The following is a 48,443-nucleotide window of genomic DNA, read 5'->3' on the forward strand; positions in this document are numbered from 1 at the left end:
CTAGGGTTCATACGTGGGTCAGGTTTGAACGGAAATCAGTGACGGTTGAGGGTCAGTTCTTGCCGGAAATCAACAATCCGCTGGCTGCTGGCCTTGTCCTTCGGAGTGGGGCCAAGTTCAGTGCGCGGACTGGCCGCGATCTTCGTGGCCGCGTCGTAAGTCTGTGCGGTCCTGGCCCTGTACAGCAGCTCCCCCTTGGGGATGGTGCGAACGACATCAGACTTCAGCTTCTTGTCGGCACCCGCCAACATGCTGAAGACTGAATCGAGGAAGCCCTTGGCATTGGGGTTGAAGAAGCGGTGGGTGTGCCTGACGCCGGCGACGAACTTCTCCCACCTCTCCTCGTAGATGTTCAACTCAAGGCTTCCGTCATCGTTGTAGTAGTGCCTCTCTCGACCATCGTCGGTCTTCAGGTAGGGCTCTGGCAGGTAAGCCATCAGGTCATCGAAGTACACCTCTTGCCCGAGGTCGAACCACTCGGCCAGAACGATGTCGATGCCATCTACATTGATGTGGTCGGACCCGCATTCGTAGATCAGGTCCAACTCGTAGTGGGTCCGGTCTTCTTCGGTGGCAACGTTCTTGTCCACCAGCTCAAGGATGTGGTCAAAGAAGACGTGGCGGTGCGCTGCAAGATCCACCTGTCTGCAATAGGAGCACTGGCCCAGCTCTCCTCGGTTGAAGACGACCTCCTTGAGAGGTCGTGGCGTGACACATCCTGAACAAATCATTCTTACCCCCTGTCTGTTGGCAGTCTACGCACCTTGCTGCGCCCCCGCCCAAGACCAATGTTCGGTTTGATGCAGCGCTACAGAGCAGCCCATTGGACTCATTGCCGGGCAAGGAGGCGCCGCAAAAGCAGACATTGGTGAACTTCAGCTATAAGCCTTGCCCCGCCGGTCGGCCTGCCCGACGCCCGACCGGGGCGGGACGATCGGGTGCCTGATGGATAGCGTCTCATAATCCTGCATGAAACTCGTAGTTGCTATTCATTTCGATGGCGCGCAAGCGAATGTCGCTGCCGTGGCTTTCGACGCCTGGGATTCACCGGAGGCGACGAAGACTTACGTCTCGCACGTCGCCCATGTCGAGAGGGCAACACCCGGAAAACTCGACCTTCGCGAACTGCCCTGCGTGATGCAGCTGCTGCGCGAGCACAGCCTGGAGCCCGAGCTCATCCTCATCGACGGTTTCGTCCACCTTGATGCCGATGAAATGCCGGGTCTGGGCCAGCACCTGTTTCAGGCGCTGGGCGGCATAACGCCCATAGTTGGGGTTTCGAAGACGAGTCGGCCCGGCCTGTCGTCGCAATTCGAGGTCATGCGAGAAGAGGAAACGAAACCGCTAGTCGTGACATCCGCGGGCATCGACATTGGCGCGGCCAAGGCGCGCCTGCGCGCGATGCATGGCAGGAAGCGCATCCCTACGCTCATGAAGCTCGTGGCTCGCCTTGCAAAGAACAAGGACTGAACCCAGTCTTCGATAGCTGGCGAGTGCATCCCGATGGTCGGTTGAGCAGCGGTTGCGGCCACATGCCCGCGCTCCGATGACCGGCGGCTATGCCGCGGCTTACGGTCCTTCGGCGTGGTGCATCAGCTTAGGTTTTGCGCTTGGATCCTGCTTGCGCGCGGCGATGACGCCATTGATTCGTCCAGTCCCGCATGCGCAACGTCTTGCGCGCGACGGCGTTGGTATGCTCCGCACCTATGTCGCCCGAGCAACACCAGCTTCAATCTGGGATCCAGGCCCTGGAGGCTCAGCGCGGCTTGCTCGGTGACGCGGTAGTGGACATGGCGGTGGCACCGCTCAAGGCCAAGCTGGCCGCGCTGGCTGCGCCACCGGCGCCACCGGCCGAACCCGCCCAAGTCCTCAAGCAAGTCAGCATCTTGTTCCTGGATGTCGTTGGCTCGACCACGCTCGCCCAGCACCTCGACCCCGAAGCCATCAGCGCGGTGATGGACGGTGCGTTGGCGCGCGGCACGGACGTCGTCCAGGCCCACCGCGGCAAGGTGCTGCAATACGCGGGCGACAACATCCTGGCCGCCTTCGGCGCCGACGAGTCCCGCGAGGACGACACCGAACGCGCCGTGCACTGCGGCCTGGCCTTGCTCGAACTCGGCAAGCTGCTCGGCGCGGAAGTGCAGTCCACCCACGGCCACCCCGGCTTCAACGTCCGCGTCGGTGTGCACACCGGCGCCGTGCTGCTCGGTGGCGGGGTTGATGCCGACGGCAGCATCCGCGGCATTGCCGTCAATATCGCCGCCCGCATGGAGCAGACCGCCCCGGCCGGCGCGCTGCGCATCAGCCACGACAGCTACGCGCAGGTGCGCGGCCTATTCGACGTCGATGCGCAGGATCCGCTGGCGGTCAAGGGCGTCGACACCCCCATCCAGAGCTACCTGGTCAAGCACGCCAAGCCGCGCAAGTTCCGCATCGGCACGCGCGGCATCGAAGGCGTGGCCACGAAGATGATCGGCCGCGATGCCGAACTCGAACAGCTGCAGGCCGCCTTCAAGCGCCTGTTCGAAGCCCGCAAGCTGGCCGCCGTCACCGTGGTCGCCGACGCCGGCATCGGCAAGAGCCGGCTGCTGTACGAGTTCGAGGCCTGGAGCGAGGCGCGGCCCGAGAGCTTCTTCCTCTTCCGCGGCCGCGCGACACCGCAGACCGGCGCCCAGGCCTTCGGGCTGCTGCGCGACATCCTCGCCTGGCGCTTCCAGATCCAGGACGACGACAGCATCGAGGCCGCCAGACAGAAGATGGAAGACGGCGTCGTGCCCCTCTTCCTGCACGACGACGGCCCGGACCTGGCCGAAGCCCACGCCCACCTGCTGGGCCACCTGATCGGCATCGAGTGGATGAGCAGCCGCCACATCAAGGGCATCCTGGACGATCCCAAGCAGATCAGGAACCGCGCCTTCCACGCGGCGGCGCAGCTCTTTCGCCGCGTTGGCGCGAGCGACGGCAGCCCCGTCGTGATGCAGCTCGAAGACCTGCACTGGGCCGACAACGAGAGCCTGGACTTCCTGAACTACCTCGCCGAGGTGAACCGCGACGTGCCGCTGCTGGTGCTGAGCTTCACGCGGCCGACCTTGTTCGAGCGCCGCACCGACTGGAGCAGCACCGAGGGTCTCCACCAACGCATCGACCTGACGCCGCTGGACAAGACCGGCAGCCGGCTGCTGGCCAACGAATTGCTGAAGAAGCTGCCCGAGGTGCCGGCCGCGCTGCGCGAACTCGTCACCAGCAGCGCCGAAGGCAACCCCTTCTACATGGAAGAGCTGGTCAAGATGCTGATCGACCAGGGCGCCATCCAGACCCGCTCCAATGGCAGCGAGGCCTGGGCGGTCAACGCCGAACGCCTGCTCGTGACCCAGGTGCCGCCCACGCTCACCGGCGTGCTGCAGGCCCGGCTCGACGGCCTGCCCCAGGCGGAGAAGCGTGCGCTGCAGCAGGCCAGCGTCGTCGGCACGGTGTTCTGGGACCAGGCCCTGGCCGCCATCGAGGCGCAGGCGGCCGAACTGCTGCCGGCGCTGGTGCGGCGCGAGCTGGCGCTGCCCCGAACCGATGCGAGCCTCGATGGCCTGCGCGCGGACCTGCGCGAGTACGCCTTCCGCCACCAGGTGCTGCACCAGGTGACCTACGACACCGTGCTCAAGCGCGACAAGCGCGAGGGCCACGCCAAGGTGGCGCAGTGGCTGGCCGCATTGACCGAGCAAGGCAGCCCGCGCGCGGGCGACTTCCTAGGCCTCGCCGCCGAACACTTCGAGCGGGCCGGCGACGCGTCCAGCGCGGCCGAGTTCCATGCCCGCGCGGCCGAGCAGGCGGGGCAGCGCTTCGCGCACGACCGCGTGCTGGCGCATGTGGGGCGGGCGCTGGCGCTGCTGGGGGAGCCAGCGCCACCGCCGGCCCAGGCCGAGCTGCGCTGGCGGCTGCTCACCTCCCGTGAGGCGACGCTGAACCTGCAGGGACGGCGCGACGAGCAGGCGGCGGACCTGGACGCGCTGGATCGTCTGGCCGAGCAGCTGGACGACGATCGCCGGCGCGCCCACGCCGCCCATCGCCGCTGCGGCCGCGCGTTGCGCATGGCCGACTGGGCAACGACGGCGGGCTCGGCACGCCGAGGACTGGCCTGTGCCCTGCGGGCCGGCGACGACGAGTTGCGGCTGCACGCGCTGCGTATGCTGTGCGTGGCGCAGATCTACCAGGGCGACATCGACGGGGGGCGGGCGCTGGTGCAGCAGGGCTTGGCCGAGGCGCGAAGCCTGGGCCTGCGCGACCACGAGGCACGGCTGCTCAACGCACTCGCGGTGATGGCCGACATGCGGGGCGACCTGGTGGGCGCACTGGAACTGGACCGGCAGAGCGTGTTGATCCACCGCGAGACCGGCGACCGGGTCAACGAATCCGTCGGGCTGTTCAACCAGGCTGAAGGCTGGCTGAAGCTGGGCGACCTGCCGCAGTCGCGGCGCGACGTTCAGGCGGCGCTGCAAATGGCCCGGGACAATGGCGACAGGAACAGCGAATGTGTGGCCCTGACCGGCCTGTCGGCCGTGGCGCTATGGCAAGGCGACGAGACGCGCGCGCTCGCGCTGGCGAGGCAGGCGCTGGACATCGCCACGGCGGCAAAGGTGCGTGACTTCGAAGTGCTCGCCTGGTTGCGCCTGGGCGCGGCCGAACTCGCGCTCGGCCGCGGCGCTGCCGCTCGCGACGCCTACGCGCACGCGCGTGAGCGGGGGGTGGAGATCGACTCGCCGTGGCAGCACGACGCCAGCGCGGGCCTGGCGCGGGTGGCGCTGTCTGAAGGCGGCGCCGTGGCGGCCGGCGGTGCGATGGCTGCACTGCAGCCGTTGCTGGACCACATTGATGCCGGCGGCACGCTGGACGGCACCGAACACCCGCGCCTGATCGAACTCAGCTGCCACCAGGTCCTCGCGCGCGCCAGCGACCCGCGCGCGGCCGACTGGCTGCTCCGCGCCCATGGCGCGCTGATGGCCCAGGCCGATGCGATCAGCCGCAGCAGCACCGACGCCACGCTGCGCCAGGGCTTCCTGCAGAACATCCCGCATCACCGCGAGATCGTCGCGGCGTGGGCGAAGCGTGACGTGGCGAGCGAGTCGTCTGCAAGGCAAGTGGACTGAACCAGGCCCCTGCATTAAAGAGAATGGCTCGGCCGGTCGCCCTGCCTTTCACGAGCAAGCAGACCAGACAAGGATTGGCTGCTGGCCTGGGCGATCGATCAATCGATCGCTCCGCAGCTCACTCTTTACTGGAGATTGACATGGCAGGTCAGGAAGTCACGTTCGACGAAGTTGCCGCCGCCGCGCATGGCCTGGTGAATGGCGGCATGCCCGTGACCGTCGGCGGTTTGCGCGAAGCCCTGGGGACGGTGTCCGCGCTGTCCATCCACAAGCATCTGACGGCCTGGCGCGCCGGGCAGGCGAAACCGGCCGATGCATCCGGCGCGGATTTGCCCGAACCCCTGATGGCCGCCTTGAGCGGCTGGGCTCGGCAGCTGGCGGATGACGCTGCCGCCCGCCTGCGCGACAGCCTGGCGCAGGCGGAGAGCGATCTGGCGTCGCTGCTCAAGCTGAATGAACGGGCCGAAGCCGAGCGCGACGAATTGGACGCACAGCTGGCCACGCTCACGGCGGACCATGATCAGGCCCGGGCGCGGCTGGCGGAGCGCGATGCCGGCATCGAGCGACTGACGGTCGAGCTGCGTCATGCCCGCAACATCGCATCCGACGCCTTGGTCGGCAAGGCGAAAGATCAGCTGGCGATCGAAGGTAAGGACGCACAGCTTGCCGAGCTGCGCCGCCAGCTCGAGCGGCATGTGACCACGTCCGCGGCGGAGTCCGATGCGCGCCTGGCCGCCGAGATGGAATTGGTCGGCGCGGTCACCGCTCGCGACAATCTCGCCGCGGAGCTCGCGGAGCTGCGCGACAAGATCGACATCGTGGCGATCGAAGCAGCCCGGCGCGGCTGAAGGACTCAGGGCGCCTGGTCCACCGGCCAGTCGGGATTCAGCAGCGCGTGCACCTCGTGGTCGCGCCAGGCGCCGTCGATGAAGAGGTAGCGCCGCGACAGGCCCTCGGGCCGGAAGCTCAGGGCCCGCAACACGGCGCGGCTGCGCGTGTTCTCGGGCCGCACCGCGGCCTGGATGCGGTGCAGGCGCACCTCGGGCCCGAACATCTCCGCGATCACCGCGCGCAGGGCCTCCTGCATCAGGCCGCGGCCCTCGGCGTTCCGGTCCAGGCCGTAGCCCAGGATCGCGTTCTGGAAGGCCGCGCGCGCCACCTGCGTCAGGTGGGCCTGGCCGATCATGCGGCCGGGGTCCTCGCGCAGGCTGAACCAGTAGCGGTAGGCGCTGCCGGCCGCGAAAGCGCGCTCGCCCTGCGCCAGGCGCTCGGCCACCGCCGCGGGCTCGAAGAAGCCCTCGGGGTAGGGCGGGTCCCAGCGCGCAAAATGCCCGAGATTCCGCTGCTGGTAGTCGCAGACGGCCGCGGTCAGGGCCACGGAGGGCGCGCGCAGCAGCAGGCGCTCGGTCAGCAGGAACTCGGCGGCCACGCCCGGCTCCTCCGGGCGCTGGCTCGGGCTCATGCCGGCAGCGGCGGAGCGAAGCGCAGCCCCATCGCGATGCGGTTCCAGGCATTGATGCCGGCGATCGCCGCGGTCAGGAAGCTCAGGCCGGCGGCGCCGAACTCGGCCAGCGCCCGGGCATACAGCGCGTCGTCGGCACCGCCCTCGGGGGCCAGGGTCAGGGCCTCGGTCCAGGCCAGCGCGATGCGCTCGCGCTCGCCGTAGACCGGCGCCTCGCGCCAGGTGGCCAGCAGGTCGAGCTTGGCCGCGGGCAGGCCGAGATCGCGCGCCACGTTCAGGTGGAACTGCAGGCAGAAGGCGCAGCCATTGAGCTGGGAGGCGCGGATCTTGATCAGCTCCTGCAGTTCCTTGGGCAGGCCGGAGGCGTTGACGGCCTTGCCCAGGGCCTGCAGGGCCTCGCTGACGCCGGGCGTCAGGGCGGCGAACTCGGGGCGGTCGATGCGGGGAGCGGTCATGGGATGTCGGGCAGACGGTGCGGCGATGGACGGATTATCGGCGCGGGCCGTCCGCGCGGACGGCCCGGGCGGGGGTGGGGCAATTTGTCCAAAGGCAATTTGTCCAGTCGCACGACGCCCGGAAAACCTGAAGAATGGCAACATATTGAGCCAGCGCAAGCCCGCAATACCGCGGCCCGGCGCGGCCGCAAGGAGCCGCATGTGCAAGCAGGCATGGACGCACTTCTACTGGCCCGCATGCAGTTCGCGGCCAATATCACCTTCCATATCCTCTTTCCCACCATCAGCATCGCGCTGGGCTGGGTGCTGCTGTTCTTTCGCTGGCGCTGGCTGCGGACCCGGCTGCAGTCCTGGTTGCTGGCCTACCGCTTCTGGACCAAGGTGTTCGCGCTGACCTTCGCGCTGGGCGTGGTCAGCGGCATCACGATGAGCTTCCAGTTCGGCACCAACTGGCCGGGCTTCATGGAGCGCGCCGGCAATATCGCCGGTCCGCTGCTGGGCTACGAGGTGCTGACGGCCTTCTTCCTGGAAGCCGGCTTCCTGGGCGTGATGCTGTTCGGCCAGGGGCGCGTCAGCGAGCGCGTGCATCTGTGGGCGACCTTCCTGGTGGCCTTCGGCACCACGCTCAGCGCCTTCTGGATCCTGAGCCTGAACTCCTGGATGCAGACGCCGCAGGGTTTCGAGATCATCGACGGCGAGTTCCACGCGCTGAGCTGGGCCGCGGTGATCTTCAACCCCTCCTTTCCCTACCGCCTGGCGCACAAGCTGCTGGCCTCGGGCCTGACCGTGGCCTTTGTGCTGGCCGGTGTCAGCGCCTGGCAGCTGCTGAAGGGCAAGGCGCAGCCGCAGACCCGGCCGGTGCTGCGCGTCGGACTCACGCTGGCCGCGCTGCTGATCCCGCTGCAGATCTTCGTCGGCGACCTGCACGGCCTGAACACGCTGCAGCACCAGCCGGCCAAGATCGCCGCGATGGAGGGCGTTTGGCAGACGGAGAAGGGGGCGCCGCTGCTGCTGTTCGCCTGGCCCAACGAGAAGACGCGCAGCAACGACTATGCGATCGGCGTGCCCCAGGGCGCCAGCCTGATCCTGACGCATGAGCGGGACGGCGAGATCCGCGGCCTGGACGAGTTCAAGGGCGCGCATCCGCCGGTGGCGCCGCTGTTCTTCGGCTTCCGCATCATGGTGGGCATGGGCCTGCTGATGCTGGGCTGCAGCTGGCTCTCGCTCTGGCTGTACCGGCGTTCGGGCTGGCAGGGCCTGCCGCGGCCGCTGCTGTGGGGCCTGGCGCTGATGAGCTTCTCCGGCTGGATCGCCACGGTGGCCGGCTGGTATGTCACCGAGATCGGCCGCCAGCCTTTCATCGTCTACGGCCTGCTGCGCACCGCCGAGGTGGCCTCGGCGACGCCGGCGCCCACCATCGCGCTGACCCTGGTCGGCTATGTGAGCCTGTACCTGTCGCTGCTGCTGGCCTATGTGGCCGTGATCAAGAGCATGGCCGAGAAGCCGGTCGACGCCCTGCCGCCGCCCGGCGGCAACCCGATCGCACAAAGGAGTGCCGCATGAGCGCCGACCACTGGATGCCCCTGGTCTTCATGGGCCTGATGGGCCTGGCCCTGCTGATCTACGTGGTGCTGGACGGCTATGACCTGGGCGTCGGCATGCTGATGGCGGGGGCCTCGGACGCCCACAAGGACCGCATGGTGGCGTCGATCGGCCCCTTCTGGGACGCCAACGAGACCTGGCTGGTGCTGGGCGTCGGCGTGCTGCTGATCGCCTTCCCCAAGGCCCAGGGCCTGATCCTGAACGCGCTCTACCTGCCGGTGGCCCTGATGCTGCTGGGCCTGATCCTGCGCGGCGTGGCCTTCGACTTCCGCGTCAAGGCCGATGCGCAATGGAAGCCGCTGTGGAACCGCGCCTTCATGGCCGGTTCGCTGCTGGCCTCGCTGGCCCAGGGCTGGATGCTGGGGCGCTATGTCACCGGCCTTGCCGAGGGCTGGGTCTACGATCTGTTCGCCGCCGCGATCGCGCTGGCGCTGGCTTCGGCCTATGCCCTGCTGGGCGCCGGCTGGCTGCTGATGAAGGCCGAGGGCGAGCTGCAGCGCCTGGCGCTGGCGCGCGCCAAGCAGGCCTGGCCGGCCGTGGTGCTGGGGCTGGCGCTGATCTCGCTGGCCACACCCTGGGTCAGCCCCACGGTGCGCGAGCGCTGGTTCCAGATGCCGGCCCTGATCGCGCTGCTGCCGATCCCGCTGATGAGCGGCCTGGCCCTGCTGGCGCTGCGCGCCCAGCTGAACTCCAGCCGGGTGCTGGGCAAGCTGTGCTGGCTGCCGTTCGCGCTGACCGTGACGGTGATGCTGATGGGCTTTTTCGGGCTGGCCTACAGCCTCTACCCCTATGTGATGATGGATCGGATGACGGTCTGGCAGGCCGCGGCCGCCCCGAAGTCGCTGCAGTTCATCCTGGTCGGCTGCGCCATCACGGTGCCGGTGATCCTGGCCTACACCGTGTTCGCCTACCGCGTGTTCTGGGGCAAGGCGGCCGAGCTGCACTACGGCTGAGGCAGGGACGGTGCGGCGCCGGGCTTCGTCCGCGGCAGTTGCAAGTCATCCCGGCCAAGGCGCAATTCGTCGCGCGCGGCTGGCCGGGGCCGGCACGAGTTTCGATACTCCCCTCATCCTGAATCCGGTGAGCATGGGAGTACGCAATGAACAAAAGACAAGAAGGCAGCGCATCCCTGGCCCTGCTGGCGCTGGCCTTGCTGCTGCCGGCGGCGCCGGCCCAGGCCAGCGAGGTGGTCAAGCTGGCCCGCCTGGTCATCACCGGTCAGCGCAGCCCCGTCGGCGAGCCGGCCGCCGAGAAGCCCAGGGTCGAGCGTCTGCCGCCGGTGCTGATCGAGGGCCGCCGTACCGAGGACGGTGTGCAGTACGCCTTCCAGCGCCGCAACCTCCCCAAGGCCATGTGAGATCGGGCCGAAGCCTCAGCCCAGGCGGGGCGGGGCGGGGTGCAGCCGCGCCATCATGTAGCTGTCGACATAGCGGCCGGCGCGCAGTGCAAAGGCGCGCTGCTGCCCTTCGATCTCGAAGCCGAAGCGCTGGTAGAGCCGAACAGCACGTTCGTTGTCGATGTAGACGCCCAGTTCGATCCGCAGGACCTGGCCCCAGTTGTCGGCATAGTCGAGCAGGGCCGCCATCAGCGCGCCGCCGACGCCCCGGCCCTGCGCCTCGGGCGCGACCGCCATGCCCAGGTGCATGACATGGCGGCGCCGCGGCGACGGGCCCGCGGCCATCAGCCCGGCATTGCCCACCAGCTCGCCATCGAGCACGGCGGCCAGATGCAGATCCTGGCTGCGCGCCGGCGCGAGGTTGTCGGTGAGCTTCTGCTTCCACTGCTCCTCGTTGCCAAAGGGCATCTGCAACAGGCCGGGCAGCACCTCGGGGTGGCTCATGATGCGGGCCATCGCGGCGGCGTCGCTGACCTGGGTGCGACGGATCTGGATCTCTGCCTTGTTGCTCTTTTCCATCGTCTGCTCTCCTTGTGGGTGGGCGTAGAAAAAACAAAAGCCCGCTGGGTTCAGCGGGCTTCGGGAGGATTCTTGGGGACTGGACCGTCAGGGGCCGCCGCCGATTCGCCCCGCCGCCGCATCTGCCATGCCGAAGACCGGCAGCATCGGCTGCCGATGGGCCTGTAGCGAAGAGGCGGTGCGGACGCAAGACATGGCCCCAGTATGGGGGGCGGCGTGCAGGGGCGTCAAGCCGAGGCGACAATCGCGTGGCTATGCCCCGCCTGACCACATTGCCCCCCGCGCCCGTTCCCGAACCCGCCGTGCCTGCCGCAGCGCGCGGCCAGCCGCGGCCGGCCCTGCGCTATGCGCTGCGCGCCGGCCCCAGCAAGATCGACGGGCTGGGCGTGTTCGCCGACGAAGCCATTCCGGCGCGGCGCAAGATCGGCGAGATGCGCGGCGAGGCCATCTCGGTGAAGGAGGCGCGCCGGCGCGCCAAGGGCCGCGCGCGCATCCACATCGTCGAGGTGTCGGAGACCCGCGCGGTCGATGCGACCGACTCTCCCGAGCCGATGCGCAACATCAACCATTGCTGCGCACCCAATGCGGTGCTGCGCATCCGCCAGGGGCGGGTGGAGTTCTACGCGCTGCGCGACATCGAGGCCGGCGAGGAGATCACCTGCCATTACGGCGACAGCCACCACGAGGGGCGGCTGCGCTGCCGCTGCGGCGCGCCGAACTGCTCCGGCAGGCTGTAGCCCACCCCCTACGCGCTGCGCGCGCCCCCTCAAGGGGGCGTCGCCGGCTGCCCGGCAAAGCCGGATCAGCGGCGCCCGCTTGGGAACACGGTGCCTTAGGCGGCGGTGTCGTCGTTGGCGGCCGCCGCCTGCTGGAGCCAGAACAGGCGCAGGTCCTGCACCGAAAAGAGGGCATCGTCGATCAGCACATGCTGGTCGACCGCCACGTCCTCGTCATAGGCCTCGGCGATATAGGCCTGGCGCTGCTCGCCCTCGGGCAGGGCCACGGCGGCCACCGACATCAGCATCGCGTCCAGCATCTGGCCGGCCTCGCTGTCGGCCTCGAACTGGTACCAGTCGGCCTGGTGATCCTGCACGGCCTGCATGAAGCCCTCGACCCACATCTGGCCGGCGGCCGGCAGGCGCTCCAGCAACTCGGCCTTCAAAACGCCCTGCGACAGCAGTTCCGCCTTCATGGTCTCGTCGAACTCGGTGATCAGCGGCACCAGCCGCATGGCCTCGGGGTCTTGCAGCAGCGCGTCGGGGGCCAGGCTGTCGGCGATCTCGTTCCAGCGCAGGTGCAGCGCGTCCATGAAGGCGTCGATCTGTTCCTGCTCCTGCAGCGGCGCGGGCCAGTCCTCGCCGAACAGCGCGTCCATCGCATCGGCCGGGGCCGCCAAACCCGATGCGGCGGGGCCGCAGAGCAGCGCGTGCAGATAGCCGTCCAGGGTGTCGATCGTGATCGCGGGCGAATCCTCGTCGGCGCTGGCGGCCAGCACATGCAGCAGCGCGGCCAGGCGCTCGGCGTTGTCGTGGTCCAGTTCGGGACTGTTGTGGTCGTCACTCATCGGTTTTCTCCAAAAAACAAGGGCCCGCGTGGGCCCTCGCTGTGTATCGGTTCGGGGGATCAGAGGCGCTCGCCGATCCAGGCGGGCACGCTTTGCAGCGCGGCGGGCAGGGCCTTGGCATCGGTGCCGCCGGCCATCGCCATGTCGGGCTTGCCGCCGCCCTTGCCGCCCACCTGTTGGGCGACGAAGTTGACCAGCTCGCCGGCCTTGAGCCTGCCCACGCTGTCGGCCGTGATGCCGGCGGCGATCTGGACCTTGTCGCCGTCCACCGCGGCCAGCACGATGGCCGCCGTCTTCAGCTTGTCCTTCAGCTTGTCCATGGTCTCGCGCAGGGTCTTGGCATCGGCGCCCACCAGCGTGGCGGCCAGCACCTTGATGCCCTTGACGTCGACCGCCTGCGCCAGCAGCTCGTCGCCCTGGGCCGAGGCCAGCTTGCTCTTCGCGGCGGCCAGCTCCTTCTCAAGCAGCCGGACCTGGTCCAGCACCGCATGGATGCGCGGCTCCAGCTCGGTCGGCGCGGCCTTCAGGGTGCCGGCCACGGCCTGCACCGTGTCCTCCAGCTGCTGCAGATAGGCCAGGGCGTTGTCGCCGGTGACCGCCTCGACGCGGCGCACGCCGGCAGCCACGCCGCCCTCGGCCACGATCTTGAACAGGCCGATGTCGCCGGTGGCCTTGACATGGGTGCCGCCGCAGAGTTCCTTGGATGAACCGATCGACAGCACGCGCACCGTGTCACCGTACTTCTCGCCGAACAGCATCATCGCGCCCGACTTCTGCGCATCGTCCAGCGCCATCACCTGGGCTGAAGCGCCGGCATTGGCCAGGATCTCGGCGTTGACGATGGCTTCAACCTTCTTGATCTGCTCGGTCGTCATCGGCGCGTTGTGCGCGAAGTCGAAGCGGGTGCGCTCGGCATTGACCAGCGAGCCCTTCTGCTGCACATGGGCGCCCAGCACCTCGCGCAGGGCCTTGTGCATCAGATGGGTGGCGCTGTGGTTGCGCACGGTCTTGGCGCGGGCCTCGGCATTGACACGCGCGGTGAAGGCGTCACCGACCTTGATCGCACCTTCCAGCACGCGGCCATGGTGACCGAACACATCGGCCTGGATCTTCAGCGTGTCCTCGACCGCAAAGCGGCTCAGGTTGTTGCGCAGCTCGCCGGCATCGCCGACCTGGCCGCCGCTCTCGGCATAGAAGGGGGTGTTGTCCAGCACGACGACCGCGTCGTCGCCGGCCTTGGCCTCGTTGACCGAGACGCCATCGACGTAGACGGCGGTGACCTTGGCGTTGTCGGTCGCCAGATGCTCGTAGCCGTGGAAGGCCGTGGCAGCGCCCTTGTACTCCAGGCCGGCGGCCATCTTGAACTTGCCGGCCGCACGGGCCTGCTCGCGCTGGCGGGTCATCGCGGCCTCGAAGCCGGCCTGATCGACGGTCACGCCGCGCTCGCGGCAGACGTCGGCGGTCAGGTCGACCGGGAAGCCGTAGGTGTCGTGCAGCTTGAAGGCGGTCTCGCCATCGACTTGGCTTGAGCCCTTGGCCAGCGCGGCTTCCAGGATCTCCATGCCGTTGGCGATGGTCTGGAAGAAGCGCTCCTCCTCCTGCTTCAGCACCTCGGTGACGCGGGCCTGGGCCTGGCGCAGCTCGGGATAGGCGTCGCCCATCTGGTGCACCAGCTCGGCGACGATCTGGTGGAAGAAGGGCTTGCGCGCACCCAGCTTGTAGCCATGGCGTATCGCGCGGCGGGCGATGCGGCGCAGCACATAGCCACGGCCCTCGTTGCCGGGGATCACGCCGTCGACGATGGTGAACGAACAGGCGCGGATATGGTCGGCGATCACCTTCAGCGAGGCGCTGTCCTGGTCATAGCCATTGGCACCGGCACCATCCACGGCCTTCTTGGCGGCGGCCAGCAGGCCGACGAAGGTGTCGATCTCGTAGTTCGAGTGCACATGCTGCAGCACCGCGGCCAGGCGCTCCAGGCCCATGCCGGTGTCCACCGAGGGCTTGGGCAGCTTGTGCATCACACCGTCCTCGGTGCGGTTGAACTGCATGAAGACGTTGTTCCAGATCTCGATATAGCGGTCGCCGTCCTCGTCCGGGCTGCCCGGGGGGCCGCCGGCGATCTCGGGGCCATGGTCGTAGAAGATCTCGGTGCAGGGGCCGCAGGGGCCGGTGTCGCCCATCATCCAGAAGTTGTCGGACATGTAGCGGCCGCCCTTGTTGTCGCCGATGCGCACGATGCGCTCGGCGGGCACGCCCACCACCTTGTTCCAGATGTCAAACGCCTCGTCGTCCTCGGCGTAGACCGTGACCCACAGCTTCTCGGCCGGCAGCATGAAGTGCTTGGTCAGCAGCTCCCAGGCGTAGGAGATCGCGTCATGCTTGAAATAGTCCCCGAAGCTGAAGTTGCCCAGCATCTCGAAGAAGGTGTGGTGGCGCGCGGTGTAGCCGACGTTGTCCAGGTCGTTGTGCTTGCCGCCGGCGCGGATGCATTTCTGGCTAGTGGTCGCGCGGCTGTAGGCGCGCTTGTCGAAGCCCAGGAACACGTCCTTGAACTGGTTCATGCCCGCGTTGGTGAACAGCAGCGTCGGGTCGTCGCCGGGCACGACCGGGCTGGACGCCACGATCTGGTGACCCTTGGATTCGAAGAACTTCAGAAAGGTTTGGCGAATCTCAGCTGCTTTCATTCCGGGACTTTCCGCTGGCGCGAGCTAAATGCTTGATTTTTCGGGGCTTTGGATTATAGAGGCGGGGGGCTTTACAGGGCCGGGTTAGAGTGCATGCTCAAGACCCGATGGAGATCGATCGCATGGATAGCAAGACCGCGCCGCTGGCCACCCTGGACGATGCCAGCCTGCTCAAGACCCAGGCCCTGGTCAACGGCGAATGGGTGAATGGCAAGAGCAGCTTCGCCGTCACCGACCCCGCGACCGGCGCGCATCTGGCCGACGTCGCCAATCTGGGGGTGGCCGAGACCGAGGCCGCGATCGCCGCCGCCAACAATGCCTGGCTGGTCTGGCGCAACAAGACCGCGAAGGAGCGCGCCGCCATCCTCTTGCGCTGGCAGCAGCTGCTGGTCAAGCATGCCGACGACCTGGCCCGCATCATGACGGCCGAGCAAGGCAAGCCCCTGGCCGAGGCCAAGGGCGAGGTGATCTACGGCGCCAGTTTCATCGACTGGTTCGCCGAGGAGGGCAAGCGCATCTACGGCGAGACCATCCCGACCACCGACAACAACAAGCGCTACCTGGTGCTCAAGCAGTCGATGGGCGTCTGCGCGGCGATCACGCCCTGGAATTTCCCGATCGCGATGATCACCCGCAAGGTGGCGCCGGCGCTGGCGGCCGGCTGCACCGTGGTGATCAAGCCGGCCGAGGCCACGCCGCTGTCGGCGCTGGCGGTGGCCGAGTTGGCCCAGCGCGCCGGCATGCCGGCCGGGGTGCTGAACGTGCTGACCGGCGACGCCGAGGCTTCGATCGCGATCGGCAAGGTGCTGTGCGACAGCGATGTGGTGCGTCATCTGTCCTTCACCGGTTCCACCGAGGTCGGCCGCATCCTGATGCAGCAATGCGCGCCCACCATCAAGAAGCTCTCGCTGGAGCTGGGCGGCAACGCGCCCTTCATTGTCTTCGACGATGCCGACATCGACAGTGCGGTCGAAGGTGCGATGGCCAGCAAGTACCGCAACGCCGGCCAGACCTGCGTCTGCGCGAATCGCCTCTATGTGCAGGAGGGCGTCTACGACGCCTTCGTCGAGAAGCTGGCCGCCAAGGTGGCGGGCATCAAGGTCGGCAACGGCTTCGAGCCCGGCGTCAACCAGGGCCCGCTGATCGACGACGCGGCCATCGCCAAGGTCGAGACCCATGTGGCCGACGCGCTGGCCCTGGGCGCGCGCCTGGTGGCCGGCGGCAAGAAGCGGCCCGACCTGGGCGCGCGCTTCTTCGAGCCCACGCTGCTGGCCGATGCCTCGCCGCTGATGCTGTGCTCGCGCGAGGAAACCTTCGGCCCGGTGGCGCCGGTGTTCCGCTTCAAGACCGAGGCCGAAGTCGTGCAGTTGGCCAACAACACCGAGTTCGGCCTGGCCAGCTATTTCTACAGCCGGGACATCGGCCGCATCTTCCGCGTCGGCGAGGCGCTGGAGTACGGCATGGTGGGCATCAACACCGGCCTGATCTCGGTGGCCGAGGTGCCCTTCGGCGGCGTCAAGCAGAGCGGGCTGGGCCGCGAGGGCTCGCGCCATGGCATCGAGGACTATGTGGAGATCAAGTACCTCTGCCTGGGCGACATTCAGAAATAGCCCGGTCCGGCGCCGTGCCGCCGGCCGTGGCCGAAGGGCGACATAAGGCCCGGCCTCGCTTAGACTGAAGGCCCAATGCTTGTGGATGCTGACCAGGGGGGACGCATGCAGGGGACGGGCGGGGTGGCGGGACAAGAGGCCCGGGCGAAGGCGTGGCTACCGCCCTGGGCGATGGCGAGCCTGATGCTCGCGTTCGGGTTGATGCTGACCTCGGCGGCGGCCCTGTGGCTGAGCCAGCGCGAGCGGGATGAATCCCGGGCGCAGTTTCTGCGCCTGTCCGAACGGATCGACCTTGAGTTGCAGCGTCGGCTGCAGACGCCGATCTACGGCCTGCACGGCGTGCGCGGCGTCTATGCGGCCAGCCGCGAGGTGAGGCTGGCCGAGTTCCGCGACTATGTGGAGTCGCGCGATCTGGAGCATGAGTTCCCGGGCATCCGCGGGTTCGGCTTTATCGAGCGCGTGCCGCGCAGCCAGGCCCAGGCCTATGCCGAGGCCCTGCGGCGCGAGGAGGCGCCGGCGTTTCAGCTGCGCGGCGCCGGCCAGGCCAGCGATATGTACGTCATCAAGTACATCGAGCCCCTGGTGCGGAATCTGCCGGCCTGGGGCTATGACCTCGGCTCGGAGCCGGTGCGGCGCGAGGGCATCGAGCGGGCGATCCGCAGCGGCGTCGCGACGCTGACCGGGCGTGTGAACCTGCTGCAGGACCAGCAGCAGAGCCCGGGTTTCCTGCTGCTGGTGCCGGTCTATCGGCGCGGCAGCGACCCACATAACGATGCTCAGCGCTTTCGGGCCCTGGTCGGCCTGGTCTACGCGCCCATCGTGGCCCGCGAATTGTTCCAGGGCCTGGACCTGGTGGCCGACGGCTCGGTGGAACTGGAGGTCTATACCGGGCCGAGCGCAACGCCCGCGCAGTTCGTGTTCGCCTCGCATGCCGGCAGCCGCGGCGAGCCGCTGTGGCAACGCGAGCATCGCTTCAGCTTCGGCGGAACCACGCTGCTGCTGCGCACCGCCTCCTTGCCCGCGTTCGAGCAGCGCCAGCGCGCCGGCGGCCATGGCTGGCTGCTGCTGCAGGGCGGGGTGCCGCTGAGCCTGCTGCTGGCCCTGGCGGTATGGCAGCAGGCCTCCGGGCGGGCGAGGGCGGAAGGCCTGGCCCGCGCGATGACCGCCGACCTGCGGCGACTGGCCCGGGTGGCGCAAGGCACCACCAATGCGGTGTTCAGCACCGACGCCCAGCTGCGCATCAACTGGATCAACGAGGGTTTCACCCGCGTCACCGGTTATGGCGCGGAGGAGGCGCTGGGGCGCACGCCGGCCGAGTTGCTGGGCAGCGGCCAGGCCAGCCCGGCCGTCCTGCAGACCCTGGCCGACGCCGTGGCCGCCGGGCGCGGCTGCCGGGTGGAGATCGTCAACCGGCGCAAGGATGGCAAGCTCTGCTGGGTGGAGACCGAGTTGCAACCGCTGCACGACCCCCAGGGGCGGCTGACCGGCTTCATCGAGATCGCACTGGACATCACCGAGCGCAAGGAAGCCGCCGAACAGCTCTGGCAGGAGCGCGAGCGCCTGGCCAACATCATCGCCGGCACCGATGCCGGCACCTGGGAGTGGAATGTCCAGACCCACGAGGTGCATCTGGACGAGCGCTGGGCCGGCATGTTCGGCTACAGCCTGGACGAGCTGGCGCCGGTGAGCTACGACACCTGGATCCGGCTGGCTCACCCGGATGACCTGGCGAGCGCCGAGTTGCTGCTGCAGGCCCATGTGCGCGGCGAACTGCCGCGCTACGAGGCGGAGATCCGGGTGCGCCACAAGCTGGGCCATTGGGTCTGGGTGCTGTCGCGCGGCCGACTCTATGCCTACGCGCCGGGGGGCGCGCCGCTGTGGGTGGCCGGCACCCATCTCGACATCAGCAAGCGCAAGCTGATCGAGCAGGAACTGCGCGACAGCGAGGCGGTGCTGGAGCGCGCCGGCCGCATCGCCGGCATCGGCGGCTGGCAGATCGAACTGCCCAGCCAGAGCCTGCACTGGACCGCCCAGACCTTCCGCATCCACGAGCTGTCGCTGCAGAGCCAGCCGAGCCTGGCGGAGGCGCTGTCCTTTTACGACGAGGCGGGCCGCCAGGCGATCCAGGCGGCGGTGCAGCGCGCCTTCAAGCTGCACGAGAGCGCCGACCTGGAGCTGGCCCTGACCACCGCAACCGGCCGGCGCATCTGGGTGCGCTCGGTCGGCGAGCCGGAGTTCGAGCATGGCCGCGTGGTGCGCATCAACGGCACGCTGCAGGACATCACCGAGCGGCGCATGCTGGAGGATTCGATGCGGCGCGCCAACGAGGTGCTGCGCAGCGTGCTCGACAATCTGCCCTGCGCGCTCAGCGTGTTCGACGCCGAGTTGCGCCTGGTGGCGCACAACCAGCAGTTCCGCAGCCTGCTGGAGGTGCCCGACAGCCTGTTCGCGGCCGAGGAGCGCGGCGAGGGCGTGCGCTTCGAGGACCTGATCCGCTTCAACGCGGCGCGCGGCGAGTACGGTAGCCAGATCGACGTCGAGGCCATGGTCGCGGACCTGGTCGCGCGCGCACGCCACCCGAGCCCGCATCATTTCGAGCGCGTGCGCCCCAACGGCGTGGTGCTGGAGGTGCGCGGTGCGCCGACGCCCGGCGGCGGCTTCGTCACCACCTATGTCGACATCAGCGAACGCAAGCGCATGGAGGCCGAGCAGCAGCGCGACAGCGAGCTGATGCGGGTGGTGCTGCAGAACCTGCCCTGCGGCCTGACCCTGTACGACGCCCGGCAGCGGCTGACCCTGCACAACCAGCGCTACGCCGAGCTCTACCAGCTCGACGAGGCCTTCTTCGCCGACGCGCCGGTGACGCTGGAGCGCATGGCGCTGCTGACGCAGCGCCGCGGCTGGAACGGCGAGCTGAGCGAGGCGCAGGCGCTGGCAGCGGCGGCCGAGCGCGTGCGCGCGGCGCAGCAGGCGCCGCAGTACTGGGAGCGCAGCCGCCCCGACGGCGTGGTGCTGGAGATGCGCAGCGCGCCGCTGGCCGACGGCGGCTTCGTCACCACCTATACCGATGTCAGCGAGCAGCGCCGCGCCGCGGCCGAGCTGGCCCGCACCCTGGCGATGCTGCGGGCCGTGCTGGACGCGGCCAGCTCGGTGGCCATCATCGCGGCCGACCAGCGGCGCCTGATCAGCGTCTTCAACCGCGGGGCCGAGCTGATGCTGGGCTACCAGGCCGAGGAAATGGTGGGCCGGCGCCGCACCGCGGACCTGTTTGCGCCGGAGGAGATAGAGGACTACGGCCGCCGCGTCTCCGCGCAGCTGGGCCAGCCGATCGACGGCTACGCCGCGATCATCCATCCCTCGCAGCTCGGGCGCGAGCTGGAATGCAGCTACCTGTGCAAGGACGGCAGCAGCGTTCCGGCGCGTCGCGTCGTTACCGAGATGCGCGACGCCGATGGCGGCATCTATGGCTATCTGGCCGTGGCCTACGACATCACGCGCCAGAAGGAGGCGGAGGCCTCGCTGCGCGAGGCCAAGGCCGTGGCCGAGCAGGCCAACGCGGCCAAGAGCCAGTTCCTGGCCAATATGAGCCACGAGATCCGCACGCCGATGAATGCCATCCTGGGCATGCTCAAGCTGCTCTCGCGCACGCCGCTGGACGCGCGCCAGCGCGACTATGCGGGCAAGACCGAGGGCGCGGCGCGCTCGCTGCTGGTGCTGCTGAACGACATCCTGGACTTCTCCAAGATCGAGGCCGGCCGCATGGAGCTGGACCCGCAGCCCTTCAGGCCCGCGCGGCTGCTCGAGGAGCTGCAGGTGATCCTGCAGGCCAACCTTGGCGCGAAGCCGCTGCAACTGAGCTTCGAGTCCGACCCGGAGCTGCCGGCCGGCCTGCTGGGCGATGCGCCGCGCCTGCAGCAGGTGCTGATCAATCTGGGCGGCAATGCGCTCAAGTTCACCGCCCAGGGCGTGGTGAGCGTGGGCCTGCACCTGCTGGCGCCGGTGAACGCGAGCGCGCTGGTCGAGTTCCGCGTCAGCGACACCGGCATCGGCATCGCCCCCGAGCACCAGGCCAAGATCTTCGCCGGCTTCACCCAGGCCGAGGCCTCGACGACGCGGCGTTTCGGCGGCACCGGCCTGGGCCTGGCGATCAGCCAGCGCCTGGTGCGCATGATGGGCGGCGAGCTGCGGCTGGCCAGCCGCCCGGGGCGGGGCAGCGAGTTCTTCTTCAGCCTGCACCTGCCGCTGGCCGAACCGCCGCCCGAGCCGGCCGCCGAATCGGGCGTTCGGAGCCAGGTCCCGCTCCAGCGGCGCCTGGCCGGGCTGCGGCTGCTGCTGGTCGAGGACAACCCCAACAACCAGCAGGTGGCGCAGGAGCTGCTGCAGGACGAGGGCGCGCTCGTCGTGCTGGCCGGCGACGGCCGGCAGGCGCTGGATCTGCTGCAGGCCGGCGAGCGCTTCGACGCGGTGCTGATGGACGTGCAGATGCCGGTGATGGATGGCTATACCGCCACCCGCGCGATCCGTGCCCGGCCGGAACTGGCGCACCTGCCGGTGATCGCGATGACGGCCAGCGCGATGAATGCCGACCTGGAGGCCTGCCGCGCGGCCGGCATGGACGAGCATGTCGGCAAGCCCTTCGAGATCGATCACCTGGTCGAAGTGATCAGCCGCCGCGTCGGCCGCGCGGCTCGGCCGCGGCGGTCCGGGGCCGGCGCGAGCGTGCCGGAGGAGTTGCAGATCCAGGCCCGGGCCGCGGGCCTGGATCTGCGCGCTGCCCTGCACCGCCTGATGGGCAAGACGGCGCTGCTGGAGCGCATGAGCCGCTCCTTCGCGACCCAGGCCCGGGCGCTGCCGCCGGAGCTGCGCGCCCGGCTGACGGCCGGCGACCAGGCCGGTGCGGCGGCCGCGCTGCACACCTTCAAGGGCCTGGCCGCGACGCTGGGGGCCGAACGCCTGGCCGAGCTGGCGCGCCAGGGGGAGCAGGGCCTGCAGGCGGGCGCGCCGCCGGATGGGGTGTGGGTCGACGGACTGAGCGCCGCCATCGAGCAGGGCTGCGAGGCGCTGCTCGCCGCCGCCGCGGCCCTGAACGCGCCGCCGGGCGAGGCCGCGGCCGCCGAGCGGCCGCCGGACGTCGCCGCGGCACGCGCCGAGCTGGGCGCGCTGATGGATCTGCTGCGCCGCTCCGACATGGCGGCGCTCGAGGCATTGGAGACCCTGCGCCGCGGCCAGGGCGGCGCGCTTGAGCTGGAGCCGCTGGACGAGGCCATGGCCGGGCTCGACTTCAAGGGCGCTCTGCAATACTGCGCGCAATTGCTGGGAGACCTGCCGTCATGAGAGATAACGCATTCGACCTGGACGCGCTGCTCGGGCGTCGGCCGCGGCTGCTGCTGGTGGACGACCAGCCGCTGAACATCCAGGCCCTGCACCAGGTGTTCGCGGCCGACTGCCAGGTCTTCATGGCCACCGGCGGCGAGGCCGCGCTGGCGCTGGCGCTGGAGCAGCCGCCCGACCTGATGCTGCTGGACGTGCAGATGCCCGGCCTGGACGGTTTCGCCGTCTGTCGTCGGCTCAAGAGCGATCCGGCGCTGGCGGCGCTGGCCCATGTGCCGGTGATCTTCGTCACCGCCCATCAGGATGCCGAGGCCGAGACCCGCGGCTTGTCGGAGGGGGCGGTGGACTTCATCAGCAAGCCCTTCAATCCGGCCGTGGTGCGTGCGCGTGTTCATACCCACCTGACCCTGAAGCTGCAGTCCGATGTGCTGCGCCAACTGGCCTTCATCGACGGGCTGACCAGCCTGTACAACCGCCGCTGTTTCGACGAGCGTTTCGAAGCCGAGCTGCAGCGCGCGCGGCGCAACGCCCAGCCGCTGGCGGTGCTGCTGGTGGACGTAGACTTTTTCAAGAACTACAACGACCACTACGGCCATCTGGCCGGCGATGATGCGCTGCGCAGCGTGGCGCTGGCGCTGCGCAGCGCGCTCAAGCGCCCCGGCGATCTGCCGTGCCGATACGGCGGCGAGGAGTTCGCGGTGCTGCTGCCCGAAACCGACCGGGATGGTGCGCAAGAGGTGGCCGACCAGCTTGAGCGGGCGGTGCGGGGACTGGGCCTGCCGCACGCGAACTCCGCCGCAGCCCCGGTGCTGACGATCAGCCTGGGCGGCGTGGTGGGGGTGCCGGGCGCCACGGACGATGGCGCGGAGATGCTGGCATGCGCCGATCGCCAGCTCTATGAGGCCAAGGCCCGGGGCCGGGCGCGGGCCCTGCTGGCGGCGCTGTAGGCCGGGCCGCCACCTTCACTTGGGGGGGCTTCCGGAGCGGGGCGGTCTGCAATACTCCGTGCGGGTCAGCTAGGGGAGGGCCGCAAATGAGCCAGGACAAGCAAGACGCCAACGCCGAACTGCGGGCCTTGTTGGGCCGACCCCCTTGTCTGCTGGTCGCCGCCGATGAGGCCCCCGATGCGCAGGCCCTGCAACTGCTGTTCGCGGCCGACGGCCGCATCCTGATGGCTCAGGGGGCCGAGCAGGCGCTGGCGCTGGCGCTGGCCGAACTGCCCGACCTGATGCTGCTGGACCTGCAGCGCGCGGGCCAGGATGGCGCCGCGCTGTGCGCTCGCATCGGCGCCGACGAGCGCTTGGCCGGCACACCGGTGATCCTGCTGGGCGACCGCCAGGATTTGGCCGCCGAGAGCCGGGCCTTGGCCTGCGGCGCCCTCGACTGCCTGGGCAAGCCCGTCAATGGCGAGCTTGCGCGCTTGCGCGTGCAGGCCCATCTGCGACTCAAGCTGCAGGCGGAGCTGCTGAGCCAGACGGCCTATGTCGACGGGCTGACCGGCCTGCCCAACAAACCCTTCTTCGACGACCGCTTCGATGCCGAGCTGCGCCGCGCGCGCCGCAGCGGCGGACCGCTGGCCGTGCTGCTGGCGGATGTGGACTTCCTCGAACGCTACAACGAGCATTACGGCCGGCCGGCCGGCGATGATGCCTTGCGCGGTGTGGCGCTGGCGCTGCGCAGCACGCTCAAACGCCCCGGCGACCTGCTGTGCCGCTATGGCGCGCGGTGCTTCGCGGTGCTGTTGCCCGAGACCGATCTGGATGGGGCGCAGGCAACGGCCCAGCTGCTGGAGGCCTCGGTGCGCGCGCTGCGCAGCCCGCATATGCACTCGGACGCGGCCGATGTGCTGAGCATCAGCCTGGGCGGCACGGTCTGTGTGCCCGGGGCACGCCATGACTGCGAGCTGCTGCTGCATGCCGCTGGCAGCCGCTTGGCCGAGGCCAAGATGCAGGGGCGGGCGCGGGCGGTGCTGGCTGCGCTGTGAGCGGCCGATGGGGCGGGCCGCCGGCGGCGCCCGCCACGCATCCGGCTCGCTTCACCGATGCCGTTGAGCGGAGGGTTCTTCATGTGGTGGGACCCCTCGTTGTGCCGGCCGACGGGCGCAGCTAAGCTGCCGAGCACCTAAGGAGAGGGGAGCAGCGGCGATGGCAATTACCGATCATGTCGAGAGGGCCTCGAAGGTCATCACGTTCATTGCTGAAGCGACCAAGCTGGTCTGCGTCATCGCCCTGATTGGCGCCGGGGTCGCGGCGATTGCCGACCCTCCCTGGGCGCGAAAGAAGCTCAACGAGTACGGATTCGCGGTCGAGGAGATCTCGCTACCCTTCGTCAAACTGAAAATGGCCCAGGCGTCCTCGGATGCCGTCGGCATTGCCGAGGCCCTGGCGAAGGCCGAAGCGACCCTGGCCGCAGCCTTGGCCAGCAGTTCAGGAAGGACGGACCTCCAGGCCGAAATCGAAACGGTCAGGAAATTTCTTGCCGACGGCAAAGGTGCCCTGAAAACGCAGGTGAAAACGATCGAGACGGTGGGGCGAAAGGCCGGGCTCGAAAGCGTCGTGCCCCATGAAGGCTGGCTGATGTACGGGCTGGTGGGCGAAGACGGCGCGGCGATCAAGATGACGCTGCCGTCGATTGATCCCGTTGACCGCCCGGCCGCGGTCTCGGCCTTGAAGACCGTTCGCCTGCGTCAGGATGCCGTGGTTGTGGATGAGGTCGGCTGCGCGGTCCTCCGGCAGGAAGACTTCAAACCTTCGGGCCTCCACACGATGAAGGCCCTGGTTCGAGGGGGAGCCGAGGCCCCCAAGCTGGCCGTCATCGAGAGTCGCCAATGCCTCACCGTGGGCAAGAACTACCAGCTCTGGGTCAAGGTCGAGATCCCCGCAGGGGAGGTTCGCCTGGCCTCTCTGGTCGAGAAGGGAAGTTGAGCATTCGGCGATGGCGCCGGTGATGGGTGTCGAAACCCGCATCAACGCGACATGATCAATTCCGATCACTGCGCAGCGATGCATGCGTTTTGTCGGTGCAATGGCCCCGTGAACCTGCTGCCTTGCCCGTCGCCGGCCCTCCAGGCTTGGCCCGCTTGGGCATGACGACGCTCGACCGGAAACGACGGCGCCTCACCGAAAGACCATGGCTCGGGCCGTCCCGAACCGCCGACTGATGCAGCTCATGGGCACTCCTTGTATGAGTGCGCCGTATCAGGGGCGGCCGAGCGACAGAAACTGCTTTGGCTTCAGTCACTTGCGGAAATGTGGAGCGGGTGATGGGAATCGAACCCACGTAGTCAGCTTGGGAAGCTGAAGTTCTACCATTGAACTACACCCGCAGCGCGCCGAATTCTAGCGTCTCTTTGCGGGGCCGGGCCGGCTCCGCTTGCAGTCGTGCACATGCACGCCTTCGCTCGGGTCCTGCGGTGCGGCCCAGGGGCGCTTGCTCAGCGCGTTGCGGGTGTCCGCCAGGCCGGCGGCGCGGCGCTCGGCGATGCTGGCGGCGCGGAAATCCATGTCCTTGGTCTGGTCCTCGCCGGTCAGGCGCGGCGCCATCAGGCGCAGCACATGCATCTGCGTGCCGCAGCCCCAGGCGGTCAGTTCGCGCACCTCCGGCCGGCGGCGCTGCTCGGGGCTGAGCTGGCGGCCCAGCTCGCGGATGATGTGGCGCAGATGGTGGATCTGCTGCTGGCGCGCCAGGTGGCTGTCGACGCGGCTGGCGTACTGGATGTCCTTCTGCCGGTTGCCGACCTCCCAGATGCTGTCGGGCTCGGGGCCGGCCGGGTCCCACAGATGGACGGAGAAGATCGTCGAGTCGCGTCGCGGCTTGTCATCGAGCACGCATTCCAGCGGGGTGTTGGAGTAGATGCCGCCGTCCCAGAAGGGTTCGCCGTCGATGCGCACGGCCGGGAAGGCCGGCGGCAGCGCGCCGGAGGCCATGATGTGTTCCGGCAGCAGGGCGCCGTCGCGGCTGTCGAAGTAGTTCATCTCGCCGCGGCAGGCGCTGACACAGCCCACCGTCAGCCGCGTGCCGCCCGCGGCGCCGGCCAGGCGCTCGAAATCAACCAGGCGGGCGAGCGTGGCGCGCAGCGGTGCGGTGTCGTAATAGGCGGCACGGTCCAGCCCCAGCGATGCATAGGGGCCGTAGAGGCTGCCGGCGCCGGGTGCGAAGAAGCCCGGGATGCCGCGGGTCAGCATGCCCCAGTTGCTCAAGACCTGGCCCCAGTGGCCGTCCTGGGCGATCAGGTCCCAGAAGGCCTGCAGCTTGTGCAGCCGGTCGGCCGGCGCATTGCCGGCGATCACGGCGCCGTTGATTGCACCGATCGAGGTGCCCACCACCCAGTCGGGTTCCAGGCCGGCCTCGTGCAGGGCCTCGTAGACGCCCAGCTGGTAGGCGCCCAAGGCGCCGCCGCCCTGCAGCACGAGGACCAGCTGTCCGGGGGGCTTGTTGCTTTCATTTGCAGAGGCCATGGGGCCCGAGCTTAACCGCTCGGTCCTTCTTTGCCAGCTGCCGGGCCGGCGCGATCAGCCCCCGGCCGCCGGCCTATTCCTCGATGAACATCGAGTGGGAGAACTCCGGCACGTCGGCCGGCTTCTTGCCTGCCGCCCAGTCCAGCAGCTGCTGGGCCGGCATGGCCTTGGCAAACAGGTAGCCCTGCAGCTCGTCGCAGTCCAGACCTTGCAGGATGTCGCGCTGACCGGTGGTTTCGACCCCCTCGGCCACCACCGACAGATCCAGGGCATGGGCCAGCTTGATCACGGCATCGACCACGGCGCGGGCGTCGGCGCTGTCTTCCAGGTCCTGGATGAAGCTGCGGTCGATCTTGAGCTGGCGCGCCGGCAGCTGGCGCAGATAGGCCAGGCTGGAATAGCCGGTGCCGAAATCGTCGATCGACAGGAACACGCCGATGCGCGCCAGCTCGTCGAAGGTGCGCTGGGTGGCCGCGATGTCCTCCATCGCCACCGACTCGGTGATCTCGCACAGCAGCATCGCGGCGTCGACGCGGTTGCGCTTCAACGCCGCCGCGACGCGCTGGGCCAGCTCGGGCTGGCGCAGCTGGTGCACCGAGAGGTTGATCGCCACCCGCATGCGCAGGCCCTGGTCGATCCAGGCGCGCATCTGCCGGCAGGCCTCCTCGATGACCCAGGCGCCGAGGGTGTTGATCAGGCCGAAGCGCTCGGCCACCGGGATGAAGACCGCCGGCGCCACCGCGCCCAGGGTCGGGTGCTGCCAGCGCAGCAGGGCCTCGACGCCCCGCAACTGGGAGCGCCGGCTGTCGAACTTGGGCTGGTAGTGCAGGGTCAGCTGGCCACGCTGCAGGGCGTCGCGCAGGTCGTTCTGCAGGGTCAGCTGCTCGCTGGCGCCGGCGTCCATATGGCTCTGGAACACCACATAGGTATTGCCGCCGGCGCGCTTGGCCGCGTACATCGCGGTGTCGGCGTTGCCCATCAGGCGCTCGCCCGGGCCATGCTCGGGGTAGACGGCGATGCCGACCGAGGCGCTGACATGCTGGGGCTTGCCGCCCAGCACGATGGGCTCGGCCAGGGCCTGGACCAGGCGGTGCGCCAGCGCCGCGCAGGCGGCCACGTCGGCAACGTCCTCCAGCAGCAGCACGAACTCGTCGCCGCCCAGGCGGGCCACCGTGTCGCTCTCGCGCACCAGGGCCAGCAGGCGCCGCGCCACCGCCTGCAGCACCTTGTCGCCGGCCGCGTGGCCCAGCGAGTCGTTGATCGGCTTGAAACCGTCCAGGTCGATGAAGAGCAGGGCAATCCGCGGAACCAGCGGGTTCTGCCGGCCCTGGCGGTCGCTGCTGCGCTCGGAGCGCGATACCGCGGGCGATGGGAGGGCGTCCTTGTCGCGCGCGCCGACGCGCGCCAGCGCATGTTCCAGCCGGTCCTCCAGCAGCAGCCGGTTCGGCAGCTCGGTCAGCGGATCCAGGAAGGCGCGGCGCTGCAGCTCCTGGTTGGCGCTCTGCAGCGAGGCCGCCAGCGTGGCCGTGCGGCTCTGCATGCGGGCGTCCAGGGTGGAGGTCAGCAGGGTCATGGCCAGCAGCGCGAAGGTGGCCAGCATCACGAACTGGCCCAGCTGGGCGCCGCCCAGCTGGCCGGCGCTCAGGCACAGGCTGCCGGCCTGCACCTGGGCGGCGGCCATGCCGGTGTAATGCATGCCGGCGATCGCCAGGCCCATCACCAGCGCGGCGGCGGCCTGGTAGAGGACGCTGCGGCGTGCATCGACGCTGCGCAGCCAGAAGAAAATCAGCAGCGCCGCCGCCGACGCGCCCACGGCGATCAGCGCCGAGGCCGCTACCCAGACCCAGTCCCAGACGATGCCGGGCTGCAGCTCCAGCGCGGCCATGCCGGTGTAGTGCATCGCGCAGATGCCGGCGCCCATGGCCAGCGCGCCGCCGGCCAGCCGGATCTTGGTCAGCGAGCCGCTCGCGGCGATCCACAGCGCCAGTGCCGATACCGCCACCGCCGCCACCCAGGACAGCAGGGTCAGGCCGGCCGTGTAGCCCAGCTCGATCGGCAGGCTGTAGGCCAGCATGCCGACGAAGTGCATGGACCAGATGCCCGAGCCCATCGCCAGCGAGCCGCCCAGCCACCAGGCGCGCGCGGCCCGGCGCTCCTGGGTGCGCACCCGCTTGGCCAGATCGAGGGTCACATAGGAGGCGAAACCGGCGATCAGCACGGAGGCGGCCACGATCCAGAGGTCGTAACTGGGAATCAGGTAGGGCATCAAGTTCGTATCGGCGCGCGGCGCGAATTCTTGAGTGGGGAAGCGGCAAGCCGCAGTGTCTTACAGTCGGCGCCATGAAGATGCAAGCAAATCCTCCTTCGGTGCTGGTGCTGGCCTGGCGCCAGCTGTGGCGCGACTGGCGCGCCGGCGAGTTGCGCCTGCTGGTGCTGGCCGTGGCGCTGGCGGTGGCGGCCCTGTGCGCGGTGGGCTTTCTGTCCGACCGGCTGGAGCAGGGGCTGAAGCGCGACGCGGCCCAGCTGCTGGGCGGCGATGCGGTGGTGGTCAGCGATCAGGCCACGCCGACGGCGCTGAGCGCGCTGGCGCGCGCCGAAGGTCTGGACATGGTGGCCAGCGCCAGCTTCCCCAGCATGGCGCGGGCGCCGGACGAGCAGGGCGGCGCCAGCCGGCTGGTGGCGGTGAAGGCGGTCGGCGCGGCCTATCCGCTGCGCGGCCGCGTGCTGCTGGCCGACGGGCGCGAGGTCGGCGCGCCGGCCGCCGGCGAGGTCTGGGCCGACGCGGCGGTGCTGGACAGCCTGGGCCTGAAACCCGGCGACGCGCTGCTGCTGGGCGAATCCCGCCTGCGCATCGCCGGCGTGATCCGCACCGAGCCGGACCGCGGGGCCGGCTTCCTGGCCTTCGCGCCGCGCGTGATGCTGGCCCAGGCCGATCTGGCCGCCACCGGCCTGGTGCAGCCCGCCAGCCGGCTCAGCTACCGCCTGGCGGTGGTGGCGCCGGCCGGGCGGGTCGCGGCGCTGCGCCGCTTCGAGCAGCAGGCGGCGCGGATGATCGAGACGGGCGGTCTGCGCGGCGTGCGGCTGGAATCGCTGGAGGGCGGCCGGCCGGAGATGAGCCAGACCCTGGACCGGGCCGGCAAGTTCCTGAACCTGGTGGCCATGCTGTCGGCGCTGCTGGCCGCGGTGGCCGTGGCGCTGGCGGCGCGCGATTTCGCGGCGCGCCATCTGGACGACTGCGCGATGCTGCGCGTGCTGGGCCAGCCGCAGCGGCGCATCGCCTGGGCCTACGGGCTGGAGTTCGGTTGCGTGGGCCTGCTGGCCAGCCTGGTGGGCGTGCTGCTGGGCTTTGCGTTGCACTACGGCTTCGTGGCCCTGCTGTCCGGCCTGATCGAGGTGGACCTGCCGTCCGCCGGCTTCTGGCCGGTGGGCCTGGGCCTGGGTCTGGGCATGTGCCTGCTGCTGGGCTTCGGCCTGCCGCCGGTGCTGCAGCTGGCCAGCGTGCCGGCGCTGCGGGTGATGCGGCGCGATCTGGGCAGCCTGAAGGCGGGCTCGCTGCTGGTGCTGTCGGCCGGCGTGCTGGGCTTCGCGGCCATCCTGGTGGCGCTGTCGGCCGACCCGCTGCTGGGCCTGATCGCGGCCGGCGGCTTCGGCGCGGCGCTGGCGCTGTTCGCGCTGCTGGCCTATGGCGCGGTGCTGCTGCTGCGCCGCCTGGTGCCGCTGTCGGTCAACGGTGCGGTGGCGGCGCCGCGCTGGCTGCTGCTGGCGACGCGCCAGGTGGCGGCGCGTCCGGTGTTCGCGGTAGTGCAGGTCTCGGCGCTGGCGGTGGGCCTGCTGGCCCTGGTGCTGCTGGTGCTGCTGCGCACCGACCTGATCGCCAGCTGGCGCGCCGCCAGCCCGGCCGACGCGCCCAACCGCTTCGTGATCAACATCCAGCCGGACCAGGGCGAGGCCTTCCAGCAGCAGCTGCGGGCCGCGGACGTGCAGGGCTATGACTGGTATCCGATGATCCGCGGCCGCCTGGTGGCGGTCAACGACCGCGCGGTCTCGCCCAAGCAATACACCGAGGAGCGCGCGCAGCGCCTGGTGGAGCGCGAGTTCAACCTGAGCCACAGCGCCGAGCTGCCGGGGCACAACCAACTGGTGGGCGGTCGCTGGCAGTCCGAGGAGCGCGACGGGCTGAGCGTCGAGGAGGGGCTGGCCAAGCAGCTGGGCCTGAAGCTCGGCGACCGCCTGCGCTTCGACATTGCCGGCAGCCTGGTGGAGGCGCGGATCAGCAGCCTGCGCAAGGTGGACTGGAGCTCGATGCGGGTCAACTTCTTCGTGCTCTATCCGCGCGCGGCCATGCCCGAACTGCCGGCCACCTATATCTCGGCCTTCCGCGTGCCGCCGGGCGCCGCGGCCGGCGAACTGGACCGGCGCCTGAGCCACGAGTTCCCGAACATCACCAATGTCGACGTGTCGGCGCAGATCGAGCAGATCCAGCGGGTGCTGGGCCAGGTGATACAGGCGGTGCAGTTCCTGTTCGCCTTCACCCTGGCCACCGGTCTGGTGGTGTTGCTCAGCGCGGTCAGCAGCACGCGCGAGGCGCGCACCCGCGAGTTCGGCCTGATGCGCGCCCTGGGCGCGGGCCGCGGCCTGCTGGCCCAGGTGCAGCGCGCCGAGCTGCTCGGCGTGGGCACGCTGGCCGGCGTGCTGGCCGGCCTGGTGGCCCTGCTGATCTCCAGCCTGCTGGCGCGCTATGTCTTCAACTTCGAATGGCAGGGCAGCGCCTGGGTGCCGCTGGCCAGCGGCGCGGCCGGCGCGCTGCTGGCCCAGGCGGCGGGCTGGTGGGGCCTGCGCGGCGTGCTGCAGCGCCCGGTGGTCGCGACCTTGCGCGAGGCCGACACGAACTAGGCCCACCCCCTACCGGCTGCGCCGGCCCCCTCAAGGGGGCGAGCCCGTACGACCGGCAAAGCCGGATCGTCGGGCTTCGCTGGAGATGTCGCGCCCCTGCGGGGCGCTCCTTGCTTAGAAGGTTTCCCAGTCGCCCTCGGCCTCGGCGCGCGGGGCGGAGGCGCGAGGGGCCGGGGCGGCCGCGGGCTTCGGTGCCGCGGCGGGGCGCGCGGCTGCCGCTGCCTTGGGCGCCGCTGCCGCAGCGGGCTTGTGCGCCGCCGGGCTTGCGGGCCGCGGTGCCATCGCCGGCGCGGCGGCGCGCGGCGCTTCCTGGCTCAGGCGGAACACCGACACCACCTCGCCCAGCCTGTGGGCCTGGTCCTTCAGGCTCTCGGCGGCGGCGGCGGATTCCTCCACCAGCGCGGCGTTCTGCTGGGTCATCTGGTCGAGCTGGGTGACGGCCACATTGACCTGACCGATGCCGTCGCTCTGCTCGGCGGCGGCGGCGGTGATCTCGCCGATGATGTCGGTGACGCGCTGCACGCTGGCGACGATCTCGCCCATCGAGCTGCCCGCCTCCTGCACCAGGCGCGAGCCGGCCTCGACGCGCTCGACGCTGGCGCCGATCAGGCCCTTGATCTCCTTGGCCGCCTCGGCGCTGCGCTGTGCCAGGGTGCGCACCTCGCCGGCCACCACCGCGAAGCCGCGGCCCTGCTCGCCGGCGCGCGCCGCTTCCACCGCGGCGTTCAGCGCCAGGATGTTGGTCTGGAAGGCGATGCCGTCGATCGTGCCGATGATGTCGCCGATCTTCTTCGAGCTCGCGTTGATCTCGTCCATCGTGGCCACCACCTGGCCCACCACCGCGCCGCCGCGGGCGGCCGCGGCCGAGGCGCCGGAGGCCAGCTGGTTGGCGGTCTGGGCCGCGTCGGCGGTCTGGCGCACGGTGCCGGTCAGATGCTCCATCGAGGAGGCGGCCTGCTGCAGATTGGACGCGGTCTGCTCGGTGCGCTGCGACAGGTCCTGCGCGCCGATCGCGATCTCGCTGGAGGCGGTGGTGATCGAGCCGGTGGCGCTGCGCACGTCCAGCATGATGCGCTGGATCTTCTCGGCAAAGGCGTTGAAGGCGCGGGCGATGCGCGTGATCTCGTCGCGGCCGCTCACCGGCAGGCGCTGGGTCAGGTCGCCGTCGCCGGCGCTGATCTCGTCGAGCGCGGCGCGCACCTTGTCCAGGCCGCGCAGCATCGCGCTGACCAGGCCGGCCACCAGCAGGCCGGCCGCGAGCATCACGACGATCAGCGCCACCACCGAGGTGTTGACCAGGGAGCTCAGCGAGGCCAGGGCCTCGCCCGCGTCGGCCGCGGTGACCAGCACCCAGTCGGTGTCGGCGATCGCGGCGGCGCGCATCAGCACGGCCTGCTCGCCGACCCGGGCCTCGACCCAGCCGGCGCCCGGCCGCAGGCTTGCTTCCAGGGCCTTGGCGTCGAACTGCGGGCTCAGCGCGGTGCCGGGCTGCATCGCCAGCGCGGCGTTCGGGTGGGCCAGGATCTTGCCCTGCCGGGTGAGCAGGAAGGCCCAGCCCGACGGCGTCGGCTTGATGGCCTTGACGGTCTCGACCACGCCGTCCAGGAACACGTCGGTGGCCACCACGGCGACGTTCGAGCCGCCCTCCTTGACGCCCAGCGCGAAGGTCACGACCAGGCGCTTGGTGGCGGCATCGGCATAGGGCTCGGTGATGATCACGCCGCCGGCCGCGGCGGCCTGCTGGTACCAGGGCCGCGCGGTCGGGTCGTAGCCCGGCGGCAGGTTCTGCGGCGAGGAGAACTCGATGCGCTTGTCGGCATGGCCGACATAGGCGGTGTCCAGGCGCCCCGACTTGGCCGCCTGCAGCAGCATCGGCACCGGCTCGGCGGCCTTGGCCACCGGCGTCAGCGCGCCGACGATGTCGCGCTGGCCGCGCACCCACTGGGCGATGTTGCCGGCATGGGCGGTGGCGAGCGCGTCCAGGCCGGCATTCACCTGAGCCCGCGTGTGCTTGCGCACGATCAGATAGTCGGCCACCGTGACGACGGTCAGCGCGACCAGCACGGCCCCGACGCAGCAAGCGATCAGACGGGTCTTGATCGAATCGAACATCTTCGGCTCCTAGAAAGAAAAGGGGAGGCGGGCCTGCCGGCCCGGTCTCCCCTTGTCGCTGCGGACGCTGCAGACCCTGCGCGTGGCGGGCCCGTCTTCGGTCCGGTTCGAATCCCTGCTTGGAAAGTTAGAAGGTCTCCCAATCGCCGTCGCTGCCGCCGTGAGCGCTGCCGGGCTTGGTCGCGGGGGCGGCGGGTGCAGCGGGCGGGCGGGCCGCCTGCGCGGCCTTGGCCAGCACCTTCTGGGCCAGCAGCTTGGGCGGCGCGGGCCGCGCTGCGGGTGCGCTGGCGGGCGCGGCGGAGGGCGCGGCGGAGGGCGCGACGGGGCGGGGCGCGGCCTGGCCCGCGGCCAGGCGGAACACCGCCACGGCATCGACCAGGCGATGCGCCTGGTCCTTCAGGCTTTCGGCGGCGGCGGCGGACTCCTCCACCAGCGCGGCGTTCTGCTGGGTCATCTGGTCCAGCTGCAGCACCGACTGGTTGACCTGGCCGATACCGTCGCTCTGCTCGCTGGCGGCGGCGCTGATCTCGCCGATGATGTCGGAGACCCGCTGCACGCTGGCGACGATCTCGCCCATCGAGCTGCCGGCTTCCTGCACCAGGCGCGAGCCGGCCTCGACGCGCTCGACGCTGGCGCCGATCAGGCCCTTGATCTCCTTGGCCGCCTCGGCGCTGCGCTGTGCCAGGCTGCGCACCTCGCCGGCCACCACCGCGAAGCCGCGCCCCTGCTCGCCGGCGCGCGCCGCCTCGACGGCCGCGTTCAGCGCCAGGATATTGGTCTGGAAGGCGATGCCGTCGATCGTGCCGATGATGTCGCTGATCTTCTTGGAACTGGTGTTGATCTCGTCCATGGTGCTGACCACCTGGCCCACCACCGCGCCGCCCTTGGCCGCGGCCGCGGAGGCGCCGGAGACCAGCTGGTTGGCGGTGCGGGCCGAGTCGGCGGTCTGCTTGACCGTGCTGGTCAGCTGCTCCATCGAGGAGGCGGCGATCTGCAGGTTCGATGCGGTCTGCTCGGTGCGCTGGCTCAGGTCCTGATTGCCGGTGGCGATCTCGGCGCTGGCCGTGCCGATCGAGTCGACCGAGTTGCGCACGGTGCCGATCATGTCGGCCAGGCGCTGGCGCATGGCCTCGGCGTCGCGGGTGAGGGCGCCGATTTCGTCGTTGCGGCTGCTCTGCATGGGCGTGCTCAGGTCGCCCTGGGCGATCGCGCGCACGCCCTCGCTGAGCGTGGCCAGCGGCTTGGCCACCCAGTGGCGCAGCAGCCAGGCCAGGCCCAGCCCCAAGGCCACGGTGGCACCGCCCAGCATCAGCCAGAAGGGCACCAGGGTGGCCCAGTGCGAGGCCATGGCCTCGCCGCGCGAAACCTGGGCCACGATCAAGTGGCCGGTGCGCGCGCTCTTGCGCACGACCACGAAGTTGTCGCCGCGGCCGCTGCCCAGCAGGTCGGGCGCGTCGCTCAGATAGCCGTCCTCGCCGACCGCCAGCAGATCCTTGGCGAACTCGGGCGCCAGCTCGGCGAGCCGCTTGCCCTTGGCCGTCGGGTGGCTGGCGAAGCGGGCCTGGGCCGGGTCCTTGCCGACGTCCAGCATGTAGATGCCGCCGGACTCGAAGAACTTGGAGGCGGCGGCCATCTTGCCGACCGTGGCCTCGAAGGCGTCCAGATCGAAACCGATGAAGAGCAGGCCGACCTGCTTGCCGGCGTCGTTCTTGACCGGCTCGTAATAGGTCATGTAGGTGCGGCCGAACAGCGTGGCGCGCCCGGTGTAGGGCTTCCCGGCCGCGACCGTGGCATAGGCGGGATGCTGCTTGCCCAGCAGGGTGCCGACCGCGCGCTCGCCCTTCTCGTTCTTCAGCGAGGTGGTGATGCGCACGAAGTCATCGCCCTTGGCGGCGAAGACCGTGGCCACGCCGCCGGTGGTGCCGGAGAATTTGTCGACCTGGGTGACGTTGTCGTTGAGCTTGGGGCCCCAGTCGCGCAGTTCGCCGCTGGCCTCGTCCAGCGTGAAGGCCGGACCGAACTCGCCGCGGAAGGTCGCGAAGGATTTCTGCACCAGCGCACGCGAGGTGTCGTCCATCGCGCCCATCGCGTCCACCAGAGCCTGGGCCTTGTCCCCCACCCAGCTCAGTACGCGTTCGTGGGCCACGCGGGTCAGCAGCACGCTGACCGCGCCGCTGATGCCCAGCAACACCAGGGAAAGACTGATCACGCCGATCAGCGAGACGCGACGTGCGATCGAGGTGGAGCCAACTGCCATGTGCGATCCTCGGAATTTCTGACGAACGGGTAAAAAAAAGCCCGCCGAAGCGGGCAGGCATGCGGGAGGCGTCAGGCGACGGCGGCGGCCATCAGGCCCATGTCGGCGCTGCTCATCAGGCCCTCGATGTCCATCAGGATCAGCATGCGCTCGCCGACCGCGCCGATGCCGGTGATGAAGCTGGTGTCCACCGCGCTGGCGTTCAGCTCGGGGGCAGGGCGGATCACATCGCGGTTCAGTTCCAGCACGTCGGACACCGAGTCGACCACGGCGCCAACCACGCGGTTGCGCACGTTCAGCACGATCACGACGGTGAAGCCGTTGTACTCGGCGGTCGGGCAGCCCAGCTTCAGGCGCAGGTCGACGATCGGCACGATCACGCCGCGCAGGTTCACGACGCCCTTGATGAACTCGGGCGCGTTGGCGATGCGGGTGGGCGGCTCGTAGGAGCGGATCTCCTGCACCTTCAGGATGTCGATGCCGTATTCCTCGCTGCCGAGACGGAAGGTCAGGTACTCGCCGCTGGCCGGGCCATGGGCCTGGACAGCCAGAGCACCGGCGTTGGTTTCACGGCGCACCAACTGGGTGGCTTCGCTGATGGTTTCCATGGCTTACCTCGTACTTGGAAAGGAGCTGCGATTGAACGTTGGCAACGCTGCAATGCCCGACGGCATCAGAACGTTTCCCAGTCGCCGTCGTTGGCCTGGGCCAGCACCGGCGCCGGCTTGGGCGCCGCCTTGGCGGTCGCCGGCCTGGCGGTCGTCTTCGCGGGCGTGCCGGTCTTGATGGGCGTGGGCTTGGCGGCCGCCGGCTTCGGCGCCATGGCGACCGGCTTGAAGGCCGGAGCCGGGGCGGTAGACAGCGTGCTGCCGTTGCTGATGCGGAACTTGTCGACCGCCTGGGCCAGGCGCTCGGCCTGGTCCTTCAGGCTTTCGGCGGCGGCAGCGGATTCCTCCACCAGCGCGGCGTTCTGCTGGGTCATCTGGTCGAGCTGGGTGACCGACTGGTTGACCTGGCCGATGCCGTCGCTCTGCTCGCTGGCCGCAGCGGTGATCTCGCCGATGATGTCGGTGACGCGCTGCACGCTGGCGACGATGTCGTTCATCGAGCTGCCGGCGTCCTGCACCAGGCGGGCACCGGTCTCGACTCTTTCGACGCTGGCGCCGATCAGGGTCTTGATCTCGCGCGCGGCCTCGGCGCTGCGCTGCGCCAGCGAGCGCACCTCGCCGGCCACCACCGCGAAGCCGCGGCCCTGTTCGCCGGCACGCGCCGCCTCCACCGCGGCGTTCAGCGCCAGGATATTGGTCTGGAAGGCGATGCCGTCGATCGTGCCGATGATGTCGCTGATCTTCTTGGAGCTGGTGTTGATCTCGTCCATCGTCGAGACCACCTGACTGACCACCTCGCCGCCCTTGGCCGCGGCCGAGAAGGCGCTGGAGGCCAGCTGGTTGGCGGTGCGGGCCGAGTCGGCGGTCTGCTTGACCGTGCCGGTCAGCTGCACCATCGAGGAGGCGGTCTGCTGCAGATTGCCGGCGGTTTGCTCGGTGCGGCTGGACAGGTCCTGGTTGCCGGTGGCGATCTCGACCGAGGCGGTACGGATGCTGTCGGCCGAGGTGCGCAGCTGGCCCACCAGGCTTTGCAGCGAGGACTGCATGTTCTGCAGCGAGCGCATCAGGTGCGAGGCCTCGTCCCGGCCCTCGACCGCGGCGGCGACCGTGGTCAGGTCGCCCTTGGCGATGGCCTCGGCCAGCACCTCGGCATCGGCCAGCGGCTTGCAGATGCTGTGCATGTTCAGGAGCGTCAGCGGCACCACGACGCCGGCGGCCAGGGCCAGCACGACGATGAAGGCGGTCAGCACGCGGCCCTGGGTGGTCTCGGCGCGTTCCTTGGCGTTGACGGCCTCGGCCTCCAGCGCGGCGCGCAGTTCATCGATCTGCTTCTCGGCGGCCGCCACGTCGTCCTTGGCGCGCGTCAGCAGCTTGTCGGCCACCGCGGCGTTGTCATAGCCGCCGGCCTCCAGCTGGGCCAGCACCGGCCGGGCCTTCGTCGCGTAGCCGTCCAGCAGGGCCAGGGCCTTGGCCATCTGGCTCTTGTCGCCATCGCTCTCGCCATGGCGCATCTGCTTGGCGATCTCGGCAATGGCCTTGCGCGTGCCATCCCATTTGCCGTGCAGTTCCTTGACGGCCTCGGGCTTCTCGTAGTTGATGATCATGTCCTTCTCGTAGCGCCGCATCTCGCCCATCGAGTGGACAAGACGGGTGACGAGATTGGCCTCGGTGACCGAGCCCTCGGCGAACTGCTTGGTCTGCTCGCGCATCGAGCTCATGCCCAGCAGGCCGACGCTGCCGACGGCCAGCAGCAAGGCCAGCACCATGGCGATGGCACCGATCATCCGCGTGCGGATGCTGAAGCGGCGCAGCAAGGCACTCATATTCATATCACTACCCCTGTCTCAATCTTTTGTTCAGTGGCGGGAGCGGCGCACCAGGCTGCCCACGTCCAGGATCAGCGCGACGCGACCGTCGCCCATGATGGTGGCGCCCGACACGTCGGACACCTTGCGGTAGTTGGCTTCCAGGTTCTTCACCACCACCTGCTGCTGGCCGAGCAGCTCGTCCACCAGCATCGCGACGCGGCCCCCTTCGGCTTCCACCACCACCATGATGGAGCTGACATGCTCGAAGTCGAAACGCGGAACATTGAAAACCTGCTCCAATTCCACGACCGGCATGTATTCGTCGCGCACCTCGACCACGCGGCCCGAGCCGGCGATGGTCTTGATGGTGCCGGGCTGGACCTGGAAGGACTCGACGACCGAGGCCAGCGGCAGGATGTAGACCTCCTCGCCGACGCCCACGCTCATGCCGTCCATGATGGCCAGGGTCAGCGGCAGGCGCACCGAGACCTTCATGCCATAGCCCTCGGCGGAGTCGATCTCGACCGTACCGCCCAGCGAGGTGATGTTCTTCTTCACCACGTCCATGCCGACACCGCGGCCCGACACGTCGGTGACCTGGTCGGCGGTGGAGAAGCCGGGCGCGAAGATCAGGCCCCAGACCTCCTGGTCGCTCATCGAGTCGGGCGCGTCGATGCCCTTCTCGCGCGCCTTCTTGATCAGCTTCTCGCGGTTCAGGCCGCGGCCGTCGTCACGCACCTCGATGACGATCGAGCCGCCCTGGTGCGACGCGACCAGGGTGATCGTGCCGTGATCGGGCTTGCCCCTGGCGGCGCGCTCGGCCGGGGTCTCGATGCCATGGTCGCAGCTGTTGCGCACCAGATGGGTCAGCGGGTCGGTGATCTTCTCGACCAGGCCCTTGTCCAGCTCGGTGGCCTCGCCCTGGGTGACCAGCTCGACCTTCTTGCCCAGCTTGGAGGCCAGGTCGCGCAGCATGCGCGGGAAGCGGTTGAACACCACCGACATCGGGATCATGCGGATCGACATCACCGACTCCTGCAGGTCCCGCGTGTTGCGTTCCAGGTCGGCCAGGCCGGAGGCCAGCTGCTGGTAGAGGGCCGGGTCCAGGCCGCTGCTGTTCTGCGCCAGCATGGCCTGGGTGATGACGAGTTCGCCGACCAGGTTGATCAGCTGGTCGACCTTCTCCACCGAGACGCGCAGGGTGGACTGGTCCATGCCGGCGGCGGCCGGCTTGGCCTCGACCTTGGCGACCGGCTTGGCGGCCGCGGGCTTCGGCGCCTCGGCCTGGGTCGTCTTCAGCTCGGTGCTGGTGGCCACCGGCAGGCCGGGGGCGTCGTCGAAGAAGCCGTAGCCCGGATCCTGGCTCTCGGGCTCGACCGGCGGCGCGCCGGGCGCGCCCTCGTGGAAGCCGAAACCGGGGCCCAGCGGCAGCAGCTTGACCTGCTCGCGGGCGACATGGAAGGTGAACAGGTCCAGCAGGTCGTTGTCTGAGCTGCTGGTCAGCACCTTGAAGCGGCGCATGCCGTCGGCCGCCTGGCCGGCGTCCAGCGGCTCGATGGTGCCGAGATCGGTGATTTCCTTGAATAGATCGACCAGGTTGTCGGCCAGGGCCGGATCGTTCAGCGGGCCGACCTGCAGTTCCAGCAGGCGCGCGCCGGTCTTGAACGCGGGGGCCGGCGCGGCCGGGGCCGGCGTGGGGGCCGCGGCGGGCTTGGGCGCGGCGCTGGCCACGACTTCCTTGCCCTCGACCAGGCCGCGGATGGCCGTCAGCAGCTCGCTGGTGTCCACCGGGTCGGCACCCGAACCCTGGTGGCGGCCCAACTGCGCGCGCAGCGCGTCGCCCGACTGCAGCAGCACGTCCACCATCGCGGCGGTGGGCGTCAGTTCATGGCGGCGCAGCTTGTCCAGCAGCGTCTCCATCTGGTGGGTCAGCTCGGCCACGTCGCCGAAGCCGAAGGTGGCGGCGCCGCCCTTGATCGAGTGGGCGCAGCGGAAGATGGCATTCAGTTCTTCGTCGTCGGCGGCTTCGACGTTCAGGTTCAGCAGCAGCTGCTCCATGGTGTCGAGGTTCTCGCCCGCCTCCTCGAAAAAGACTTGGTAGAACTGGCTCAGATCGATACCGGCGCTCAGGCTTGCGCCTTCGGAGGTCATTTCTCCCATCACTTGCTCCTTGAACCGGCTCAGCGGATGACCTTGCCGATGACCTCGATCAGCTTGGCCGGATCGAAAGGCTTGACCAGCCAGCCGGTGGCGCCGGCGGCGCGGCCGGCCTGCTTCATCTGGTCGCTGGACTCGGTGGTCAGGATCAGGATCGGCGTGGTCTTGAACTTGGGGTTGTCGCGCAGCTTCTTGGTCAGGCTGATGCCATCCATGCGCGGCATGTTCTGATCGGTCAGCACCAGATCGAAGTCGCGCGTGCCGGATTTCTCCCAGGCATCCTGTCCGTCGACGGCCTCCACCACGTTGAAGCCGGCGTTCTTCAGGGTGAAGGACACCATCTGGCGCATCGAGGCCGAATCGTCCACAGCAAGAATTGAATGCATCGCTCTCTCTCCGGATAACAAGCTGGTATCGGTTGATCTTGGGGATTCTTTAGAACAGTTCGATGGAGCCCGCGTCCATCTCGTCCTGCGTCACGGGGTTGGGGCGCAGCGGCGCGACCTCGACGACGGCCGCGCCATCCTCGTCGTCGCCGAAGGTGTCGCGCGCCAATTGGTCGGAGCAGTTGCGCAGGCGCTGGCTGGTATGGGCGATCAGCTGGGTGGCCATGTCCTGGAACTGCAGCGCGGTGATGGCGCCGGCGATGTTCTCCATCACGCCATGCAGCACGGCGCTGTCCTTGTCGTTCTCGGCGGCCTGGCGCAGCAGGCCTTGGATCTGGCTCGACGCGGCATAGAAATGCGCCGACAGGGCCTCGCCCGCATCGTCCAGCAGACGCTGCAGGCGTTCCAGGTCATTGGTCACCGTCATCAGGTGATCCTGCAGTTCGGCCGCGGCCAGCAGAGGGAGCATGCCCGGCTCGTCAGGAGAGGGGTGTTCGTTCATCGAGATCGTCGCTCCACGCTTGTTATGTCCTCACCTGGTTCTGACGACAGGGCCATCGCCTCGCGGGGCGGTGGCCGAGATCGGAATCTTCGGCATTTCTTTCAAGCATGTCGACGGGACAATCGGCCCGAAGCGGGCCTATTTCTGGGCATCGGCATAAAACCCTGCCACAGAATAAGGGTTAGCCCGGACTGTAAGGTTTGGCAACGAGTCGTGAAACCTGTCGCCGGGCGTCGCCGTGAGTTGTTGCACATTCTTGGCATACTCCGAGCCCATGACTGTTTCTAGCGCTGATCGCCGGTTGCGCATCCTGCATGTCGAAGATTCCGAACTCGACCATCAACTGATACTGGCGCAGCTGCGCCGTGCCGGCCTGGAAATCGAGGTGGAGCGGGTCGATACCCTGCCCGAGGTGGCGCGCGCCCTGACCCAGCCCTGGGATGCGATCGTGTCCGACTACAACCTGCCCGGTTTCTCCGGCCTGGTGGTGCTGGACATGCTGAAGGACAGCAAGCGCCTGCTGCCCTTCATCCTGGTCTCGGGCGAGATCGGCGAGGACACGGCGGTGGCGGCGATGCGCACCGGCGCCTCGGACTATCTGCTGAAGAACAACCTGAACCGCCTGGCGCCGGCCCTGCTGCATGCGATCGAGGCCGTCGAATCCCAGCGCGCCCGCCGCGAGGCCGACCGCGAGCTGCGCAAGTCCAAGCAGCGCCTGCACGAACTGGCCGGGCACCTGCAGACCAGCGTGGAGATGGAGCGCGCCGCGATCGCGCGCGAGATCCACGACGATGTGGGAGGGTCCTTGACCGCGATCAAGTTCGACCTGGCCTGGATCGCGCGCCATGCGCAGGACGAGGCGGTGCGCCAGCGCGTGCAATCGGCGCTGGAGACGGTCAGCAGCGCCATCGAGGCCAGCCAGCGCATCATGCACAACCTGCGCCCCGCCATTCTGGAGCAGGGCCTGGTGGCGGCGGTGCAATGGATGAGCATGCGCTTCGAGCGCCGCACCGGTATCGTCACCACCATGCGCACCAGCCACGAACAGATCCAGTTGCCGGCCGGCGTGCCCCTGGTGGCCTACCGCACCGCGCAGGAGGCGCTGACCAATGTGTCCAAGCATGCCAATGCGACGCGCGTGAACATCGAGCTGAGCGTCGATTCGGGTGTGCTGACCCTGGAGGTCGGCGACAATGGCAATGGCATTGCGCCGGGCGACCTGGCCAAGGCGCGCTCCTTCGGCATCCGCGGCCTGCACGAGCGCGCGGCCACGGTGGGCGGTTGGGTCGATCTGAGCAGCAGCGGCCGCGGTACCAGCCTGATCCTGTCGGTGCCGCTCGAGCCCATGGATGAGATGGACGATGGCGAAGAGGGCGCCGAGGCAAGCCATGATCCCTCGGCCTGGGGCTGTGCATGATGATAAGAGTGATTCTTTGCGACGACCATGCGCTGATCCGGCGCGGCATCCGCGACACCCTGTCGGATGCGCCCGATATCGAGGTCGTCGGCGAGGCCGGCGACTACGGGGAACTGCGCAGCCTGATGCGCCAGCCCGACAAGGCCTGCGACGTGCTGGTGCTGGACATCAACATGCCCGGCCGCAGCGGCCTGGACGTGCTGCATGTGCTGAAGGACGAGGGCGCCACCACCAAGGTGCTGATCGTCTCGATGTATCCGGAGGACCAGTACGCGATCCGCGCGCTCAAGGCCGGCGCCTTCGGCTACGTGAACAAGGGCGGCGATCCGCAGCTGCTGGTGACGGCCGTGCGCACGGTGGCGCAGGGCCGCAAATACGTGACGCCCGAGATCGCGCAGATGCTGGTGGAAAGCCTGACCGCCCCGAGCACCGAGCAGGCGCATCACAAGCTCTCGGACCGCGAGCTGCAGACCCTGGTGATGATCGCCTCGGGCAAGCGCCTGTCGGACATCGCCGAGGAGCTGACCCTGAGCCCCAAGACCGTCAGCGTCTACCGTGCCCGGGTGCTGGAGAAGCTGGCCCTGTCCAACAACTCCGAGCTGACCGTCTACGCGATCCGCAACGGCTTGGTCGAGAGCTGAGCGGGCCGGGGCGGCCCGCGCCGCGGTTTCAGGAGAATGCGGCCAGCAAGCGTTCTAGCGCGACAGTGAACGGCGTCTGCATCAGTGGCAGCGTGGCCAGCATGCCGACGAGGCCGATGCTGACGGTCAACGGGAAGCCGACCGAGAACACGCCGATCTGCGGCGCCACGCGCGAGATCACGCCCAGCACCAGGTTGACGAACATCAGCATCGTGATCAGCGGCAGCGCGATCCACAGGCCGATGCGGAAGATCTCGGCACCCCAGGTCTGCGGCTGCGCCACGCGCAGGAAGGCGAAGGGCTCCTGACCGACCGGGAAGGCGTGGAAGCTCTGCACCAGCGCATTGATCAGCAGCAGATGGCCGTTGATCGCGATGAAGAGAAACGCCACCATCGCGCCGAAGAAGCGCGCGCTGGAGGTGCCCTGGCTGCCGGTCGCGGGGTCGAAGAAGCCGGCGAAGTTCAGGCCCATCTGCAGGCCGATCAGCTCGCCGGCGAATTCCAGCGCGGCGAACACCAGGCGCACGGCGAAGCCCATGGACAGGCCGATCAGCATGTTCTGGGCCAGCAGGAGCAGCAGCAGCGGCGGCGAGTCCAGCGGCACGACGGCAAAGGTCGGCAGCGAGGGCTGAGCCGCCACCGCGATAAACAGCGCCAGGCCCACGCGCACCCGCGTCGGCACATTGCGCTGGCTGAAGATCGGCATGCCGGCGAACAGCGCCAGCGTGCGGATCATCGGCCACAGCAGCGGCGTCAGCCACTGCAGCAACTGGGTTTCGGTGAAGCTGAACATGCCGACGCTGACGTATGTACTACCGAGCGAACGCCGCGGATCCGGCTCTGCCGGGCCGCTGGCGTTGCCCCCTTGAGGGGGCGGAGCCCGGACACAAACAGTCCCTGCGGACTGTTTGTGCCTGGCGACGGCCAAGGCCTCTGGCCTTGGCGCGCGAAGCGCGTAGGGGGTGGGCCATGCTCTAGCCGACGACCTGCGGGATCGTCTGCAGCGTGCGCTGGATGTACTCGACCAGGGTCGTGACCATCCACGGTCCCGCCACGGCCAGGGCCAGCACCGCGCCGATCACCTTGGGCACGAAGGACAGCGTGGCCTCGTTGATCTGGGTCGCGGCCTGGAACACGCTGACGATCACGCCGACCGCCAGCACCACCAGCAGCACCGGGGCGGCCACCAGCAGCAGGGTGTAGAGGCCTTGCTGGCCGAAGGTGAAGACTTGTTGGGCATCCATCGTCGTCTCTCCGTTCCTCTTGAGCTTATTACTGCACGAAGCTGGCAGCCAGCGATCCCAGCAGCAGGTTCCAGCCGTCCGCCAGCACGAACAGCATCAGCTTGAAGGGCAGGGCCACCAGCACCGGCGACAGCATCATCATGCCCAGACTCATCAGCACGCTGGAGACGATCATGTCGATCACCAGGAAGGGGATGAAGATCAGGAAGGCGATCTGGAACGCGCTCTTCAGCTCGCTGGTCACGAAGGCCGGCACCAGCACGCGAAAGGGCACGGCCTCCGGCTTGACCTCGCCCTCCAGCTTGGCCAGGCGCGAGAACAGCGCCACGTCGGCCTGGCGGGTCTGCTTGAGCATGAAGCCGCGCATCGGCGTCTCGGCGCGCTTGAGCGCCTCGTCGAAGGCGATCTGGCCCGCGGAATAGGGCTGCCAGGCCTCGGCATAGACCTTGTCCAGGGTCGGACTCATCACGAAGAAGGTCAGGAACAGCGACAGGCCGACGATCACCTGATTCGGCGGCGCGGCCTGGGTGCCCAGGGCCTGGCGCATCAGCGACAGCACGATGACGATGCGGGTGAAGCCGGTCATCATCAGCAGCACCGCGGGCAGGAAGCCCAGGGCCGTGAAGAACAGCAGGGTCTGGATCGGCACCGAATAGCTGGAGCCACCGGCGCCCTGGCCGATCACCAGGGGCAGGCTGGCGGGCGCGCCGGCCTGCTGGGCCAGGGCGCCGAAGGACAGGGCCGACAGCACCGAGAGGGCCAGGCCTTGCCTCAGGCGGCGCGAGCGGACAAGGACATCAAGGCGCACGCTGGTCCTCCGCGCCGTCCTTGCGCAGCTTGTTCCTCAGCAGCTGGGCGAAGGGTGGCAGCGCGGCGGGGCCGGCCGAGGCGCCTTCGGGCTGCGGCGGCATCACATGCAGGGTGTTGATCTGCTGCGCGGTCACGCCCAGCACCAGCCAGCGGCGGTCTTCGCCCTGGCCGACCTCGACGGTCAGCAGGCGCTGGTTGGGTGCGATCTGCAGCAGCGCGACGGTGCGCATCTGGCCCTGGGCGCCGGCACCGCCCAGCGGCGTGCGCTTGAGCAGCCACAAGAGGGCGGGGATCAGCGCCAGGATGGCGACGAACCAGAGAAGGGGCAGGAGGTTATTGCTCATGACCCGGTCATTCTGGGCCGGGTGGGGCGCTGGCAATCGCCGGTGAAAGCGCCGGAATCGGGCTCAGGTCAAGCTTTTGACCGTGCTGGACTTCCCCAGCGGGCACCGCTGATCCGGCTTTGCCGGGCAGCCGGTGCCGCCCCCTTGAGGGGGCGCGCGAAGCGCGTAGGGGGTGGTCAAGCCTTCGACAGACGGCGCATCCGTTCGGAGGGCGTGACGATGTCGGTCAGGCGGATGCCGAACTTGTCGTTCACCACCACCACCTCGCCCTGTGCGATCAGGTAGCCGTTGACCAGCACGTCCATCGGCTCGCCGGCCAGCGCGTCGAGCTCGACCACGGAGCCCTGGGCCAACTGCAGGATGTTCTTGATCGGGATGCGGGTGCGACCCAGTTCCACGGTCAGCTGGACCGGGATGTCCAGGATCATGTTGATGTCGCTGCCGGGCATATTGCCGGGCGTGGGCGCGAAATTGGTGAAGCTGGCCGGCGCCACCTGTTCGGCGGCGGCCTGCACTTCCTGGGCCACCTCGGCGGGCTTGGCCTCGGCCAGCGCGGCGGCCCATTCGGCCGCCATCGCGTCCTGTTCGTCTTGGCTGTCAGGTGACATTGCGGGCTCCCAGCCAGCCCTGGTCGGGGCTGGTCAGCATTTTGTCTATCTTGATCGCGTACTTGCCGTTCGAGGTGCCGTAATGGCAGTCGAACACCGGCACGCCGTCGACCTTGGCCTTGATGATGGCCTCCAGGTCCAGTTCGATGAAGTCGCCGGGCTTGAAGGCCAGCAACTGCTCCACCGTGGCTGGCGCGCCGCCCAGCTCCGCCACCAGCTCCACCTCGGCGGCCTGGATCTGGTGCTTGAGCAGATTGACCCAGCGGCGGTCCGGCTCGGTGGAGTCGCCCACCGTGGTCGAGTACAGCACGTCGCGGATCGGCTCCAGCGTGGAGTAGGGGATGCAGAAGTACACCGTGCCGCTGGTCTCGCCGATCTCCAGCGTGAAGCTGGTCGAGACGACGATCTCGCTGGGCGTGGCGATGGTGGCGAACTGCGGCTGCATCTCCGAGCGCTGGTAGTCCAGCTCCAGCGGGTAGACGCCCTTCCAGGCCTTCTGGTACTCGGTCGTGATGACCTCCACCAGGCGCAGGATCACGCGCTGCTCGGTGGCCGAGAAGTCGCGGCCCTCGATGCGGGCGTGGAACTTGCCGATGCCGCCGAACAGCGAGTCGATCACCGCGAACACGAGGGTCGGGTCGCAGACGATCAGCCCGGAGCCGCGCAGCGGCTTGACCGAGACGATGTTGAAGTTGGTCGGGACGACGATTTCGCGCAGGAAGGCCGAGTACTTCTGCACCTTGATGCCGCCGATCGCGACCTCGGGGCTCTTGCGGATGAAGTTGAACAGGCCGACGCGGATGTTGCGGGCGAAGCGCTCGTTGATGATCTCCATCGTGGGCATGCGCCCACGCACGATGCGCTCCTGGCTCGCCAGGTTGTACTCGCGTATGCCGCCGACCTGCTCCTCCTCGGCCTCGAGCTTCTGGCTCTCGCCGGTGATGCCTTGGAGCAGGGCATCGACCTCGTCTTGCGAAAGAATCTGCTGGTTCATTGCACGATGAAGCTGGAGAACAGCACGTTGGTGACCGGACTGGCGATATTGCGATTCTTCTTCTTCTTCTTCGGCGCGCCGTCGGCGGCCTCGTCCTCGTTGTCGAGCTCGATGCCCATTGGGCGCACCGACTCGCGCATGATCTCGCGCGCCAGCTTTTCCTTGCCCTCGCGGCTCAGCAGCTCGGCCGAGGTCTTGTAGGACAGCGCCATCAGCACATTGCTGCGGATCGCCGGCATATAGGCCTTGATCTGCTCGGCGACCTTGGCGTCCGCCACTTCCAGGGTGACGCCCACCTGGGCGAAGCGGTCCACTTCCTTGTCGGCCAGATTGACCGTGAAGGGGTCCAGCGGCACGAACACCGGCGGCGTGCCGGGCTTGGGCGCGGCATGGGCGGCCGGGGCCTCGGCATGGCTGTCGTCGCCGTCCTCGTCCACCGGCTTCTTCTTCAGCAGCAACAGCGCGGCGCCACCGCCCAGCACCAGCAGCAGGGCGACGACCAGGATGATGACGAGCTTCTTCTTGCCCCCACCCGCGGGGGCCGCATTCGGTGCGGCCGCTGTTGCCATAAAAGAACTCCTTGTCCAGGGGGCGGTCGGGATGCGCGCATGCGCCTCACCCGCCATTGCTGCCCATTATTGGGAATTCCAGCCCGCTTCAAGCCTCGAAAAGCCGCCGATAAGCCGGCAAGTTCATCGGGCGCAATCCTCAGGCGTAAAGGTCCACCACCCCGCGCGTGCGCGGCTGGGGGCGCGGGGCGGCGGCGCTCGACAGCGATTCGGTGGCGTCTTCGCGGGTCGCGCCGCGCGCGGCGCCCCCACGCGAGGAATCGTCGGGCGCGGACCCGGCGGCCGGGCGCCCCTGGTCCTGGGCCTGCTGGAACACGCCGCCGCCGCTGAGCGTCAGGCCGCTGTCGCGCAGGGCGCTGGCCAGCTCGGGCAGGCTGCGCTCCAGCACGGCGCGGGTCTCGGCCTGGTCGCTGTGGAAGGAGACCTGGGCCTGCTGGCCGTCCACCACGATCTGCACCTGCACCGGGCCCATCTCGGACGGGTTCAGGTGCAGCTCGGCCTGCTGCACGCCGTCGGCCGCCAGCAGGCTGACGCGGGCCGCCATCTCGGGCGCGAAGCCCTGGTCGTAGAGCGGCTGGGCCAGCTCCAGGCGCGCCGGCGTGGCCTCGGCCGGGCGTTCATGCTGCGCTGCCGCCTGCAGGGCCTCGGCGCCCGGCAGCGGCTGGCCGGCCGGGGCCGCCATGGCCTGTTCGAGCCGGGCGGCAAAGCCGGCGGCGGCCGGCGTCGGGGCTGCCGCGTCGGGGCTGGCGCCCGTCGCCGGCTCGGTGCCGGCCCGTTGCAGGGCTTGCGGCAAAGACTGTTGCAAGGACTGGGTGGCGGGCTGCGCGCCGGCGTCCGGCCGGGCGCGGCCCTGGGCGGCCGCGGTCTTGCCG

General features: G+C 69.2%; 38 protein-coding genes and 1 tRNA gene. 15 read left to right on the forward strand and 24 right to left on the reverse strand.

The window, feature by feature from the left end; all coding sequences use genetic code 11:
* Positions 1-35: 35 nt before the first annotated feature.
* Positions 36-590, reverse strand: a complete 555-nt coding sequence (locus AC07OQ_RS21665) for a hypothetical protein (protein WP_495055211.1) — start codon at positions 588-590, stop codon at positions 36-38.
* A 379-nt stretch (positions 591-969) separates the two neighbouring features.
* Here AC07OQ_RS21665 and AC07OQ_RS21670 point away from each other — a divergent pair, with 379 nt between their 5' ends.
* The 3 genes from AC07OQ_RS21670 to AC07OQ_RS21680 all read left to right on the forward strand — a co-directional run bounded on the left by AC07OQ_RS21670 (position 970) and on the right by AC07OQ_RS21680 (position 5,986).
* Entirely contained in the window at positions 970-1,470 is a 501-nt protein-coding gene (locus AC07OQ_RS21670) for an endonuclease V (protein ID WP_495055212.1), read from the forward strand.
* A gap of 236 nt (positions 1,471-1,706) precedes the next feature.
* On the forward strand, positions 1,707-5,138 hold the full coding sequence (locus AC07OQ_RS21675; protein WP_495055213.1) for an ATP-binding protein: 3,432 nt from the start codon (positions 1,707-1,709) through the stop codon (positions 5,136-5,138).
* 140 nt (positions 5,139-5,278) lie between these two features.
* The gene (locus AC07OQ_RS21680) at positions 5,279-5,986 is read left to right on the forward strand and encodes a DNA-binding protein (RefSeq protein ID WP_495055214.1); all 708 of its coding nucleotides are present in this window, start codon (positions 5,279-5,281) and stop codon (positions 5,984-5,986) included.
* Positions 5,987-5,991: 5 nt separating this feature from the next.
* Here the strand turns inward: AC07OQ_RS21680 and AC07OQ_RS21685 are convergent, their stop codons facing one another.
* Positions 5,992-6,600 carry a GNAT family N-acetyltransferase gene (locus AC07OQ_RS21685; protein WP_495055215.1) on the reverse strand — a complete coding sequence of 203 codons (609 nt, stop codon included), beginning with the start codon at positions 6,598-6,600 and terminating at the stop codon, positions 5,992-5,994.
* Positions 6,597-7,055 (reverse strand): carboxymuconolactone decarboxylase family protein, encoded by a 459-nt coding sequence (locus tag AC07OQ_RS21690; RefSeq protein WP_495055216.1) that lies wholly within the window; start codon positions 7,053-7,055, stop codon positions 6,597-6,599. Before AC07OQ_RS21690 ends, AC07OQ_RS21685 begins: the two co-directional genes overlap by 4 nt.
* A gap of 213 nt (positions 7,056-7,268) precedes the next feature.
* Here AC07OQ_RS21690 and AC07OQ_RS21695 point away from each other — a divergent pair, with 213 nt between their 5' ends.
* The 3 genes from AC07OQ_RS21695 to AC07OQ_RS21705 all read left to right on the forward strand — a co-directional run bounded on the left by AC07OQ_RS21695 (position 7,269) and on the right by AC07OQ_RS21705 (position 10,014).
* Positions 7,269-8,618, forward strand: coding sequence for a cytochrome ubiquinol oxidase subunit I (locus tag AC07OQ_RS21695; protein ID WP_495055217.1), 1,350 nt, complete (start codon positions 7,269-7,271; stop codon positions 8,616-8,618).
* On the forward strand, positions 8,615-9,610 hold the full coding sequence (locus AC07OQ_RS21700) for a cytochrome d ubiquinol oxidase subunit II (protein ID WP_495055218.1): 996 nt from the start codon (positions 8,615-8,617) through the stop codon (positions 9,608-9,610). The genes AC07OQ_RS21695 and AC07OQ_RS21700 overlap by 4 nt, the downstream gene beginning before the upstream one ends.
* 146 nt (positions 9,611-9,756) lie before the next feature.
* Complete coding sequence (locus AC07OQ_RS21705; RefSeq protein ID WP_495055219.1) at positions 9,757-10,014, forward strand: hypothetical protein; 258 nt, start codon at positions 9,757-9,759, stop codon at positions 10,012-10,014.
* A 15-nt stretch (positions 10,015-10,029) separates the two neighbouring features.
* Here the strand turns inward: AC07OQ_RS21705 and AC07OQ_RS21710 are convergent, their stop codons facing one another.
* A complete protein-coding gene (locus tag AC07OQ_RS21710; RefSeq protein WP_495055220.1) occupies positions 10,030-10,572 on the reverse strand; it encodes a GNAT family N-acetyltransferase in 543 nt (180 codons plus the stop codon).
* A 254-nt stretch (positions 10,573-10,826) separates the two neighbouring features.
* Here AC07OQ_RS21710 and AC07OQ_RS21715 point away from each other — a divergent pair, with 254 nt between their 5' ends.
* Positions 10,827-11,309 (forward strand): SET domain-containing protein, encoded by a 483-nt coding sequence (locus AC07OQ_RS21715; RefSeq protein WP_495055221.1) that lies wholly within the window; start codon positions 10,827-10,829, stop codon positions 11,307-11,309.
* Positions 11,310-11,404: 95 nt separating this feature from the next.
* On the opposite strand, the gene AC07OQ_RS21720 is transcribed toward AC07OQ_RS21715, so the two are convergent.
* Together AC07OQ_RS21720 and alaS are read right to left on the reverse strand one after the other, a co-directional pair.
* Positions 11,405-12,136 (reverse strand): UPF0149 family protein, encoded by a 732-nt coding sequence (locus AC07OQ_RS21720; protein WP_495055222.1) that lies wholly within the window; start codon positions 12,134-12,136, stop codon positions 11,405-11,407.
* 59 nt (positions 12,137-12,195) lie between these two features.
* Entirely contained in the window at positions 12,196-14,823 is a 2,628-nt protein-coding gene (gene alaS / locus AC07OQ_RS21725; protein ID WP_495055223.1) for an alanine--tRNA ligase, read from the reverse strand.
* 122 nt (positions 14,824-14,945) lie between these two features.
* Here alaS and AC07OQ_RS21730 point away from each other — a divergent pair, with 122 nt between their 5' ends.
* The 5 genes from AC07OQ_RS21730 to AC07OQ_RS21750 all read left to right on the forward strand — a co-directional run bounded on the left by AC07OQ_RS21730 (position 14,946) and on the right by AC07OQ_RS21750 (position 24,688).
* The gene (locus AC07OQ_RS21730; RefSeq protein ID WP_495055224.1) at positions 14,946-16,433 is read left to right on the forward strand and encodes an NAD-dependent succinate-semialdehyde dehydrogenase; all 1,488 of its coding nucleotides are present in this window, start codon (positions 14,946-14,948) and stop codon (positions 16,431-16,433) included.
* 183 nt (positions 16,434-16,616) lie between these two features.
* Positions 16,617-21,767 (forward strand): PAS-domain containing protein, encoded by a 5,151-nt coding sequence (locus AC07OQ_RS21735; RefSeq protein ID WP_495055225.1) that lies wholly within the window; start codon positions 16,617-16,619, stop codon positions 21,765-21,767.
* On the forward strand, positions 21,764-22,711 hold the full coding sequence (locus AC07OQ_RS21740) for a diguanylate cyclase domain-containing protein (protein ID WP_495055226.1): 948 nt from the start codon (positions 21,764-21,766) through the stop codon (positions 22,709-22,711). The genes AC07OQ_RS21735 and AC07OQ_RS21740 overlap by 4 nt, the downstream gene beginning before the upstream one ends.
* Positions 22,712-22,797: 86 nt before the next feature.
* Positions 22,798-23,748 carry a diguanylate cyclase domain-containing protein gene (locus tag AC07OQ_RS21745; RefSeq protein WP_495055227.1) on the forward strand — a complete coding sequence of 317 codons (951 nt, stop codon included), beginning with the start codon at positions 22,798-22,800 and terminating at the stop codon, positions 23,746-23,748.
* 160 nt (positions 23,749-23,908) lie between these two features.
* Positions 23,909-24,688, forward strand: a complete 780-nt coding sequence (locus tag AC07OQ_RS21750; RefSeq protein WP_495055228.1) for a hypothetical protein — start codon at positions 23,909-23,911, stop codon at positions 24,686-24,688.
* A 327-nt stretch (positions 24,689-25,015) separates the two neighbouring features.
* Here the strand turns inward: AC07OQ_RS21750 and AC07OQ_RS21755 are convergent.
* From AC07OQ_RS21755 to AC07OQ_RS21765, 3 genes are all read right to left on the reverse strand, one after another.
* A tRNA-Gly gene (locus AC07OQ_RS21755) sits at positions 25,016-25,089 on the reverse strand.
* Between the two features lie 13 nt (positions 25,090-25,102).
* A complete protein-coding gene (locus tag AC07OQ_RS21760; protein ID WP_495055229.1) occupies positions 25,103-26,221 on the reverse strand; it encodes a patatin-like phospholipase family protein in 1,119 nt (372 codons plus the stop codon).
* A 73-nt stretch (positions 26,222-26,294) separates the two neighbouring features.
* Complete coding sequence (locus AC07OQ_RS21765; RefSeq protein ID WP_495055230.1) at positions 26,295-28,487, reverse strand: putative bifunctional diguanylate cyclase/phosphodiesterase; 2,193 nt, start codon at positions 28,485-28,487, stop codon at positions 26,295-26,297.
* Between the two features lie 74 nt (positions 28,488-28,561).
* On the opposite strand from AC07OQ_RS21765, the gene AC07OQ_RS21770 reads away from it, so the two are divergent.
* The gene (locus tag AC07OQ_RS21770; RefSeq protein ID WP_495055231.1) at positions 28,562-31,114 is read left to right on the forward strand and encodes an ABC transporter permease; all 2,553 of its coding nucleotides are present in this window, start codon (positions 28,562-28,564) and stop codon (positions 31,112-31,114) included.
* 114 nt (positions 31,115-31,228) lie between these two features.
* On the opposite strand, the gene AC07OQ_RS21775 is transcribed toward AC07OQ_RS21770, so the two are convergent.
* The 7 genes from AC07OQ_RS21775 to AC07OQ_RS21805 form a co-directional block, all read right to left on the reverse strand.
* Entirely contained in the window at positions 31,229-33,226 is a 1,998-nt protein-coding gene (locus AC07OQ_RS21775; protein WP_495055232.1) for a methyl-accepting chemotaxis protein, read from the reverse strand.
* 127 nt (positions 33,227-33,353) lie between these two features.
* A complete protein-coding gene (locus AC07OQ_RS21780; RefSeq protein WP_495055233.1) occupies positions 33,354-35,483 on the reverse strand; it encodes a methyl-accepting chemotaxis protein in 2,130 nt (709 codons plus the stop codon).
* A 71-nt stretch (positions 35,484-35,554) separates the two neighbouring features.
* The gene (locus AC07OQ_RS21785; RefSeq protein ID WP_495055234.1) at positions 35,555-36,091 is read right to left on the reverse strand and encodes a chemotaxis protein CheW; all 537 of its coding nucleotides are present in this window, start codon (positions 36,089-36,091) and stop codon (positions 35,555-35,557) included.
* A 65-nt stretch (positions 36,092-36,156) separates the two neighbouring features.
* On the reverse strand, positions 36,157-37,920 hold the full coding sequence (locus tag AC07OQ_RS21790; RefSeq protein WP_495055235.1) for a methyl-accepting chemotaxis protein: 1,764 nt from the start codon (positions 37,918-37,920) through the stop codon (positions 36,157-36,159).
* 27 nt (positions 37,921-37,947) lie between these two features.
* Positions 37,948-40,059 (reverse strand): chemotaxis protein CheA, encoded by a 2,112-nt coding sequence (locus AC07OQ_RS21795; RefSeq protein ID WP_495055236.1) that lies wholly within the window; start codon positions 40,057-40,059, stop codon positions 37,948-37,950.
* Between the two features lie 20 nt (positions 40,060-40,079).
* Positions 40,080-40,442 carry a response regulator gene (locus AC07OQ_RS21800; RefSeq protein WP_285231347.1) on the reverse strand — a complete coding sequence of 121 codons (363 nt, stop codon included), beginning with the start codon at positions 40,440-40,442 and terminating at the stop codon, positions 40,080-40,082.
* A 49-nt stretch (positions 40,443-40,491) separates the two neighbouring features.
* Positions 40,492-40,911, reverse strand: coding sequence for a hypothetical protein (locus AC07OQ_RS21805; RefSeq protein WP_495055237.1), 420 nt, complete (start codon positions 40,909-40,911; stop codon positions 40,492-40,494).
* A gap of 307 nt (positions 40,912-41,218) precedes the next feature.
* On the opposite strand from AC07OQ_RS21805, the gene AC07OQ_RS21810 reads away from it, so the two are divergent.
* Together AC07OQ_RS21810 and AC07OQ_RS21815 are read left to right on the forward strand one after the other, a co-directional pair.
* Positions 41,219-42,361 carry a hybrid sensor histidine kinase/response regulator gene (locus AC07OQ_RS21810; protein WP_495055238.1) on the forward strand — a complete coding sequence of 381 codons (1,143 nt, stop codon included), beginning with the start codon at positions 41,219-41,221 and terminating at the stop codon, positions 42,359-42,361.
* Positions 42,361-43,002 carry a response regulator gene (locus AC07OQ_RS21815; RefSeq protein ID WP_495055246.1) on the forward strand — a complete coding sequence of 214 codons (642 nt, stop codon included), beginning with the start codon at positions 42,361-42,363 and terminating at the stop codon, positions 43,000-43,002. The genes AC07OQ_RS21810 and AC07OQ_RS21815 overlap by 1 nt, the downstream gene beginning before the upstream one ends.
* A 28-nt stretch (positions 43,003-43,030) precedes the next feature.
* Here AC07OQ_RS21815 and fliR read toward each other — a convergent pair whose 3' ends face one another.
* The 8 genes from fliR to AC07OQ_RS21855 form a co-directional block, all read right to left on the reverse strand.
* Positions 43,031-43,795: a flagellar biosynthetic protein FliR gene (fliR, locus tag AC07OQ_RS21820; RefSeq protein ID WP_495055239.1), complete on the reverse strand. Its 765-nt coding sequence runs from the start codon at positions 43,793-43,795 to the stop codon at positions 43,031-43,033.
* Positions 43,796-43,976: 181 nt separating this feature from the next.
* Complete coding sequence (gene fliQ, locus AC07OQ_RS21825; RefSeq protein ID WP_495055240.1) at positions 43,977-44,246, reverse strand: flagellar biosynthesis protein FliQ; 270 nt, start codon at positions 44,244-44,246, stop codon at positions 43,977-43,979.
* Between the two features lie 28 nt (positions 44,247-44,274).
* Complete coding sequence (gene fliP / locus AC07OQ_RS21830) at positions 44,275-45,021, reverse strand: flagellar type III secretion system pore protein FliP (protein WP_495055247.1); 747 nt, start codon at positions 45,019-45,021, stop codon at positions 44,275-44,277.
* Positions 45,022-45,043: 22 nt separating this feature from the next.
* A complete protein-coding gene (locus AC07OQ_RS21835; protein ID WP_495055241.1) occupies positions 45,044-45,400 on the reverse strand; it encodes a FliO/MopB family protein in 357 nt (118 codons plus the stop codon).
* 176 nt (positions 45,401-45,576) lie between these two features.
* Complete coding sequence (gene fliN, locus AC07OQ_RS21840; RefSeq protein WP_495055242.1) at positions 45,577-46,008, reverse strand: flagellar motor switch protein FliN; 432 nt, start codon at positions 46,006-46,008, stop codon at positions 45,577-45,579.
* Positions 45,998-47,002 carry a flagellar motor switch protein FliM gene (gene fliM, locus AC07OQ_RS21845; protein WP_495055243.1) on the reverse strand — a complete coding sequence of 335 codons (1,005 nt, stop codon included), beginning with the start codon at positions 47,000-47,002 and terminating at the stop codon, positions 45,998-46,000. The genes fliN and fliM overlap by 11 nt, the downstream gene beginning before the upstream one ends.
* A complete protein-coding gene (locus tag AC07OQ_RS21850) occupies positions 46,999-47,571 on the reverse strand; it encodes a flagellar basal body-associated FliL family protein (RefSeq protein WP_495055244.1) in 573 nt (190 codons plus the stop codon). The genes fliM and AC07OQ_RS21850 overlap by 4 nt, the downstream gene beginning before the upstream one ends.
* A gap of 139 nt (positions 47,572-47,710) precedes the next feature.
* Positions 47,711-48,443 (reverse strand): flagellar hook-length control protein FliK (locus AC07OQ_RS21855; RefSeq protein WP_495055245.1); only part of this gene is annotated, 733 nt, incomplete at its 5' end.

The sequence above is a fragment of the Roseateles sp. GW821-FHT09B06 genome, from assembly GCF_059418245.1.

Bases quoted from the DNA above. Each gene is read 5' to 3' on its own strand.
- AC07OQ_RS21670 (WP_495055212.1), top strand. From the start codon at position 970: ATGAAACTCGTAGTTGCTATTCATTTCGATGGCGCGCAAGCGAATGTC.
- AC07OQ_RS21675 (WP_495055213.1), top strand. From the start codon at position 1,707: ATGTCGCCCGAGCAACACCAGCTTCAATCTGGGATCCAGGCCCTGGAG.
- AC07OQ_RS21680 (WP_495055214.1), top strand. From the start codon at position 5,279: ATGGCAGGTCAGGAAGTCACGTTCGACGAAGTTGCCGCCGCCGCGCAT.
- AC07OQ_RS21685 (WP_495055215.1), bottom strand. From the start codon at position 6,600: ATGAGCCCGAGCCAGCGCCCGGAGGAGCCGGGCGTGGCCGCCGAGTTC.
- AC07OQ_RS21690 (WP_495055216.1), bottom strand. From the start codon at position 7,055: ATGACCGCTCCCCGCATCGACCGCCCCGAGTTCGCCGCCCTGACGCCC.
- AC07OQ_RS21695 (WP_495055217.1), top strand. From the start codon at position 7,269: ATGGACGCACTTCTACTGGCCCGCATGCAGTTCGCGGCCAATATCACC.
- AC07OQ_RS21700 (WP_495055218.1), top strand. From the start codon at position 8,615: ATGAGCGCCGACCACTGGATGCCCCTGGTCTTCATGGGCCTGATGGGC.
- AC07OQ_RS21705 (WP_495055219.1), top strand. From the start codon at position 9,757: ATGAACAAAAGACAAGAAGGCAGCGCATCCCTGGCCCTGCTGGCGCTG.
- AC07OQ_RS21710 (WP_495055220.1), bottom strand. From the start codon at position 10,572: ATGGAAAAGAGCAACAAGGCAGAGATCCAGATCCGTCGCACCCAGGTC.
- AC07OQ_RS21715 (WP_495055221.1), top strand. From the start codon at position 10,827: ATGCCCCGCCTGACCACATTGCCCCCCGCGCCCGTTCCCGAACCCGCC.
- AC07OQ_RS21720 (WP_495055222.1), bottom strand. From the start codon at position 12,136: ATGAGTGACGACCACAACAGTCCCGAACTGGACCACGACAACGCCGAG.
- alaS (WP_495055223.1), bottom strand. From the start codon at position 14,823: ATGAAAGCAGCTGAGATTCGCCAAACCTTTCTGAAGTTCTTCGAATCC.
- AC07OQ_RS21730 (WP_495055224.1), top strand. From the start codon at position 14,946: ATGGATAGCAAGACCGCGCCGCTGGCCACCCTGGACGATGCCAGCCTG.
- AC07OQ_RS21735 (WP_495055225.1), top strand. From the start codon at position 16,617: ATGCTCGCGTTCGGGTTGATGCTGACCTCGGCGGCGGCCCTGTGGCTG.
- AC07OQ_RS21740 (WP_495055226.1), top strand. From the start codon at position 21,764: ATGAGAGATAACGCATTCGACCTGGACGCGCTGCTCGGGCGTCGGCCG.
- AC07OQ_RS21745 (WP_495055227.1), top strand. From the start codon at position 22,798: ATGAGCCAGGACAAGCAAGACGCCAACGCCGAACTGCGGGCCTTGTTG.
- AC07OQ_RS21750 (WP_495055228.1), top strand. From the start codon at position 23,909: ATGGCAATTACCGATCATGTCGAGAGGGCCTCGAAGGTCATCACGTTC.
- AC07OQ_RS21760 (WP_495055229.1), bottom strand. From the start codon at position 26,221: ATGGCCTCTGCAAATGAAAGCAACAAGCCCCCCGGACAGCTGGTCCTC.
- AC07OQ_RS21765 (WP_495055230.1), bottom strand. From the start codon at position 28,487: ATGCCCTACCTGATTCCCAGTTACGACCTCTGGATCGTGGCCGCCTCC.
- AC07OQ_RS21770 (WP_495055231.1), top strand. From the start codon at position 28,562: ATGAAGATGCAAGCAAATCCTCCTTCGGTGCTGGTGCTGGCCTGGCGC.
- AC07OQ_RS21775 (WP_495055232.1), bottom strand. From the start codon at position 33,226: ATGTTCGATTCGATCAAGACCCGTCTGATCGCTTGCTGCGTCGGGGCC.
- AC07OQ_RS21780 (WP_495055233.1), bottom strand. From the start codon at position 35,483: ATGGCAGTTGGCTCCACCTCGATCGCACGTCGCGTCTCGCTGATCGGC.
- AC07OQ_RS21785 (WP_495055234.1), bottom strand. From the start codon at position 36,091: ATGGAAACCATCAGCGAAGCCACCCAGTTGGTGCGCCGTGAAACCAAC.
- AC07OQ_RS21790 (WP_495055235.1), bottom strand. From the start codon at position 37,920: ATGAATATGAGTGCCTTGCTGCGCCGCTTCAGCATCCGCACGCGGATG.
- AC07OQ_RS21795 (WP_495055236.1), bottom strand. From the start codon at position 40,059: ATGGGAGAAATGACCTCCGAAGGCGCAAGCCTGAGCGCCGGTATCGAT.
- AC07OQ_RS21800 (WP_285231347.1), bottom strand. From the start codon at position 40,442: ATGCATTCAATTCTTGCTGTGGACGATTCGGCCTCGATGCGCCAGATG.
- AC07OQ_RS21805 (WP_495055237.1), bottom strand. From the start codon at position 40,911: ATGCTCCCTCTGCTGGCCGCGGCCGAACTGCAGGATCACCTGATGACG.
- AC07OQ_RS21810 (WP_495055238.1), top strand. From the start codon at position 41,219: ATGACTGTTTCTAGCGCTGATCGCCGGTTGCGCATCCTGCATGTCGAA.
- AC07OQ_RS21815 (WP_495055246.1), top strand. From the start codon at position 42,361: ATGATAAGAGTGATTCTTTGCGACGACCATGCGCTGATCCGGCGCGGC.
- fliR (WP_495055239.1), bottom strand. From the start codon at position 43,795: ATGTTCAGCTTCACCGAAACCCAGTTGCTGCAGTGGCTGACGCCGCTG.
- fliQ (WP_495055240.1), bottom strand. From the start codon at position 44,246: ATGGATGCCCAACAAGTCTTCACCTTCGGCCAGCAAGGCCTCTACACC.
- AC07OQ_RS21835 (WP_495055241.1), bottom strand. From the start codon at position 45,400: ATGAGCAATAACCTCCTGCCCCTTCTCTGGTTCGTCGCCATCCTGGCG.
- fliN (WP_495055242.1), bottom strand. From the start codon at position 46,008: ATGTCACCTGACAGCCAAGACGAACAGGACGCGATGGCGGCCGAATGG.
- fliM (WP_495055243.1), bottom strand. From the start codon at position 47,002: ATGAACCAGCAGATTCTTTCGCAAGACGAGGTCGATGCCCTGCTCCAA.
- AC07OQ_RS21850 (WP_495055244.1), bottom strand. From the start codon at position 47,571: ATGGCAACAGCGGCCGCACCGAATGCGGCCCCCGCGGGTGGGGGCAAG.